Below are 56016 nucleotides of genomic sequence, written 5' to 3' on the forward strand. Positions count from 1 at the left end.
GCGTGGCCGTGGAAAACACCACCGCCACCAGGCCGCTGGGAATCCATTGGCTGGCCGTCAGAAAGCACATGAAGTTGACGCAAAACAGGCACACGCCCTGAGCGAGGCAAATCAGGTGCCCGCGTCGGTTCATCACCTGCAACTTGCGGCTGAGCAGCAACAGCGCAAACAGCACCAGCGCGGCCAGGCCAAAGCGATAGACAATCGACACGGGAATCGCCACGACGCCCAATTGCCACTTGAGGGCGATCCAGGTAGTGCCCCAGATCAGCACGGTGAGTAAGTACAGGAAAAGGTTCATAGCGGGCTCCGTCGATTGAGCCACAGTGTTGCCCGCAGACCGGCTCGCGCTCTTGCACATTCTTGCGCTTTTGTCGGGCGGCGGGATCACAGCGTCCGCGCTGCGGAGTAGGATGCAAGGCGTCGGAGAGAACAACCATGCCAGAGCTGGAATCCCTGCAAGTCTTTCAAGCCCTTAACCGCTCGCCCAACGCACGCCTCGAAGCCTGCGCCGAGCTCGGTGACGGGTTGTCTGCGGCGTTGTGGAGCAACCATCACGATGCTCAGGACTACCAGGCGCCCACCCACCACACCTTGTCCTGCTACATCGGCGGCGGTACCGGCACCTTTCGCCGTGATCAGCCCGGCACCAAAGGTGGCCCTGACAAACTCTGCATCCTGCCGGCCGAGCATCAGTCAGCCTGGGTGATCAATGGTGAAATTCGCCTGGCCCATGTGTACTTCAGCCCGGAGCAATTTGCCCTCGGCTGCGTCACCCTGCTGGACCGCGAACCGCGCGAATTGCAATTGCGCGAAAGCACCTTTCTGGAAGACGCCAGCCAGGCCCGGCGCTTTCACCAGTTGATCGCCCTCAACTGGCACGAGCCCGCCGAGCGTCTGCTGACCAGCAGCCTGGCCCATGAAATGCTCAGCCACACCTTGCTCAGCCAGGTTGGCGCGCGCGACGGTTTGCGTTTGAAAGGCGGATTGGCCGCGCATCAGCGCCGGCTGTTGGTGGACTACATCGACCATCACCTCGAAGACCCGATCAGCCTGGGGCAATTGGCCGGGATGTGCGCGCTGTCCGAATACCATTTCGCGCGGATGTTCCGCCAAAGCTTCGGCCTGCCGCCCCATCAATACCTGTTGGCGCGACGCTTGGCCCGCGCGCAAAGCCTGCTGCGTGCCGGAACACTGCCCTTGGGCGACATCGCCTGGATGTGCGGCTTCTCCAGCGCCAGCCACTTCACCCATCGCTTTCGCCAAGCCATGGGCGCCACACCCAGCGAATACCGCCAAGCTTTCCACGCCTAAACACAACCCCTCCAGCCGCCCCACTCCCGTGGCGAGCGGGCTTGCCCCGCGTTGGGCTGCGCAGCAGCCCTAAAACAGCCACCACGCTCCACCAGGAAAATCTCAATGCCCTTACAGGGCCGCTGCGCAGCCCAACGCGGGGCAAGCCCGCTCGCCACAAAAACATGAGGCGCCACACCCAGCGAATACCGCCAAGCCTTCCACGCCTAAACACAACCCTCCAGCCGCCCCACTCCCGTGGCGAGCGGGCTTGCCCCGCGTTGGGCTGCGCAGCAGCCCTAAAAACAGCCGCCACCCTCCACCAGGAAAATCTCAATGCCCTTACAGGGCCGCTGCGCAGCCCAACGCGGGGCAAGCCCGCTCGCCACAAAAACATGAGACGCCACACCCAGCGAATACCGCCAAGCCTTCCACGCCTAAACACAACCCCTCCAGCCGCCCCGCCCCCGTGGCGAGCGGGCTTGCCCCGCGTTGGGCTGCGCAGCAGCCCTAAAAACAGCCGCCACCCTCCACCAGGAAAATCTCAATGCCCTTACAGGGCCGCTGCGCAGCCCTAAAAACAGCCGCCGCGCTCTACCGGGAAAATCTCAATGCCCTACAGGGCCGCTGCGCAGCCCAACGCGGGGCAAGCCCGCTCGCCACGAAAGCGTGAGACGTCATTCAAACGCTATGTAGATCCCGCTGCCTACGCCATCAACCCCAATGTCTTGGCTTTCGCCACCGCCTGGGTGCGCCGCTCCACGCCGAGCTTGCTGTGGATGCGCCGCGCGTGAGTCTTGACGGTGTGCAACGAGATAAACAGCCGGTCGGCGATTTCCAGGTTGGAGTTGCCCAGGGCGATCAACTCCAGCACTTGCAGCTCGCGCTGGCTCAGGGGGTTTTCCGCCACGCCGCTGGGCGCTGCCTGTGCCTCCAGGCCCAGTTCACTCAATAGCCCTGGCGAGCGCAACCGCAGTTCGCGAATCGCCTGCTGAACCTGGCAGCGCCCGGCCAGCGCCAGCCCTGCCTGCAGGGCCCGACGAGCCAACAGCGGATCACCGAGCTGCCAGGCCACCTCGCCCAGCACCAGTTGCAACTCGGTTTCCAGGCACAGCATGCCGCGCTGCCGAGTGGTGTCGAGCAAATCATTGAGCCGTGCAATCGGCTGCTCGGCACAGCCCAGCTTCACTTCGGCCAGCACCAGCAAATACTCCAGGCGCGGGATCAGTTCCAGCGTGGCCGGCGGCGCCTGCTTGGCACCGGGCCCGCGAAAGTGACGCAGCACCCGGCGCACCGCTTCCAGGGTCAATTCGGCGCGGCCCTGCTGCAACCAGAAATGCCCGCTGACCAACAGCAGCACCGCGCGATACACCGTGTCCGGTACCTGGCGTTGCTGCATCAAGCGCTCGGCCTCACGCAGCTGGATGAACGCCTGGGCGTAATCGCCTCGGTTCGCTGCCAGCAGCGCCAGGCCGAGAAACCCGTACAGCACGCGCTTGTCCTGGCTGTGCAGGCACATTTCCAACCCGGCCTCGAAACACTCGGAGGCCAGCGCATCCTGCCCTTGACGCAACGCAAGATGCCCGCGCCGCAAGGCAATCCGCCCCACCAGCGGGCCGGCCTTGAGCCGCTGCCCCATCAGCATCGCCTGCACCTGCTCCAACAGGCTTTGTGCCCGATAGGGCGCGCCGCGTTGTTCCAGCAGTTGCGCGTGATCGAGCTCCAGCAATGCCTCCAGCACCAACGAACCCTGTGCACGCGCCAGGCACAGGGCTTCGCGGTTCAAGGCCTGGCCCACGTCCAGTTCACCGCGCAGCAGGGCTTGCTGGGTCAGGCCCGAAAGGCACATCAGGCGCGAGGTCCAGGCGCTGTCGGGCAAGGCTTGCAGCGCTTCGAGAAAATGCTCGCGGGAGCGCTGGGCATCGCCGCTCAAGTGCAACAGCCAGCCCCATTGCGCCTGCCAGCGGGCCAACAGATAACGCTGTTGCGCCGCCGTTGGTTGCGGGGCGAACCGCGCCAATTGATCGATACACAAGGCTGCCTGGTCGAAGCGTCCGGCAAACAGCAACGCCGCCGTGACCAACCCCACCAGTTGCGCCGAGCCGAGCATTAATTCATCGCCATGCTGTTCATGCAGACGCAACAGCAGCACCGCGTTGTGGTGACGGAACAAGTCTTCAAAACTGAAGTGCTGCAACAGGCTTACCGCCACCTCGTAGGCTTCGGCCAGCAGCGCCTGTTCAAAGGCGGCCTGCCAGTCCTGCTGCGCGGTGAACCATTGGCAGGCGCGACGATGCCAGGAGCGCTTGGCCGGCCAGGGCTCATCGCGGATCAGTTGCGCCAGTGGCGCAAAAATTTGCAGCCAATCGGTGGTGTCCTCCCACGGCTGGATGAATGCGCCCAGCGCTTGCAGGTCGCGCAGGTAGTGATCGCCGTCACCAAAGCCGAACAAGTGCTCACACAGGCCCGGGTTGAAGCGCGGCATATGCGCCAACACGCGCCAGGCCTCCGCCAGCTCGGCGGGCAAGGTGCCGAAGAGTTCGTGTTGCAGGTAGTCGAGCAAGGTTTTGTCCGGGTGCCCGTCACCGAGCAAGGCGATGCGCACGCCGGCGCACCAACCGCCGCTGAACTGCATCACGCTGTCGACGGTGTGCGTGGGCCCGAGCAGTTGCTGGATTTCCGCCGGGTTGAACATCAACTCGCTGCATTCCAGCAACTCATCGTCGAGCAGCAGACGCGGCCAGTTGCACAGCGGGCGTCGCCGGGCGCCCAGCCACCAGGTCAGCGCCGGACTGGCGGCGCTCAGCAAACGGTCGAGCAAGGCGTCCAGTTCGGGGGCCGGCAGGCGGCAGAAATCGTCGAGAAATATCCACGCCGGGCTGTGCCAGCGGCTGAGGTCGAGCAATAAGGTGGCTTCGTCGACAAACGACAAACCGAGGTGTAGCGCCAACCGCGCGCAAAAATCATCGGGGCTGAGCACGGCGCCATTGAGCGCCAGCCAATACACCTGACACTCCGCCGGCGCCTGCAACGCACACTCGGCGAGCAACGCGCTCTTGCCACTGCCACCGGGCGCGCAGAGCAGCTTCACCCTGACCGACGCCGCCAGCAAAGGCCCGGCCAGGCGCGGGCGCAACAGATGATGAGCGGACAGCCGTGGCATGAATCCAGGACGGTCCAGGCAGCGTGTCATGGCGGTCATTGCTGCATCCTGCTTTTTATTGTTATGCAACCTGGCGCCTACCCTAGTCCTGTGGTCGGCGGTTGTTGAAGAAGTATTCAGCGGGGTGATTGGTAGCCATGCATAAAACCCGGGATTCCACTCCACCATAAAGTGGAACCCGGTCAATGTGGGAGCTGGCTTGCCGGCTCCCACAGGGTGATCGTATTGCAATTGAAGATCAGCGCACGCCCTCAGACCTCAACGCTGCCGGGGTGTAATCGGCCGCCTTGGCCGCAAAGCCGAACACGAAGCTGCTCTTCTCCTCGTTTTTCATCCCCAGCGCGATGTAGCGCCCGGCGATGATGTCGTACAGCGTTTCCACGGTGTAGGCCGGCACCTGATGGTCGTAGTAGAACTGCGCGTGGCCCTCGGCTACCCGCCACAGTTGGCCACGGCCGTCGTAGTGATCAACCAGCGCGACCTGCCAGCTGTCTTCGTCGATGTACATGTGGCGTTTGGCGTAGATGTGCCGCTCGCTCGGCTTGACGGTGCCGATCACTTCCCACACGCGGTGCAGCTCATAACGGGTCAGGTCCTGGTTGATGTGCCCGGCCTTGATGATGTCGTCGTACTTGAGGGTCGGCGAATCGAGCTTGTAGCTGTTGTAGGGGATGTAGACCTCTTTTTTGCCGACCAGCTTCCAGTCATAGCGATCCGGCGCGCCGGAGAACATGTCGAAGTTGTCGGTGGTGCGCAGGCCGTCGGAGGCGGTGCCCGGGCCGTCATAGGAGACTTGCGGCGCGCGGCGCACCCGGCGCTGGCCGGCGTTGTAGATCCAGGCCAGGCGCGGCTCTTTCACCTGATCAAGCGTCTCGTGCACCAGCAACACGTTGCCCGCCAGGCGTGCCGGGGCGGTGACCGATTGCTTGAAGAAGCTCAGCACGTTGGCCGCCTTGGCCTGATCGATGTCCGGGATGGCTTGCGGCACTGCCACTTCTTCCTCGAAACGGATCGGCGTGTAGCTGCCGTTCGTTTGCGGGGTGGCCTGGGTGATGATGCGCTTGAGGTTGCCGCCGTGGTAACGGGTGATGTGGTTCCACAACACTTCCACGCCATTCTTCGGAATCGGGAACGCGTAATAGCGGTTGCCGGTGAAATTCTCCAGGCCATTGCCGTCGTTGATCGCGTGCACGTTGAGCGCGCTGCGCTTGATCGACTCGTAGATCTCCGGTGGCAGGTTGACCGTGCGGTGGGTCGGGTACACCGGGATCTTGTAGGTTTCGGGGTAGCGCTTGAACATCGCCACTTGGCCGTCGGAAAGCTTGTCTTTGTACTTGTCGACCGTGGCGGCGGTGATCACGAACAGCGGTTTTTCATTGGCAAACGGGTCGGCCAGAAACCCCTTGCTGTCCACCGCGCCGGCATTTTTGGGGATGCCGCCGGTCCAGGCCGGGATCGAGCCGTCGGCGTTGCCGGCTTTTTCAGCGCCGACCGGCGTCAGGGTGGTGCCAAGCTTGGCGGCTTCTTCGGGCGACACCGCCGCCATGACGTGGGCGGCCAGCACACTCAGGGCCATCACTGCAAATATCTTACGCATAGGTTCTTGTCCTTCCTTAAACCAGATCAGAAGTTCACGCCGAAGCTGAGGGCGATAAAGTCGCGGTCGGTGAGGGTGTTGTAGTCGCCGCCGAAAAAGTCGGTGTAGCTCAGGCTCGCGGTGTAGGTGTTGCGGTAATCCGCGTCCACACCGACGCTGATCGCTTTGGCGCCTTCGTTGAATATCCCGTTCGGCCCATAGCCGCTGACGTCATGGGACCAGGACAGGTTGGGCTTGAGGTTCACCCCGGCAAACACGTTGTTGTAATCCAGGATTGCGCGGGCGCGATAACCCCAGGAATTGGCGGTGACGAAGCCGTCGGTATCGCCGCCGAAACCATAGGCGCCATACACCGAGTCGCGGCCGTAGCGCAGTTTGGTTTTGGCCTCCAGACCGCCGACGTGCACGTAGGCCGCCTCGCCCACCAACGTCAGGCGTTCGGCGCCCAGCACCTGATCGAAGAACTGAGTCATGGTGCTTTGGATCTGGGTGATTTCCTTGCGGCGGTAGCCTGAGTTATCCGAGCCGAACGAGCTGCGGATCGGCGAGGCGGTCTGGCCGGCAATCGGGTTGATCAGCGCCAGCGTCAGGTCGGTGGTGTTGAGCTGCACCGGCGCATTCGGGCGGTAGCTGATCTCGCCGGTCCACGCCGTGCCGGTGGGCAAGGTGGTGGAGAAACTGGCACCGTACAGGCGAATGTCTTCCGGGTAGTCGAGATAGTACTGGCCACGACCGAGCATGGTGCTCTGGGCCAGGCCCGAGCCGCTGCCGGGCGCGATGGCGTTGGCGGTGGCCGCGATACGCCCGATGGTGGCCAGGTTGGTGTTGGCGGTAATGGTGCCCACGGTAGGCGTGCGGCTGTGGTAATTCATGAAGTACAGGCCGTACTCGGTGTCATCGCCGAGCCAGCGCAACGCCGCACCGAACTGCCCGCCATCACGGGCTTCGCGGTCTTTGGCACGCTGCACCACCACGCCTTCGCGGGTGACTTGAAAGCCCTGGCCGAACGCGGCGGCCACCGGCTGCAGCGGCGCAATCGCCGGGCTGCCGACGGTGTAGTTGTTGTTGCAGCCGTGAGCAACCACGTCGTTGCCAAAGAAAGTGCCGCAGTTGTCCACCACGGTGTTTTCCCAGTTCAACTGGTAGAAACCTTCCACCGACAGCTGATTGGTGAGGCTCTGGGACGCGAACAGCATGTTCACCGGGATCAGGCCTTCCTTGATTTCGGCACCAGGGCGACGAAAGGCCGACACGTCGATGGGGTTGATGCTGTTGATCGAGTTACCGATGAACGTACTTTCGCCCCAGCTGACGACTTGCTTGCCGACGCGCACGTTGCCGGGCAGGTCGCCAATCGAATAGTTGTGATAGACGAAGGCATCCAGCAGCTCATAGCCGGACGACCGCGCGCCTTCGTCGCGATGGTTATTGCTGATCTGCTTGAACTCGCGGTCTTCGTCCTGCAGTTCGAAGTCGTACCAGTACTTGCCGCGCACAAACACGCCGCTGTCGCCGTACTTGAGCTCCAGGTCGTGAATGCCTTTGAAGATCTTGGAGAAGGTTTCGCCCTTCTTGAAGTTGAGCCGCCCGTCATCACCGGTGGAGGCCTGCCCCGTGCCGCCATTGGGAATGCCCACCAGCTTTTTGTCGGCATCGCGCATACCCCAGCTGGCGCCGACCGACAGCGAAGAATCGAATTGCCCTTCGATCTCGCCAATGTTGAACGAAACAGCCTGTGCCTGGGCGCAGCAGCCCAGCGCAACCGCCGCGGCGAGCGCCTGTGGCGTGAAGATGGCGCGCATTGTTGTTTTTGTCATGCGTCTTCCCCGGTGAGTGACAGAAGGCCCCACCCTACTGCCGCCCGCGAGGAGCGATAAGCGCACCAAAGGGGTATTCGCAGTGTCGCTCGAAAGGATTAGCAGCCGCTCTGGCCGGGGTTTTGACCGGGCCATGACTGGCGTAGATAGCGCGTTATCAGGGCAATGGATGGCATGCGCAGCGACTGTTGCCAATTTGGTAACAGTCCTTGTCTCGAACCGCTATTACTCAATTTGTTACAACCGACTATTCTGACCTCGCTCTCAGGGCAAACGGCCCGCTCCCAACCTGGGGAGAACAGCTGAATTTCGAAGGATTGGCTAATTTATTCAATCTGTTACCCGAGTTCACTGACGTTGATTTGTCGCTCCTTGATCCAACGTCTTACTTCGGCCGCTGCCTTTGCAGCGGCCTTTTTTATGCCTGAATGAAAACGGGGCGCCATCAGCGCCCCGCAGTATTGGATAGTGTTCCAGCAACGATCAGAGGCTGAATTTCTGCAAGTTGGCCATCATCTCCTTCAATGCCTCGATGTTGTCCTTGGGGTGCGCGGCGCCTTCGAAGTCGCAGATCTGCGCCCAATGCGCGGCCACATCATCGGGTGAGAACCCGGCTTCGGGGTCAAACCCCACACCCAGGCTGCGCTCCCAGCGGGTCTTGCCGATCCAGCCGCCGCCCACTTCAAACAGGCCCGAGGTTTCCTGGCACGCTTCGCTGCCCAGGTACACCACCAACGGGCTGACCAGCTCCGGCTTGAGGCGGTCGAACACTTGCGGCGGGATCAGGCCTTCGGTCATGCGCGTGCCGCCGGTGGGGGCGATGGCGTTGACCAGGATATTGTTCTTGCGCCCTTCCAGCGCCAGGGTGCGGGTCAAACCGTACAAGCCCAGCTTGGCCATGCCGTAGTTGGATTGGCCGAAGTTGCCATAGATGCCCGAAGTGGACGCGGTGAAAATCACCCGACCATAGCCTTGCTCACGCAAATGTGGCCAGGCGGCGCGGGTCACTTTGTAGGCACCCTCGACATGCACTCGATACACCAGGTCCCAGTCGCCGTCGTCCATTTTGTGGAACGTCTTGTCGCGCAGGATGCCGGCGTTGTTCACCACCACATCGATGCGGCCGAATGCATCGAGCGCGTTCTGCACGATTTTGTCACCGTCGGTGACAGAGTCATGGTTGGCTTCGGCAATGCCACCTGCTTCGCGGATCTCGGCGACCACGCGATCGGCCGCCGAGGCGTTGGCGCCCTCGCCTTGAGTGGAACCGCCGAGGTCGTTGACCAGCACCTTGGCCCCGTGTCGGGCGAACAGCAGCGCATGCGCCCGGCCCAACCCGCCGCCGGCACCGGTGACGATCACGACCTTATCCTGGAACTGCACTGACTCACTCATACCGAAACTCCGCTGGCGACAATGGGAATGGCATGAGTGTCAGGCACGCAGCCTCTGGTCACAATAAAGTCGGCCGAGGCTGAATGGTGTTCGATAAGGCAGCGGGATGATTGTGCGGCCCAGGCTTTCGCAGGGCATCGCCTTCTCAGTGGCGAGCGGGCTTGCCCCGCGTTGGGTGGCGAAGCCGCCCCGATAAGGTTACTGCAGAGTGTCTGGTGTATCGCGGTGGCAGGTTTTAGGGCCGCTTCGCGCCCCAACGTGGGGCAAGCCCGCTCGCCACAACAGCCCGCTCGCCACGACAAGCTCACTGGCCACAACAGGTGGCTCAGGAATAGGCCACTCGTGGCGCGGGCTGGCCGAGGCGCTCGCGAAACGCCAGGTAATGCTTGAGCACCAGCACCGGCGCTTCTATCTGCGGGTAGTGGCCGATATTGGCCAGCAACACCGTGTCGGCGTGCGGCACCAACTGGTGATAACGCTCCACCATATGCACACCGGAGATCGGGTCGACTTCGCCGTCGATGACGCGCAACGGCACCTCGCCGCGCTGCAACGCGTCCACCCAGCGCTCCCGCAAGCGGCGGCGCTGGGGAATGTAGGCAATCAGTTTGTGCAGGATGCGCGTGCCGTCATTGCACTTGATCAGGCTCCAGAAATCATCCAGCGCGCTTTCACTGGGCCGCGTATTCGGGCCGAAAATCTGGCTGAAGCTGTTCGACAAGGCATTGCGCCCGAAGGCACGGCCGATCATCCAGCCAAGCGGGCTGAGCAGCAGTTTTTGCACCAGCGCCGGGCGATGGGTTTCCGGGAACAGCCCGCCGTTGAGGAATACGCAACTGGCCATCTGAAAACGGCCTTCGTAATGACGGGCGAGTAGTTCCTGGGCGACGCTGTCGCCGTAGTCATGGGCCAACACATGCACCGGTTGCTCTACGCGCAGGTGGTCGAGCAGCGCCTGCTGCAGGTCGGCCTGTTCCAACAGGCAATAGTCGTGATCCACCGGCTTGTCCGAGTCGCCGAACCCCAGCATGTCGCAGGCAATCACCAGGTTGCGCTGGGCCAGCGGCTGCCACAGATAGTGCCAGTCCCAACTCGCCGTGGGGAAGCCGTGAATCAACAGCAGGGGCTCGCCCTGCCCGGCCACCCAGTAACGGATCGTGCGACCACGGAAGACGAATTCCTGGGCGCGTTTGCGCCAGGCTCTGAGCGGGATTTCGGCGAGTGGCATCAGCTTTTATACCCGGGATCTTGCAGGTCCAATTTACGCAGCAGCGCCGGCCAGGCCAGCGCGCCGCCCATGCCCTGGGCGCTCTTGGTGACCGCTGCCACCATGGCCTTGGCCCCGGCAAGAATCTGCGGCTCAATGGCAATCAACTCAGCCGCGCCGTTTTGCGCCAGCACCTGGATATCGCAGGCGCGCTGGAAGGTAAACATCATCAGGAAGGTGTCGGCGATGGTACCGCCGCAGGTCAGCAAGCCGTGGTTGTGCAGCATCAGGAAATTGCTTTGGCCCAGGTCCGCCTGCAAGCGCGCCTTTTCCTCATGGTTCAGCGCCACGCCTTCGTAGGCGTGATAGGCCAGGCTTGAGAGCACGAACAACGATTGCTGGCTGATCGGCAACACGCCCTGCTTCTGCGCCGAAACGGCAACACCGGCGGGCGTGTGGGTGTGTATCACGCATGCCACGTCGTGGCGCACTTCATGGATGGCGCTGTGGATGGTATAGCCCGCGGGGTTGATCTCGTAGGGGCTGTCCATCAGCTTGTTGCCGGCCTGGTCGACCTTGACCAGGCTCGACGCCGTGATCTCGTGAAACATCAGCCCGTAAGGGTTGATCAGGAAATCATCGGTGCCCGGCACCTTGGCCGAAATATGCGTGAAGATCAGGTCATCCCAGCCATGCAGCGCGACCAGGCGATAACAGGCCGCCAGGTCGACACGGGCTTGCCATTCGGCAGCGCTGACCTGGTCTTTGACATTCTGTGGCGATAGAACGGGTGCTAGGCTCACGGCAACGACCTCCTTGGCGCATTTTCTTATTGTTTTTTTGGGTGGAGGGCCAGTCTAGTCAGACGCCATCGCGCAAGTAGTCGCCTTCGCAGCCAGCTTGATGACCGAACGAGTCAGTAACAAGAATAGTTGAAGTCAGTGGGCGCCGCGTCAGAGAAGCGCCGCCAATAAAGGCACGGCGAACAGGTTGAGCAAGCCCGTCAACACCATCACCAGGCCCGCGACCGAGCCTTCTTCACCGCCCACTTCCCGCGCCCGGCTGACGCCCGCGCCATGGGCGCCCACACCAAACAACGCGCCACGCGCCAGGGGTGTGCGCAACGGTAACCACTTGAGCAGCACGCCGCCGAGCATGGCGCCGAACACGCCGGTGAACATCACAAACACAGCGGTGAGTTCCGGTACACCGCCCAGGTCAGAGGAAACCGGCATGGCAAACGGCGTGGTGATCGAGCGCGGCAACAGCGACATCGTCACCGAGCTGTCCAATGCCAGCGCCTTGGCCAGCCCGAACGAGGTGCCGATAGAGGCCGCACTGCCGGCGACCATACCCAGCAGCAACGCCGACCAATGACACGCCAGCAAGCGGCGTTGTTGCCAGATCGGCACCGCAAACGCCACGGTGACCGGGCCCAGCACCAGCATCAGCCAATGGGTGTCGGCGGCATATTCGGCGTAGGCGGTGTGCATCGGCGCGGCCACCGCCAGCAGCAGCGCCGGCACGAGAATCAAGGGCGACAGCACGTAGCGCCCGGTGCGGCGATAGATCCAGCGGCTGAAAATATAGGCGCCCAGGGTCAGGGCGAGCCAGAACACCGGCATCAGCTCAAGCTTCACGGCGCATGCTCCAGCGGCAGACCATCTCTACGGTAAACGCCGTCACCAGCATCACCGACAGCGTGCTGAAACCGATCACCAGCAGGATGCGCCAGCCGTCGTTGCGCACCAGGCCGCCGTAATCAAGCAGGCTCATCAGCGCGGGGATAAAAAACAGCAGCATCTCTGCCATCAACACCCCGGCGCCCAGTTGCAGGGCGGCCGGCTTGACCAGACCGGTGGAAAATGTCGCCAGCAACAGGCCTAAGCCCACCACGCCACCCGGGATCGGCCACGCCAACCACACGGCAAGCTGGGTGCCCAGAAAATAGATAGCCAGCAGCACGACCAGCTCAATCAGCAGGCGGGCGATATGTTTGAAGCTGAAACGGTTCATAAGCGTTGATCCTCGCAGGCGCTCAGTTTAAAGACGGCCCTCTCATCCCCACAGCGAATTGTTAGACTGCCAACTATTCCAAACTGGAATCAGGCCCATGGAATTTAAACAGCTGCGCAGTTTTGTCGAAGTGATCCACCGGGGCGGCTTTACCCAGGCCGGTAAAACCTTGCACATCAGCCAATCGGCCGTCAGCAAGCAGGTGGCCCAGTTGGAGCAGAGCCTCGGTACGCCGTTGCTGGAACGCACGGGCTCGCACATTCGCCTGACGGCCGCCGGCGAGGTGGTGTTGCAGCGCGCCGAGGCCATGTTGCGCCTGCAAACAGAGCTGCTCAGCGAGCTGGATGATATGCAGCAACTGGCCCGTGGCGAGCTGCGCCTGGGCTTGCCGCTGTTGGCGGGCGACACTCTGTTTGCCGGGCTGTTTGCCGAGTACCGCAGGCGTTACCCCAAGGTCACCATCCAATTGCTCGAAGGCGGCAGCCGCACGATCGAGCAGGCGATTCTCAGTGGTGAGCTGGACGTGGGTGGCACGCTGATGCCCAGTGATCCGGCCTTTGCCTGGCAACCCTTTTGCGACGAGCCGCTGGATGCCTTGCTGCCGATGGATCATCCATTGGCTGACAATGCCCAGGTGCGCCTGGAGGAACTGGCGGACACGCCCTTCCTGATGTACCAACGCAGTTTTGTGCTCAATGACCGACTGATGCAGGCCTGTCAGCAATTGGGCTTTACGCCGAAGGAGATCGGCCGCAGCGGCCAGGCGGATTTTCTCGTCGCTCTGGTCGCGGCCGGTCAGGGCGTGGTGCTGTTGCCCAGTGTGGTCGCCCGTGGGTTGGTGCGACCGGGCGTGGTGCGCCTGACACTCAAGGCGCCGGACTTTTTACGCTGGGACATTGCCTTTATCTGGCGTGAAGGCGCTTATCTGTCCAAAGCCGCCCAGGCCTGGCTGGCGCTGCTGCGCGAATTCCCGGTCAACCGCGCAGTGCAGTGACCAGCTCGGCCAGCCACGGTTCGGCATCGGCTTCCGGAGTGACGCTTTCGCTGGCGTCCAGGCGCAGCATCGACAGCACTTCGCGCACGCCCAACTCGCCGAACAACTCGCGCATTTGCTCGCCGCCGCCGCAGAAGGTGTCGCCGTAGCTGGCGTCGCCCAACCCGATGACGGCACCGGGCAGCCCGCGCCAGGCGGCGGGGAGTTGGTCGCGAATGCTCGAATACAGGGGTTGCAGGTTGTCAGGCAACTCGCCCATGCCGGTGGTGGATGTCACCGCCAGAAAGGCGTCGGGAGCAAAGGCCTGCACATCGGCCAAGGTGGCGCGCGGGTTGTGCCAGGCTTCAAAACCGGCCGCGTTAAGGATGCCGGCGGCGTGGCGGGCGACTTCTTCAGCGGTGCCGTAGACCGAGCCGGAAAGGATGGCGACTTTCATCAATCTGATCCTGTAGTTGAGCCAAAGCGTGGGATGTTAGCAGCTGGCGCAAATATTTCGGCGCATGCCGCGCAACATTCAGGGCATGCCATACACTGCAGTCTCTAAAAACAAGCCATGGACCGCTCTATATGATTAACGCCAAACTGATGCAACTGGTCATCAACGCCTCCAACGACGGCATCGTCGTAGCCGAACGCGAAGGCAAAGACAAGCCGCTGATCTACGTTAACCCGGCCTTCGAGCGCATGACCGGCTATGCACTGGACGACATCCTGTATCAGGATTGCCGCTTCCTGCAGGCGGGCGACCGCGACCAGCCCGCCTTGATAGCGATTCGTGAAGCCCTCGACAACGGCGGTTCGTGCCGGGAGATCCTGCGCAATTACCGCAAGGACGGCACTGCGTTCTGGAACGAGCTATCGCTGTCGACGGTTTACAACGAAGCCGACAAGCAGACCTATTTTGTGGGCGTGCAAAAAGACGTCAGCGCGCAGGTCAAAGCACAACTACGCGCGGCCCAGCTGGAAGCACAGGTGGCCGAGCTCAAAGGCGAGTTGGCGGCGCTCAAAGCGACGAGCGGAATTAACAAAGTGTAAAAAATACGGTCTTTAGAGCGATAATGGCTTTTTAATGTCTCATCGTTGAGCTACATCAATGCACCGCGACGCGCTACTGACGCAGGACGAACTGGATTTTATCCAGGACATGCAACACAACCCGCAGCTCAACCTGCGGGATGCGTGGTCGAGCCTGACGGTCAACGGCGGTGCACAGATTCGGGATTTGCTCACGCGCTTGGCCGCTCACGACCATGTCACTATCCAGGCGCAGTTCGATAACCAGCAACTCACGTTCCCGCTGCACTTGGTCGAAGACGAGTTTCACGCAGTGCATCTGCGCCTGGGTGTGCCGAGCATTTTTGAAGACGGCCCGATGATCCGGCCGTGGCGCCTGGCCCTCGAAACCCCGGTGGCACTGGAAAACGTCAAGGGCAACCCTGCCGCGTTATGGGTTCACGAGGTGTCATTCAAAGGCGTGCTGGTTGAGATTCGTGGCCGGGTCAAACCGCCGAAAACCTTTTCCCTGTGGTTCAGCCCTTCCGGCTACGAACGCATTGCCTTGCGCGGCACGCTGGAGCGGGAAACGGCACGCGGCTTATTCGCCTACCGCTTGAGCCAAAGTGATGCCGATGAGATCGAGCGGCTGCGCCAGTTCATCCTGCACCAGCACCGCCTGGTTCATCCGCACGTACACGCCTGAGCTCAGGTATCCAGCTGCCCACTCAGAAACTGCTGCAAGCGGCGCTGCATCACCAGCCCATCGCTGCCCAGGCAACCGACCGAGGAACCTGCCAGGTCTTTTTCGGCGAAGTCAGATGCGGCGCCCGCCAGAAACAGTGGGCAATCGAGCGTCATCGCCAAGCGACTCAGGCGCTCGGCCAGCTCATGGTTGTGTGAATGGTTAGAGAAGATGACGAGCGCTTGGGGCCGGATTTTTTCACAGACCAATGTCAGTTCGTCCAGGGGCTGGCCCACTTCCAGCACCTTCATGGGCAGATCCTGCCGACCGACCAATAGCGCCGCCACCAGCAATTCCAACTTACGGCATTCGCCGGGCAACGCCGCCAGCAAGACCCGGGACACGGGCGAGCCGCTGCCCAGTTGCAAGCGCAGCCAGGCTTGTTCACGCAGGAAAGCATCGAAAAATAACCACTCGCTGGCTTGGCCGAAACGGCCTTGATGCCGCAGCAAGTCGTACCAAAGGGGCATGAGGATGTCTTGAAACGCCACACTCAGCGCACAGGTCGCTGACAACTGACCGTACACGTGTTCAAGGGCGCGATCATCGAAAGCACTGATGGCCTGCCTCAACCGCGCTTGCCATTGCGTGTCCTCGACCGAGTCTCGCTCGGCGCGAACCACATCGGCTTGCTGATCATCGCGTGCGAGGATTTTGCCGACCTTGCTTACCGCAACACCGCGCTCAATCCAATCGAGGATCCTGTTGACGGTCTCAATATCGGTCCTGGAGTAGAGGCGATGCCCACTTTCGGTGCGCGCGGGCTGAATCAGACCGTAACGTCGCTCCCAGGCTCGCAAGGTGACCGGATTGACACCTGTCAATCTCGAGACTTCACGAATCGGAAAAAGCTCGCTGGAATCGGCAAGGCTGCCATGGGCGATTTCGTGAACAGGAGCAGTAATTTCAGGCATCGGGGATCAAAAACATCCGTGTAGATTTGGATCCCATTTAACGCCTTTCTACTTGTCCTTTTCAAGGCCCGCCCCCTTCTGACCAATGTCACTGGCGTAATTTTGCAAAACAGGAATAATCCTTGCCTGTTTTTCAGGTGATGGCCTACCCGGCCGCCACCTTCGTGCGCCGTCTACCCGGCTCAGCGCACCTGATTATTTGGAGATACACAATGTCTACCTCCCCTGTCACCCTGATGGTTGCGCGCCGCGTGGCCAAAGGGCGCTATGAAGAATTGATGGCCTGGCTGCGCGAAGGCGAGCAATTGGCCACTGACTTCCCCGGTTACCTGGGATCCGGTGTACTGGCACCGCCGCCCAATGACGACGAATTTCAAATCATCTTCCGCTTTGCCGACGAAAAAACCCTGCATGCCTGGGAGTTTTCCGCCTCGCGCAGTGCCTGGTTGAGCCGTGGCAGCGAGCTGTTCGCCGACCCGTCCGAGCATCGCGTCAGTGGCATCGATGGCTGGTTCGGCGCCGTGGGCGCACGGCCACCGCGCTGGAAACAGGCTGTGGCGATCTGGCTGGCGTTTTTCCCGGTGTCGCTGCTGTTCAACTTCGTCCTTGGGCCGCTCCTCAACGAATTGGACCTGGCCCCACGCGTACTGGTCAGCACCCTGGCGCTCACGCCCTTGATGGTTTTCTGGTTCATTCCACTGTCAACGCACCTGCTGGCGAACTGGCTGCACCCCACACCGCCGCCGCGCAAGGTCGCCGAAGCTGCCGCTTGAGTACAGGGGCGGCCGGTCGCTGGTATAGTTTCAACCTGCCAGCGACTTGAGCCTCCCATGACTGCAACGAACGCCCCGATCCTGATCACCGGTGCCGGCCAGCGTGTCGGCCTGCATTGCGCCGAGCGCCTGCTGGACGAGGGCCAGCCGGTTATTTTCAGCTACCGCAGCGAGCGTCCAGGCGTTGAGGCCTTGCGCGAGCGTGGCGCGGTTGGCGTGTTTGCCGACTTCTCCAGTGAAGCCGGGATTCTGGCCTTCATCGCCCAACTGCAAACCCACACCAACAGCCTGCGCGCGATCATCCATAATGCTTCGGCGTGGGTCGCGGAAACGCCCGGCGACGAAAGCCGCGCATTTACCGACATGTTCAGCGTGCACATGCTTGCGCCGTACCTGATCAACCTGCATTGTTCACCCTTGCTGCAACGCTCTTCACCTGCCGACATTGTGCATATCAGCGACGACGTGGTGCGCAAAGGCAGCCGCCAGCATATTGCCTATTGCGCCACCAAGGCCGGGCTCGACAGCCTCACGTTGTCGTTTGCTGCGCAGTTCGCGCCGTTGATCAAAGTCAATGGCATTGCGCCGGCGATGGTGATGTTCAACGAGGGCGACGACGCGGCCTACCGCGCCAAGGTCCTGGCCAAATCGGCACTGGGCATCGAGCCCGGGCCCGAGGTGATCTACCAGAGCATGCGTTACCTGCTGGACAACCCTTATGTCACCGGTACCACCCTGACCGTCAACGGCGGGCGGCATATCAAGTAAGCCGTTTGTGAGGATGTTGTATGACCTTGTCCCTGCCCCAACACTACCGCGAAATTCTCAAAGGCCTGGGCGAAGACCCGCAACGCGAAGGCTTGCTCGACACCCCCAAGCGCGCTGCCAAGGCCATGCAGTACTTGTGTCACGGCTACGAGCAGAACCTGGACGAAATCGTCAACGGTGCGCTGTTCGCGTCCGACAATGACGAGATGGTGATTCTTAAGGACATCGAGCTGTATTCGCTGTGCGAGCACCATTTGCTGCCCTTTATCGGCAAGGCCCATGTGGCCTATATTCCGACCGGCAAGGTGCTCGGGCTGTCGAAGCTGGCGCGCATTGTCGACATGTACGCCCGACGCCTGCAGATCCAGGAAAACCTCACGCGGCAAATTGCCGACGCGATTCAGCAGGTCACTCAGGCCGCCGGCGTGGCGGTGGTGATCGAAGCCAAGCACATGTGCATGATGATGCGCGGTGTGGAAAAACAGAATTCAACCATGAACACCTCGGTGATGCTCGGCGCCTTCCGCGAGTCGAACACCACGCGCATGGAGTTCCTGCAACTGATTGGACGGAGCAAGTAGCAATGCCACAACTTCAACCAGGCATGGCGCGCATCCGGGTCAAGGACCTGTGCCTGCGCACCTTTATCGGCATCAACGAGGACGAAATCCTCAACAAGCAGGACGTGCTGATCAACCTGACCATCCTGTATGCCGCCCAGGAAGCCGTGCGCGACAACGACATCGACCACGCGTTGAACTACCGCACCATCACCAAGGCCATCATCGCCCACGTCGAAGGCAACCGCTTCGCCCTGCTCGAGCGCCTGACCCAGGAGCTGCTGGACCTGGTGATGAGCAACGAGTCGGTGCTGTACGCCGAAGTCGAAGTGGACAAGCCTCACGCGCTGCGCTTTGCCGAGTCGGTGTCGATAACGCTGGCTGCAAGCCGTTAGCGGCAAGCGATAAGCTAAAGGCCGACCACACTCCAACTTGCAGCTTGAAGCTTGCCCGCTTGAAGCTGTCTCAAAGAGACCACCATGAACGATCAACAACGCCTCGAACTCGAAGCCGCCGCCTTCCGCCGGCTGGTGGCACACCTGGACAGCCGCAAGGATGTACAGAACATCGACCTGATGAACCTTTCGGGCTTCTGCCGTAACTGCTTGTCCAAGTGGTACAAGGCCGAGGCCGACAAGCGCCACATCGAGCTGAGCCTCGATGACGCCCGTGAAGTGGTGTACGGCATGCCGTACGCCGAGTGGAAAGCCCAATACCAGAAAGAAGCCAATGCCGAGCAACAGGCGGCATTTGCCCAAGGAAAAACCCATGACTGATTTGAACACCCTGCGCGCCAGCCTCAACAGCGGCGAACACGTTTTTGCCGATACCTTGGCTTTTGTCGCTGCCGGTTACGACTACCAGCCGCAAGCCTTCACCAATGGCAACGTGGAAAACGCTGCCGGGCAGAACGAAGGGTCTTGCAAGACGCTGGGTCTGGCGCTGTTGGAAGGCTTGAGCGATCAGGAAGCGCTGCTGGCGTTTGGTGAGCATTACCGTTCGGTGGTGGCTACGCCTGAGGGCAGTGACCACGGCAATATTCGTGCGTTGATCAAGCATGGGTTGGCGGGTGTGAAGTTCACTCAGCAGCCACTGACCCGCCGCTGATTCAATTGGATAACCCGGTTTAATGTGGGAGCTGGCTTGCCTGCGATAGCGGAGTGTCAGCCAACGCCGCTATCGCAGGCAAGCCAGCTCCCACAGTGATTGGGTTAACACTTCTGGACTGCAGTGCGGCATACATCGCGCGCATAAAAAACCGGCCTCGCAGCCGGTTTTTTCATTTCAACGGGTTTAGAACGAAGCGTCCTTCAAACCGTCGAGGTAACGCTCGGCGTCCAGGGCCGCCATGCAGCCGGCGCCGGCCGAGGTGATGGCCTGGCGATAGACGTGGTCAGCCACGTCACCGGCAGCAAAGATGCCTTCGATGTTGGTCGCGGTGGCATTGCCTTCACGGCCGCCTTGCACCACCAGGTAACCGTCTTTGGCCTCGAGCACGCCTTCGAACAGCGAGGTGTTCGGGGTGTGGCCGATCGCGATGAACACGCCGTCGACTTTCAGCTCGTCGAAGCTGCCGTCGTTGTTTTTCAGGCGAGCGCCGGTCACGCCCATGTTGTCGCCCAGGACTTCGTCCAGGGTGGCGTTGAGCTTGAGGATGATCTTGCCTTCAGCGACACGGGCGTGCAGCTTGTCGATCAGGATCTTCTCGGCGCGGAAGGTCTCGCGGCGGTGAACCAGGGTCACGGTGCTGGCGATGTTGGCCAGGTACAGCGCCTCTTCGACGGCGGTGTTGCCACCACCGACCACGGCAACAGGCTTGTTGCGGTAGAAGAAACCGTCGCAGGTCGCGCAGGCAGATACGCCTTTGCCCATGAACGCTTCTTCCGACGGCAGGCCCAGGTAACGGGCGCTGGCGCCAGTGGCGATGATCAGCGCGTCACAGGTGTACACACCGCTGTCGCCGGTCAGGCTGTAAGGCTTTTTCGAGAAGTCGACCTGGTTGATATGGTCGAAAACGATCTCGGTTTCAAAGCGCTCGGCGTGTTCTTTCATACGCTCCATCAGCACCGGGCCGGTCAGGCCATGGACGTCGCCCGGCCAGTTGTCGACTTCAGTGGTGGTGGTCAACTGACCGCCCGCCTGCATGCCGGTGATCAGCAGCGGCTTGAGGTTGGCCCGGGCAGCGTAAACGGCAGCGCTGTAACCGGCAGGGCCGGAACCGAGAATAATCACTCGCGAATGACGGGTATCAGACATGACTCACTCCTATCGACCGTCCGGACTACAGAACGGCTGGAATAAAAAAGGACCGCGAAGCACTTGGGGAAGGCTTGAACTCGCCGGTCCTGAAAAATAATGGGTGCAGCGTATCGAGGGGGGCAAGATTAAGGAAATACGGAATAACAATCCAGCTCATAGGTGGTCTCTATCCCTGCCACCCGATTAATCGACGCCATTGTGCTTAGATGTTACCTGTGATGTCGCTGCTTTCGCCCAAGGTGCAAAGGCGGTAAGGTCGGCGCGTTTGTCATCCTGCTCGGAGTTCTCCATGCCCGCCCCTGCTCTTTCCGGCCCGCAATACCTGCGCGAAGGCCTCAAACTGGTATTGAGCCCAGGCCTGCGCCTGTTTGTAGTGCTGCCGCTGGCGATCAACCTGGTGCTGTTCGTCGGTTTGATCTACTTCGCCGGCCATCAGTTCAGCCTGTGGGTCGACACCTTGATGCCGACGCTGCCGGGCTGGTTGAGTTTCCTCAGTTACATCCTGTGGCCGCTGTTTGTGGTGCTGGTGGTGCTGATGGTGTTTTTCACCTTCACCATGCTGGCGAATATCATCGCGGCGCCCTTCAACGGTTTTCTCGCAGAGAAAGTTGAAGTGGTGGTGCGCGGCACCGACGACTTCCCGCCGTTCAGCTGGGGCGAACTGGTGGCGATGGTGCCCCGCACGCTGGCGCGGGAAATGCGCAAGCTGGGCTACTTCCTGCCACGCGCCATCGGCCTGTTTATCCTGTCGTTCATTCCGGTGGTCAACCTGATCGCCGCGCCGTTGTGGCTGCTGTTCGGCGTGTGGATGATGGCGATCCAGTACATCGACTACCCGGCAGACAACCACAAGCTGGGCTGGAACGAGATGCTCGCCTGGCTGCGCAAGAAGCGCTGGCAGAGCATGAGCTTCGGCGGCATTGTCTACCTGGTGCTGCTGGTGCCTGTGGTCAACCTGCTGATGATGCCAGCGGCGGTGGCCGGGGCCACGCTGTTCTGGGTGCGCGAGCAAGGCGCCGAGGCGATGGCAATGCAGAAAGTGACCCGGTCATAAATCCATCATGCCAATGACACAATGACGACATGGCCCACGGTGACACTGTGGGTCATGACGACAGCTTCGCTTCACATCACCCTGATCACCGAAACCTTCCCGCCAGAGATCAACGGGGTGGCCAATACCCTTGGCCGCCTGTGTGAAGGTTTGCGCGCGCGCGGCCATCAGGTCGAGTTGGTGCGCCCACGCCAGGGCAGCGATCAAAGCCGCCCCAGCGATGACGCGCTGCTGCTGTGCCGCGGCTGGCCGCTGCCGGGCTACCCCGGCCTGCAATGGGGCCAGTCGTCGATGCATAAGTTGCTGCGCCGCTGGACCCGTCAGCGTCCCGACGTGCTCTACATCGCCACCGAAGGCCCCTTGGGCTTGTCGGCGTTGCGCGCAGCACGGCGCCTGGGCATCAGCGTGGTCAGTGGCTTTCACACCAACTTCCAGCAGTACTCGAACCAATACGGTTTGAGCCTGCTCAGCCGCATGGTCACGCACTATTTGCGCTGGTTCCATAACCGCTCGACGCTGACGCTGGTCCCCAGCACCAGTCAGCGCCTGGAGCTAGAGCGGCGGAATTTCGAGCGCCTGGGAATGTTGGCGCGCGGGGTCGACAGCCAGTTGTTCCACCCGGCGAAACGCGACCACGCGTTGCGGGAAAGTTGGGCATTGAACGCTGAGCAGATCGCCGTGCTGCACGTAGGTCGACTGGCGCAGGAGAAAAACCTGGGGTTGCTCAAGCGCTGCTTTGAAACCTTGCAAGACACCTATCCGTTGCGCCAGATGAAACTGATCATCGTCGGCGATGGCCCACAACGCACGATGCTGGAAAAGGAACTGCCGGAGGCGATTTTCTGCGGCACCCTGCGCGGTGAAGAACTGGCCCGGCATTACGCCTCAGGCGATGTGTTCCTGTTCCCCAGCCTGACTGAAACCTTCGGCAACGTGGTGCTGGAGGCGATGGCCTCGGGATTGGGGGTGGTGGCCTACGACCAGGCGGCCGCAACCCAGCATATCCGCCATGGCTACAACGGCGTGCTGGCGATGCCGGGGGATGAGGCTGCGTTTTGCGATGCCGCCAATTGGTTGCTGGAAGATGCAGAGAGCCTGCGCCGCATGCGCCTGAATGCTCGCCAACATGCGAGCCGCCAGGGCTGGCCGGCGATTATCGAACAGTTCGAACGCCAGTTACGCGGAGTGTGCAAGGACGGACACCCGGTGCCCGCCCTTTCGCCTCTTACACCAGGGTCGTCAACGCCTCACGACTGAACGGCAGGATGTCGCCCTCGCGCCCCTCGCGCACCTTCACCGCCCAATCCGGGTCCACCAGCAAGGCACGGCCCACGGCGACCAGGTCGAACTCATCGTTGTTGAGGCGCTCCAGCAGCTTTTCCAGGCTGGCCGGCTGCGCGACCTTGTCGGTGTTGACCATGAACTGCAGGAACTCGCCGTCCAGGCCGACGCTGCCAACGGTGATGGTCGGCTTGCCGGTGAGCTGGCGCGTCCAACCGGCCAGGTTGAGGTCGGAACCTTCGAATTCCGGCTCCCAGAAACGACGGGTTGAGCAGTGGAAAATATCCACACCCGCGTCGGACAACGGCTTGAGGAACTCACCCAGCGCCTCGGGTGTTTGCACCAGGCGCGCAGTGTAGTCCTGCTGCTTCCACTGCGAGAAACGCAGGATGATCGGGAAGTCCGGGCCTACGGCGGCGCGGGTGGCCTGGATCAATTCGATGGCAAACCGCGAACGGTTGGCCAGACTGCCACCGTATTCGTCGGTGCGCTGGTTGGTGCCTTCCCAGAAGAACTGATCAACCAGGTAACCGTGGGCGCCGTGGATCTCTACGCCGTCCATGCCGATGCGCTGGGCATCCTTGGCGGCTTGGGCGAAGGCATTGATCACGTCCTGGATGTCCTGGGTAGTCATGCCGTGGACGACCACATTGCCGTCCTTGAGTTTTTCCATCGGGCCGTAGGCCGGTACGCTGGCGTCAGGCTCGGTGCCGATACGGCGCACGCTGCCCACGTGCCACAGTTGCGGCACGATCTTGCCGCCTTCGGCGTGTACGGCGTCGACCACTTCTTCCCAGCCGGCCAGCGCGGCCTCACCGTAAAAATGCGGAACGTTCGGGTAACCGTTGGAGGCCTGATGACCGACCACGGTGCCTTCGGTGATGATCAGGCCCACGCCGGCGGCGGCGCGGCGGCGGTAGTATTCGATGACCTTGGCATTGGGCACGCCACCCGGCGAAAACGAACGGGTCATGGGCGCCATGACCACGCGGGTCGACAGTTGCAGTGCACCGAGCTGGAAAGGTTTGAACAAGGCTTGGACAGGCATGGGAGCACTCCGCGGAAAAGGTATTTATGATGCGGATAATATGGGCAGTGCGCAGCGCCTGAAAGCACTATTGATTTGGGTGATTAAGGGGTAAAAGTCAGGAGGTGAATCACCACGAACCTGTGGCGAGCGGGCTTGACTCGGGTTGGGCGGCGCAGCGGCCCTGTTTGAAGCCAACGCGGTTATCGGCTTAATGCGGTGTGGGTTTTGGGGCTGCTTCGCAGCCCAACGCGGGGCAAGCCCGCTCGCCACAACAAGCCCGCTCGCCACGACAAGCCGGCTCGTCATTACAAGAGCGCTCGCTACAAGGAGCGCGCTTGCCGATAAAGCCTCTGGCAGCGTTCAGCTCAGGGCTTTTTCGATGGCCTGCACGATCGTCGGATCATCTGGCGCGGTACGCGGCGAGAATCGAGCCAGCACCCGGCCGTCCTTGCCGAGCAGGAATTTCTCGAAGTTCCAAGTGATATCCCCGGGAAACTCGGCGCCCTCGCCCGCCAGTAAGCGGTACAACTGGTGGCGATCGTGGCCGTTGACGTCGAGCTTGCTGCCCAATGGGAAGGTCACGCCGTAGTTCACGTTGCAGAACGCCTGGATTTCTTCCTCGGTACCCGGTTCCTGGCCTGCAAACTGGTTGCACGGCAGGCCCAATACGGTAAATCCCTGGCCCTTGTACTGCTGATAGAGGTTTTCCAACGCCGCGTATTGCGGGGTCAAGCCACATTTGGAGGCCACATTCACCACCAGCACAACTTGCCCCTTGAAGGGCGCCAGCGGTAGCTCTTGACCGTCCAAAGCTTTGAGTTTCAGGTCGTGGAAAGCACTCATGACGAACTCCAGATATCCCATGTTCTTCGCGTTGCGGCCGTTCGAGATTACAGACTGCAAGCCTGCAATCATAGACGCCGATTACAAAACTCGCCCACCGGTTACTGAGCGGTCGGCCACGGCAAAATCGGAATCGCCGTGACTGCGTTTTGCGGGCTGCCTTCGATCAAACGATCGCTGTAGACCAGGTAAACCAGGGTATTGCGCTTCTTGTCGAGGAAGCGCACCACCTGCATGGTCTTGAACACCAGCGAGGTGCGTTCCTTGAACACTTCGTCGCCATCCTTGAGCTCACCGTTGAAATGAATCGGGCCAACCTGGCGGCAGGCTATCGAGGCTTCGGCGCGGTCCTCGGCCAGGCCCAGGCCGCCTTTGACGCCGCCCGTCTTGGCGCGCGACAGGTAGCAGGTCACGCCATCAACCTTGGGATCATCAAACGCCTCGACCACGATCCGGTCGTTAGGCCCGACAAATTTGAACACCGTCGACACCTGGCCAATTTCTTCAGCCGAGGCCAGCAGCGGCAGAGCCAGCAACAGGCCGAGTACTCCGTTCATGACGCGCATCGTGTATTCCCTTTATTTAGACCAGGATCAGGTTATCGCGGTGAACCAGTTCGGGTTCGGCCATGTAACCTAATAGTCCGACAATCGCGTCAGACGATTGTCCAATGATTTTCTGCGCTTCAAGGGCGCTGTAGTTGGCCAGGCCACGGGCGATCTCACGACCGTCGGGCGCCACACACACCACCATCTCGCCACGGCGGAAGCTGCCCTGCACCAATTTGACGCCCACTGGCAGCAGGCTCTTGTTGCCTTGGGACAGCGCCGACACGGCACCATCGTCCAGCACCAGCGTGCCACGGGTTTGCAGGTGCCCGGCCAGCCACTGCTTGCGCGCCGCCAGCATGCCGCGTTCCGGCGACAGCAACGTGCCAATGCGCTCACCGGCCTTGAGACGGTCCAGCACACGCTCCAGGCGCCCGCCAACGATGATGGTATGCGCACCGGAGCGCGCGGCCAGGCGTGCAGCACGCAGCTTGGTCTGCATGCCGCCACGGCCCAGCGCGCCGCCGACGCTGCCGGCCACGGCATCCAGCGCCGGGTCATCGGCGCGGGCTTCGTAGATCAGTTGGGCATCGGGGTTGTTGCGCGGGTCGGCGTCGAACATGCCGTCGCGGTCGGTGAGGATCACCAGCAGGTCGGCCTCCACCAGGTTGGCCACCAGCGCGGCCAGGGTGTCGTTGTCGCCGAAGCGAATTTCGTCGGTGACCACCGTGTCATTCTCGTTGATCACCGGGATCACTTTGAGCTCGACCAGCGCGCGCAGGGTGCTGCGGGCGTTGAGGTAGCGCTTGCGGTCGGACAGGTCGTCGTGGGTCAGCAGGATCTGCGCCGTGTGGCGGCCATGCTCGGCAAAGCTGGATTCCCAGGCTTGCACCAGGCCCATCTGGCCAATGGCAGCGGCGGCTTGCAGCTCGTGCATCGCGCTGGGTCGCGCGGTCCAGCCGAGGCGGCTCATGCCGGCGGCCACAGCCCCGGACGACACCAGCACCAACTCGACACCGGCCTCATGCAAGGCCACCATCTGCTCGACCCAGACGCTCATGGCTGCGCGATCCAGACCTTTGCCATCCGCCGTCAGCAGCGCACTTCCGATCTTTACGACCCAGCGCTGCGCACCTGTCACTTTGCTCCGCATCATCTTCAACCTTAGATTGAGGGCTGCGCGACCCAGCGCGGCCCATAACGTTATTCGTGACTACTTTAGTGACTGCTCGTATACCCAGATACCAAAACGCCGCTCGAGTGAGCGGCGCTTAAGTTTACTGCAACGAATCAGTCGCGCACGTAAATGATTTCCGGACCGTCTTCATCATCCACGTCTTCTTCGTCCCAATCATCGTCGCCGATGTCATGGACCGACTTCACGCCGCTGCGGCGCAGGGCACGCTGGTCATCCAGGGCTTGCAGCTGGGCACGGGCTTCGTCTTCGATCTGTTGATCGAGCTCAGCGAGTTCGGCCTTGAATACCGGGTCGGCCGCCAGGCGGTCGGCGCGGTCTTCCAGGTAGCGCATGATGTCGCGGGTCAGGCGTTCGGTGCCTTCTTTGGCGATGGCCGAGATCACGTAGACCGGACCTTCCCACTCCAGGCGGTCGACGATTTCCTTGACGCGCTCTTCGTGCTCTTCTTCCAGGATCTGGTCGCACTTGTTGAGCACCAACCAACGATCGCGCTCGGCCAGGGCCGGGCTGAACTTGGTCAGTTCGCTGACGATCACTTCGGCGGCGTCCGGAGCGCTGGTGTCATCCAGCGGCGCCATGTCGACGAGGTGCAGCAGCAAACGGGTACGCGACAAGTGCTTGAGGAAGCGAATCCCCAGGCCGGCGCCATCGGAAGCACCTTCGATCAAGCCTGGAATGTCGGCGATCACGAAGCTTTTCCAGCGGTCCACGCTGACCACGCCCAGGTTTGGCACCAGGGTGGTGAACGGGTAGTCGGCGACTTTCGGCTTGGCGGCCGAGACCGAGCGGATGAAGGTACTTTTGCCGGCATTCGGCAGGCCCAACAGGCCGACGTCTGCCAGTACTTTCATTTCCAGCTTGAGGTCACGCTGCTCGCCCGGCTTGCCCGGCGTGGTCTGGCGTGGTGCACGGTTGGTACTGGACTTGAATCGGGTGTTACCCAGACCGTGCCAGCCGCCCTGCACAACCATCAGTTTCTGGCCGGCCTTGGTCAGGTCGCCAATCACTTCCTGGGTGGCCGAGTCGATGATCGTGGTGCCGACCGGTACGCGCAGTACCAGGTCTTCGCCTTTTTTACCGGTGCAGTCGGTGCTGCCGCCGTTGGAGCCACGCTCGGCATCGAAGTGCCGGGTGTAACGGTAGTCGACCAGGGTGTTGAGGTTTTCGTCGGCCATCATGTAGATGGAACCGCCGTCACCGCCGTCACCACCGTTGGGGCCACCGTTTTCGATGAATTTTTCGCGACGGAAACTCATGCAACCGTTACCGCCGTCGCCTGCTTTTACTCGGATGGAAACTTCATCAACGAACTTCATAACAAAACGCCTCTCGTCGCATGGACGAGCTTAAGAAACCAAGACATAAGACTCTTGCAAAAATGAGCGCAGCGACCTCAAACAATGACCGCGTATCCAGCGCCTGAGCTCATTACAAACAGCTTTGCAAGAGACTCACTCCACAAACGAAAAAGCCCCGTCGCGAGACAGGGCTTTTCCAGCGATCGCGCAATTAAGCGGCGACAACGCTCACGTAACGGCGGTTGAAAGCGCCTTTTACTTCAAACTTGATCACGCCTTCGATTTTAGCGAAGAGGGTGTGATCTTTACCCATGCCAACACCGTAACCGGCGTGGAATTGGGTGCCGCGCTGACGCACGATGATGTTGCCCGGAATGATTTTCTGGCCGCCATACATCTTCACGCCAAGGCGTTTGGCTTCTGAGTCGCGACCGTTACGGGTACTACCACCAGCTTTTTTGTGTGCCATGAGTCAATTCTCCTAGTGAGGAATTAGGCTGAAATTAAGCCTGAATACCGGTGATTTTGATCTCGGTGTACCACTGGCGGTGGCCCATACGCTTCATGTGGTGCTTACGACGACGGAACTTGATGATGCGGACTTTATCGTGACGACCTTGGGAGATCACTTCAGCCACAACGGTAGCGCCAGCAACAACTGGAGCGCCGATGTTCACGTCATCGCCATTGGCGACCAACAGAACGCGATCAAAGGTAACGGATTCGCCAGTGGCGACTTCCAGTTTTTCGATCTTCAGGTATTCACCTGGGGCGACCTTGTATTGCTTGCCACCAGTAACAATTACTGCGTACGACATGGTATTTCTCCGATAATCCTGCTCACCCAGCGCTTTATAAGAAGAGGTATTGGCTGGCATGGCTGCATGGGATGGACGTCCCGAATGCAATTGCGTAAGGCAGGTGCTGCCCAGGAAGTTCAGGGTGCGCGATTGTACGCAAGGCAACGGAGCGTTGCAAGAGGCCGTCTATCGCGCCTTGACACCCGGGGGTGAGGGTCCTAGCATGCCGCGCAACCCTTCTGGAGCGACTGTCGCTGATGCAACCCCAAGCTTTCTACCGCGCGGTCGCGGACGATTTTAGCGCCGTCGACGGCATCATCAAGCAGCAGCTGACTTCTAAAGTGCCGCTGGTCTCCAAAATTGGCGACTACATTACGTCGGCGGGCGGCAAACGCCTGCGTCCTTTATTAGTGTTGCTGTGTGGCAAGGCCCTGGGCCGCGAAGGCGATGACCTGCGCCTGCTGGCCGCCACCATCGAATTCCTGCACACCGCCACCCTGCTGCATGACGACGTAGTCGACATGTCCGGCATGCGCCGTGGCCGTGAGACCGCCAATGCCATGTGGGGCAACGCCCCCAGCGTGTTGGTCGGCGATTTTCTGTACTCGCGCTCGTTCGAAATGATGGTCGAACTGGGCTCGATGCCGGTGATGAAGATTCTTTCACAAGCCACGCGCATCATCGCCGAAGGCGAAGTGTTGCAGCTGTCGAAGATCCGCGACGCCAGCACCACCGAAGAAACCTACATGGAAGTGATCCGCGGCAAAACCGCGATGCTCTTCGAAGCCTCCACTCACAGTGCTGCCGCCCTGTGCGGCGCCACTGCCGAACAGGCCGAAGCCCTGCGCACCTTTGGTGATCACTTGGGCGTGGCGTTCCAGTTGGTGGACGACCTGCTCGATTACAAGGGCGACGCCGAAACCCTGGGCAAGAACGTCGGTGACGACCTGGCCGAGGGCAAGCCGACCTTGCCGCTGATCTACACCATGCGCGAAGGCACGCCGGAACAGGCTGCCCTGGTGCGCAAGGCGATCCAGAAAGGCGGCATCGAAGACCTGGAGGCCATCCGCGCAGCCGTGGAAGCCTCGGGCTCTCTGGAGTACACCGCGCAACTGGCGCGTGACTACGTCGCCCGCGCCATCAAGTGCCTTGAAGCCCTGCCTGCCAGCGAATACCGGGACGCCCTGGTCGAGCTGAGTGAATTCGCGGTCGCCCGTACGCACTGACGACGATTGATGCAGTGGGCTTGTGTGGGAGCGGGCTTGCTCGCGAAGGCGGTGGATCTGTGAGAAATATCCAGCTGATCCGCCGCCTTCGCGAGCAAGCCCGCTCCCACATCTAGATCCCATTGCCAACCACTACCCGCTCGCGCTTCAAATCCCTATATAATGTGCGACTTTAGCCATTCCTGACTTTCAAGGAGCTTTAGTGAGCACGTTGCCACCCTGCCCAAAATGCAATTCTGAATACACCTACGAAGATGGCGCCCAGCTGATCTGCCCGGAATGCGCCCATGAGTGGTCCACCAATGGCGAGGCCGAAGCAGCCGGTGATGAAACCGTGAAGAAAGACTCTGTAGGCAACGTCCTGCAAGACGGCGACACCATTACCGTGATCAAAGACCTCAAGGTCAAAGGCACTTCCCTGGTGGTCAAGGTGGGCACCAAGGTCAAAAACATCCGCCTGTGCGACGGTGATCACGATATCGATTGCAAGATCGACGGCATCGGCCCGATGAAACTCAAGTCCGAGTTTGTGCGCAAAGTCTGAATCTGCTGCCTCCATCCCGCGCCCGCCGCGGGATGGCGTTTCGCCCTCTGCGTTGATCACGCGCAATATCCACACAGAAAAACCAGGAAACCGCCAATAGGCACTTGCTATTCTACGAATAAGAATTATTCTCATTGAAACTCATCAAGGAGAACGACTCATGACTTATTTGATAGATGCCTGGCTGGACCGCCCACACCCATACCTGCGAATCCTGCATCGGGAAACCGGTGAAGTCTGTGCAGTGCTGGAAGAAGAAGCGCTGAATGAGCTGCAGGACCAGGGCGATCTGGACGTGAATGGCCTGAGTTCCAGTGAACCTGGGGTGCTGAAGGAAGTGGTGCGTAATCTGTTTCTGTTCTGCTATGCCCGAGCGTTGCGCCCGACGACTGAGGTCAATGGCAAGTTCCATCCATGAGCGAGCCAACACACAGGCCCTATGTGGGAGCTGGCTTGCCTGCGATAGCCTCAACTCGGTAAGGCGTCAGACCGAGTCGTCTGCATCGCGGGCAAGCCCGGCTCCCACATAAAGCCGATGCCAGTGCTATCAGGTCTTACAGAACGTCGAGCAGCTCGACGTCGAACACCAGAACGCTGTGCGGCGGGATGCTGCCAACGCCTTGAGCGCCGTAAGCCAGTTCGCTCGGCACGTACAGACGCCATTTGCTGCCGGCATTCATCAGTTGCAGGGCTTCGGTCCAGCCGGCGATCACGCCGCCAACCGGGAATTCTGCAGGCTGGCCGCGCTCGTAGGAGCTGTCGAACACAGTGCCGTCGATCAGGGTGCCGTGGTAGTGAGTACGCACTTGGTCTTCACGGGTCGGCTTGGCGCCTGTACCGGCAGTCAGTACTTCAAACTGCAGGCCGGAAGCCAGGGTAGTGATGCCATCACGCTTGGCATTTTCAGCCAGGAACGCCAGGCCAGCGCCAGCCGCGGCTTCAGCCTTGGCAGCCGCTTCGGCTTGCATAATTTCACGGATAACTTTGAAGCTGGCCGCCATTTGCTCTTGATCAACGCGGCTTGGCTTGCCGGCGAACGCGTCGGTCAGGCCAGCCAGGATGGCGTCGATGCTCACGCCCGGTGGCGGGTTGTCGCGCAGTTGGTCGCCCAACTGACGGCCGATACCGTAGCTGACGCGGGTTTCGTCGGTGGACAGATTAACTTCGGACATGAAGAGGCTCCGCTGTAGGGCCGTTACGAAAAACGCTGTTTTGCGTGGCGACCCTGAACTAAAAGGGCCAGCAGACTAGCACACAAGACCCGCCGATGATGAGCCCCCCGTCCCCGGCCTCTGAGGGCCGGCAGGGAATCGATTGCTCTACGGCGATGGCGACCCTTTGTCGCACCCAGATTAAAAACATTTCAGAATCCCCCGCCTGCGCCGATACAGCCCTACACACTTTGGCTGGCTCAAACAACAACACCGTCCAGCAGACACACATCATTCTTGCGGAGCATTCGATGAATAGCTGGTTCGGCAACATCAGCGTCAACCTCAAACTCGGCCTGGGCTTCGGCCTGGTGCTGGTCCTCACGTCGATCCTGGCACTGACCGGCTGGACCAGCCTGGGCGGCCTGATCGACCGCAGCAACTGGATGAGCGACATCACCCAGCTCAATGCCTCGCTGACCAAGCTGCGCATCGTGCGCCTGCAATACATGCTGGCCAACGGCGACGAAGCCGTGGCACAGAACGTACAGACCAGTCTCGACGCCTTCGCCGCCCAGCAACAGAAACTGCTGGACAGCTTCAAGAGCCCGGAAAACCTCAAGCTGCTCAACGAGCAGAAAGCCGTCATCACCGCGTACCAGCAGTCCCTGAACAAAATGCGCGAGGCCTACCGTAACGGTAACGCCGCGCGCCAGGTCATGGGCGACAAGGCCGACATCGCCAAGACCCAGATCGACGCGCTGGAAACCAGTGTGCAGCAGATGCCCGACAGTCCGGAGCGCTTCACCCAGTACCAGGCCGTCACGCGCGCCAAGGAAGAGTTCCAGTTGAGCCGCTATGAAGTGCGCGGCTACACCTACAATCCCAGCGCAGAGACCGAAGCCCGCGCCGCCGCACAGATTGAAAAAGCCATCAGTGGTTTGAAAAATCTCAGCGCCGCACTCGGCGCCAGCCAACAAAGCGCGTTGACCTCGCTGGAAACCGCGCTCGGCGCCTATCGCAGCGCCGTGCAAAGTTACAAGGCGGCCAACGCCAACATCGTCAGTGCCCGTGCGGAAATGACCACCCAAGGCGCCGATATCGTCACCATCAGCGACAAGCTGTACGACATTCAACTGAATCGCCGTGACGCCGAAAGTACCCAGGCCCGCAGCCTGCAACTGATCAGCACCTTGCTGGCCCTGCTGGTCGGCATCATTGCTGCACTGGTGATTACCCGTCAGATCACTCGCCCGATCCAGGACACCCTGGCCGTGGTGGAGCGCATCGCTTCCGGCGACCTGAGCCACAACATCCAGGTGACCCGTCGTGACGAGTTGGGCGTATTGCAACAAGGCATCCAGCGCATGGGCACCACCCTGCGTGAATTAATCAGCGGTATTCGCGACGGCGTAACCCAAATCGCCAGCGCCGCCGAAGAACTGTCGGCCGTTACCGAGCAGACCAGTGCCGGCGTCAACAGCCAGAAGATCGAGACCGACCAAGTCGCCACGGCGATGCACGAAATGACGGCTACCGTGCAGGAAGTCGCACGCAACGCCGAGCAAGCCTCGCTGGCCGCTGCCGACGCCGACGGCCAAGCCCGCGCGGGCGACAAAGTGGTGGCCGAGGCCATCGCCCAGATCGAACGCCTCGCTGCTGAAGTGGCACGCTCCACCGACGCCATGACGCACCTGCAGCAAGAGAGCAACAAGATCGGCAGCGTAATGGACGTGATCAAGGCCGTGGCCGAGCAAACCAACCTGCTGGCACTCAACGCCGCGATTGAAGCAGCGCGTGCCGGTGAAGCCGGTCGCGGCTTTGCCGTGGTCGCCGACGAAGTGCGTGGCCTGGCCCAGCGCACACAAAAATCCACCGAAGAAATCGAAGGCCTGGTCGCCGGCCTGCAGAACGGCACTCAGCAAGTGGCCACCGTGATGAACAACAGCCGCAGCCTCACCGACAGCAGCGTTGAGCTGACGCGCAAAGCGGGTGTGTCGCTGGAAAATATCACCCGTACGGTGTCGAACATCCAGTCGATGAACCAGCAGATTGCAGCCGCGGCCGAGCAGCAAAGTGCCGTGGCCGAAGAGATCAGCCGCAGCATTGTGAACGTGCGTGATGTGTCCGAGCAGACCGCAACGGCGAGCGACGAGACGGCCAAGTCGAGCGTAGAACTGGCGCGTCTGGGCAGCCAATTGCAGCAGATGGTCAGCCACTTCCGGGTTTAAAAAACCAAAAAACCGCCTCGGCCGAAACCGAGGCGGCTCCACCTCTCAGACCTTAACGGTCATCGAAGCTGTCCCGCAGGAATGTCCACACGTGATAAACACGCAGGGCACTCACTACGAGGTTCCACGTACGTCGTGCAAACTTAGACATACTCGGCCCTCCAAGCGTTGGGCCTTACCTCCAGCGCACTTACCGGAACACGTGAGCCTTGGGATGCACATCACTGCTTCCTTTGAGGCGGCCGGGCTTTGGTTCCTCCCGCATGAATCCGGCACGGATTACTAGCCCGTGGCGTTCGGTCCATTATTCCGCGCGCATACCCAACCACCTACAAAACGACGTACTTGGAACGGCGCTGATACTAACCAACCTCCCGGTAAAAGGTGTGACGGGCATCGATAAAACCTATAGAAAGGTCCGCGAATTCATTGCCAAACTTTACCGCGCATTTTGGGTGAAAAATGAAAAGTCCCGATCGTCGCCAAGTCTTGCCTGGCGTAATAACCAGCAGTAGTATCCGCGTTGCACATCACTGCTTCCAATGAGACAGCAACCCCAGCCACTCACTGGGTTTGCAATAAAAAACCGCCCTACTAAGGCGGTTTTTTATTGCCTGCAATTGCCCTGTCAGCCCTCGCCTTCCTCGACAAACACCAGCCGATTACCAAACGGATCGCCGATGCTCATCTCCCGCGAGCCCCACGGCGTTTTTTCAACGCCAGGCTTGGCATACCGATAATCCTTGGCCAGCAATTGCTGCTGATACGCGTCCACGCCTTGCGCCTGAATCCGCACCGCTGACCCCGGCGACGCATCGCCATGATGCTCGGACAAATGCAGCACGCACTCACCCAACGACACCTGCAGATACAACGGGAAATTCGCTTCGAAGCGATGCTGCCAGTCGACCTTGAACCCGAGGAAGTCGACGTAGAATTCAAACGCTTTGACTTCGTCGAATATCCGCAGAATGGGGGTGACTTTTCCTAAGTGCATGACGACAGCTCCGTGTATGAAAGCGCCCACTATAGAGTCGAAAACCCACCACGCAAATCCCCATTGCGCGCCAAAAACCGCCCTGGCCGCTGACCATTGGCCTGCCCCTCGCTGTAGCTCAACACACCATTGATCCACACGCCGTCAATGCCTTCAGCCGCGCGTTGTGGCGCCTTGAAGTCCGCTACGTCGCGTACCCGCAATGGGTCGAACAACACCAGGTCAGCCCAATACCCTTGACGAATTTCCCCACGCTCGGCCAAGCCAAAGCGCGCCGCCGACAGCCCGGTCATCTTGTGCACCGCCGTGTGCAGCGGGAACAACCCCACGTCCCGGCTGAAATGCCCCAACACCCGTGGAAACGCGCCCCACAAGCGTGGATGCGGGAACGGGTCTTCCGGCAAGCCATCAGAGCCCACCATCGACAGCGGATGCGCGAGGATGCGTCGTACATCCTCCTCATCCATTCCGTAGTACACCGCCCCCGCCGGTTGCAGGCGACGTGCTGCGTCCAGCAGCGAAACGTCCCACTCGGCGGCAATATCCTGCAAGTCGCGCCCGCCGACTTCCGGGTGCGGCGTCGACCAGGTGATGGTGATGCGAAACGCATCGGTGACCTGCTTGAGGTCCAGGGTCGAAGAGCTGGCCGCATAGGGATAACAATCACAGCCCACCGGGTGGGTTTTTGCAGCCAGTTCCAGCGACGCCAACAGCTGCGGACTGCGCCCCCAGTTGCCCGCACCGGCGCACTTGAGGTGGGAAATAATCACCGGTGCCTTGGCGTGTCGGCCGATCAAAAACGCTTCGTCCATCGCCTCCAGCACGGGCTCGAACTCGCTGCGCAAATGCGTGGTGTACACCGCACCAAACGCCGTCAGTTCTTCACTGAGTTGCAGCACTTCATCGGTCTGGGCATTAAACGCGCTGGCGTAGGCCAGGCCTGTGGATAAACCCAGCGCGCCAGCCTCAAGACTTGCTCGCAACTGCACACGCATGGCACCGATTTCATCCGGCGTGGCGGTGCGGTGCAGGTCGTCCATATGGTTGCTGCGCAGCGCCGTATGGCCGATCAACGCCGCGACGTTGACCGCCGGATGAGCGCTTTCTACAGCAGCGCGGTAATCGGCAAACCGCGGGTAAGCGAACGCCTCACGCGTGCCCAGCAGGTTCATCGGGTCCGGCGGATCACTACGTAAACTCACCGGCGAGGCGCTGATGCCGCAGTTGCCGACAATCACCGTGGTCACGCCTTGGCTGAGTTTGGGCAGCATCTGCGGATGGCGGATCACCACCGTGTCGTCGTGGGTGTGCACGTCAATAAACCCCGGCGCCAGAACACGACCCTGCGCCTCGATCTCATGCTCGGCCTGCGCAGTCGCCAGGTCGCCGATTGTCTCGATACGCCCGTCACGCAGCCCTACATCGGCGACATAACCTGGTGTGTTGCTGCCATCAATGATCAGCGCCTGGCGAATCAGCGTGTCGTACTTCATATCAATCTCCAAGCGGCAGGCTATCGGGGCCGCCGCGATAATCGTCCAGGGCCAGCTTGATCCGGCGCAGGCGCTCCTGGTTCTCGTCCGGCATGACCAGCGCCAGCTCGGTGGCGAGCAGGTCGATGGCCAACAGCATTCCGTAGCGCGCCGCGGTGGGCTTGTAGATAAAACTGGTTTCGGCCGGCTGCAGCGGCAACAACACGTCCGCCAGCTGCGCCAGCGGTGAATCGGCCAAGGTGATGGCGACGATGGGCGCATCGTAATTGCGCGCCAGCCTCACCACGTCCAACAACTCGGGCGTGAGGCCAGAGAGCGAGCACACGATCAGAGCCTGCTCAGGGCCCAAGGTCGCGGCGGTGACGCGCATCATCACCGGGTCGCGGCAAGCGGCAATCGGGTAACCCAGGCGCACCAGTCGCACTTGCAACTCTTCACTGCACAGGCTCGACGGGCCGCCCATGCCGAATGCGTGAATCATCCGCGCCTTGCCCAACAGGCTGACGGCATCGACAAAACTCGCCTGGTTGAACCCCGACAGATGCTGACGCAAGGTCAGTTCGATATCGCCGAGAATCTGCCGATGAAACGCCGACTGCTCCGGCAACCCCGCCGGGTCCAGGAAGCGGCTGCCCACCCCGCTGGCCTGGGCCAGTTGCAAGCGTAAATCGCGCAAGTCGCGGCAGCCGACGCTGCGGGCAAACCGCGACAAGGTCGCTGTGCTGACTTCGGCGCGTTGGGACAACTCCTCCAGGCTGGCCGACGCGGCAAAGCCCACGTCATCGAGCATCAGCTTGGCGATACGTCCTTCGCCGGCGCTGAAGGAGTCCTGGCGGGCGCGGATCTGGTAGAGGATGTCCATCGGGGCTCCGGATTACAAATGAGGCTCATAAAACAAGCGACAGGCCGTAAGTCAGACCGAACGCGACCACCGAGATCAACGTCTCCAGCACGGTCCAGGTCTTGAAGGTCTGGATCACCGTCATATTGAAGTATTCCTTGATCAGCCAGAAGCCGCCGTCGTTGACGTGGGAAAAGATCACCGAACCCGCGCCAGTCGCCAGCACCAGCAACTCAGGGTGTGGATAACCCAGGCCCATGGCGACGGGCGCGACCACACCGGAGGCCGTGGTCATGGCCACGGTGGCCGAGCCGGTGGCGATGCGCATCAGCGCAGCAAACAACCAGCCCATCACCAGCGGCGACAGATGGAAGGCGTGGGCCAGGCCGAGAATTTCGTTGGTGACGCCCGCGTCCACCAAAATGCGGTTCAAGCCGCCGCCCGCGCCCACCAGCAAGGTGATGCTGGCGGTCGGTGCCAGGCATTCGTTGGTGAACTTGAGGATCGCCTCGCGGTTAAAACCCTGGGCCAGGCCCAAGGTCCAGAAGCTCACCAACGTCGCGACCAACAGCGCGATCACCGAGTTGCCGATAAACAGCAGGAACTGGTTAAAGCCAGTACCGGGTGTAGAAATCACATTGGCCCAGCCGCCGATCATCATCAGCACCACCGGCAACAGGATGGTGCCCATGGTCAGGGTAAAGCTGGGCAAACGGGTGCGCGGCTCGCGCTCGATAAACTGGCGCTCCAGCGGGTTCTGCGCCGGCAGGTGAATGCGCGGCACGATGAACTTCGCGTACAGCGGGCCGGCGATGATGGCCGTGGGAATACCGATCAAAATTGCATACAGCACGGTCTGCCCAACCGAGGCGTTATACGCCAGCACCGCCATCATCGCCGCCGGGTGCGGCGGCACCAGCGCATGCACCACCGACAAACCGGCGACCATCGGCAAGCCGACCATCAGAATCGACACGCCCACACGTCGCGCCACGGTAAAGGCAATCGGCACCAGCAACACAAAACCGACCTCGAAAAACAGCGGCAGCCCTACCAGGAAGGCAATACACACCATAGCCCAATGCGCATTGCGCTCGCCGAAGCGGTTGATCAGCGTGCGCGCCACCTGCTCGGCGCCGCCGGACTCGGCCATCATCTTGCCGAGCATGGTGCCCAGCGCCACCACCAGGGCAATGTGCCCCAGGGTTTTACCCACGCCCGCCTCGTACGAGCCCATGATGGTGTCCGCCGGCATGCCGGCCATCAGCGCCAGGCCAATGGACACCAAGGTGATGACGATAAACGGGTTGAGTCGGTAACGTGCGATCAGCACGATCAATGCAATGATGGCGATGGCAGCGTATGCCAACAGCCCCAAGCCCAGTGGTGCGGCCATGCGGTACTCCTTGGAAAGGGTCACGTCGAATTGGTTGTGAAACTCATAAATCATTCCTCGATTAAATTTTCAATTTCTATGAAAGTAATTTTCGCCCACGGATAAGTGCTGTCGCTTGGGGACATGCCCAGCGCCAGCCAATGAAAATCCGAGGGGTGTTCTTACATGAAGTTTTTGCCGCGCCGAAACTCAACCGTAAGGGCCGAGTCTGAGAGGGCAGCCCTACCGTCGTTCAGGAATCCCGACAATGAATCGCAAGACTCTGCTTGTTCCTTTCGCCGCCAGCGCGCTGTTGCTGGCGTTCTGCAGCAGCGCCTCGGCCGCCGAGAATGCGGCGCTGAAAAAATGCATGGACAGCGCCAACACCACCGTCGACATGGTCAATTGCAACGTCAAGGAAACCAAGGTCCAGGACGATCGCCTGAACAAAGCCTATAAAACCGCCCTGGCCGCCCAGGAAGGCGACCGCAAGCAGAAGCTGCAGGACGTGCAGCGCCTGTGGCTCAAATACCGTGACGCCAATTGCGCCTTCGCAGGCAGTGCCACGGGCGGCACCATCGACCAGGTCAACGGCTCCGGCTGCGTGCTGGACATGACCCAGACCCGCGCCCAGGAACTCGAAGACCTGGTCGGGCCGTGATCAGTTACTCATGATGAACGCGCGCACGCTTTAACAGCTTCTTGCAGCGCTCGGACAAATGCAGCACCCGCAGATGTTTGCCGGCCTTGCTGTAGCGCTCTCGCAAGGTCATCAGCGCGGCAATCGCCGAATAGTCAACAAAGCTCAGGTGACGGCAATCCAGCGTTACCTGAGCCGGGTCGTTGGCCGGGTCGAACTGGTTCAGAAACGGCGTGGTCGAGGCAAAGAACAACGTGCCATGCAGCCGGTACAGCTTGCTGCCGTCGGCCTCCAGATGTTCATCGGCATACAGCTCGCGCGCCTGTTGCCAGGCGAAGTTCAGCGCCGCAATCACAATGCCGCACAGCACGGCCGTGGCCAGGTCGGTAAACACAGTAATCACCGTCACCGCCAGAATCACCAGCACATCATTGGCCGGCACTTTGTTGATCACCCGCAACGACGCCCAGGCGAAGGTCTGCTGCGACACCACAAACATCACGCCCACCAGCGCCGCCAGCGGAATCCGCTCGATCAGCGGCGACAGAAACAAAATGAACAACAGGATCATCACCCCGGCAAACACTCCGGAGAAACGCCCGCGCCCGCCAGAGCTCAAGTTGATCACGGTTTGCCCGATCATCGCGCAACCGCCCATGCCGCCGAACAAGCCCGAGACCATATTCGCCGCGCCCAGGGCCACGCTTTCGCGGTCTGGGTAGCCCCGGGTTTCGGTGATTTCGTCGGTGAGGTTCAAGGTCAGCAGGGTTTCCAGCAGGCCGACCATCGCCATCAGGAACGCATAGGGCGCGATGATGCCGAGGGTTTCTAGGGTCCAGGGAATTTGCGGCAGCGCAAAGGTCGGCAGGCCACCGGCGATGTGCGCCATGTCGCCCAATGTGCGGGTGGGCAGGCCGAGCAGGTACACCGCCAACCCGACGCCGAGGATCGCCACCAGCGCGGGCGGCACGGCGCGCGTCAGGCGCGGCAGCAAATAGACAATCGCCATGGTCACCGCCACCAGGCCGATCATTACGTATAACGGCGTGCCGCTGAGCCAGCTTTCGCCACTTTTGAAATGTTCCAGTTGCGCTAAAGCGATGATGATCGCCAGGCCGTTGACGAAACCGAGCATCACCGGGTGCGGCACCATGCGCACCAGCTTGCCCAGGCGCAACACGCCGAACGCGACCATGATCAGCCCGCCCAGCAACACCGTGGCCAACAAGTACTCCACGCCGTGTTGCACCACCAGCGCGACGATCACCACCGCCATGGAACCGGCGGCCCCCGAGACCATGCCGGGCCGGCCACCGAATAACGCGGTGAGGGTGCAAATGATAAAGGCGCCGTAGAGCCCCATCAGCGGGTTGAGGTGGGCGACCAGGGCAAAGGCGATGCATTCGGGCAGCAGCGCAAAGGACGTGGTGAGGCCGGCCAGGGCATCGGCGCGCAGACGAGTGAGGTTCATGAGGTACCAGGGCGTTGCGGGGAATAAGGCGGGGAATGGTACGGAATTGCAGGGAGTGGGGCCAGTAAAGCGTAACAACAAATGACCGAGGCGCCTTCATCGCAGGCAAGCCAGCTCCCACATTGACCGAGTCATTCAAGCAACACTCGGTCAATGTGGGAGCCGGGCTTGCCCGCGAAGGCAGCACCGCGGTGCTAAGCGAACATCACACCATTTCGTTGCGAATCCACTCAACCACCGACGTACGCTTCGGCGCCCAGCCCAGCAGTTCACGGGCATGCTTGCCCCGCACGCGGCTGTTAGAGCCCAGGCCATAGTTGGCCATTTCATAGCCCCACTCGGCTTCAGCCTCCGCCAACGGCCAATCCTGCGGCTTGCCCAGCTTCAACGCTTCGGCAATAGCAGTGGTCATGTCGACAAACGCCGCTTCACCGCTTTCCACAAAGTAGAAGGTGCCCGGCACATTCTTCTCAAGCGCCAGCAGGTACAGCGCTACCACGTCTTCGATGTGCACGTTGGACCAGATGTTCTGCCCAGTGCCCACATGGCGCACCACGCCACTTTTGCGCGCCTGCTTGAGCAGCCGTGGCAATTGCACGCTGTCACGCTTCACGCCCAGGCTGTGGCCATAAATCAGGGTGTTGCAGATCACCGCCGAATTCACGCCGTCTTTGGCCGCCGCCAGAATCAGGTTATCGATGGCCACGCGCGCAGCCTTGTCGACGGTCGGCTCCGGCAGGTTGTCTTCAAAGTAGATGACATCGCTGGCCTTACCGCCCGACGCATCGCCAACGATGCTCGAACCGCTGGTGTGCAGGAAGGGCTTGTTCGAGCCCTTCAAGGCAGCCAGCAAGGTTTCCACGGCAGCGCGATGGTCGCTGCTGGCGGCGTTGATAACTGCATCGGCCTTCGAAGCCTGCTCGGTCAACACGGCCGAGTCATCCAGGGTGCCGATCACGGGGGTGATGCCCAGGGCGGTCATTTCAGCGGCTTGCTCGGCGCTGCGCACCAGGCCGGTAACGGTGTGGCCAGCCTTGACCAGACCGGTGGCGATGGAGCCGCCGATAAAACCTGCTGCGCCGGTAACGAATACATTCATGGAGTGTGCTCCTGACGGGGTAAGTGATGGGTCCAGTATCGAGGACTCATCCCTGTCGAATAAGACCGTATTGCCCAATTCAATCTTGCGCACAGGTCACGAATCAGCAGGCATACCGCGCCAGCTTGGTCTGAATGAAGTCCAGGAAGCACTGGATGCGCAACGCCAATTGCGAGTTGCGATAGAACACTGCGTGGATCGGCTGGCGATAACCACTGTTAAACGCCTCCAGCACCGGCACCAGCCGCCCGGCATTGATGTCTTCGACCGTCATGAAGTTCGACAAGCAGCAAATGCCCTGCCCTTCCAGCGCCAACTGGCGCAGGGTTTCGCCACTGGAGGCAGCGATGCTCGGCTGGATCAGCCAACGGTCGCCTTCCACATGGCGCAACGGCCAATGGTTAAGGGTTTCGGTCTGGGTGAAGCCCAGCAACGTATGGTCCGCCAACTCGGCCACCGTGGTCGGCGTGCCGTGTTGCTTGAGGTAGTCGGGGCTGGCGAGGATATGCAGCGGCGTGCAGCCAAGGGAACGGGCATGCAACGTGGAGTCGGCCAGGGCGCCGATACGGATGGCAATGTCGGTGCTCTGTTCCAGCAGGTCGATGATCAAGTCATCGCTGTTCAGCTCCAGCTGGATGTCCGGGTAGAGGCTGCGAAACTCGGCGATGTACGGCACGATCCCGTGCAGCATGAAGGGCACGGCGGCGTTGATGCGCAGCCGCCCGGCCGGGTTTTTCTGGCGCGACGACAGGCGCTCTTCCAGATCATCCATCTGCGCCAGGATCACCTTGGCCTGCTCGAAGAAGTACTTGCCCTCTTCGGTCAGGTCCATGCGCCGCGTGGTGCGGTTGATCAGCGTGGTGTCGAGCTTGGCTTCCAGGCGCGACAAGGTGCGGCTGACCGCCGACGGCGTCTGCCCGACCTGCTCCGCCGCGGCGGAAATCGAACCGCACTCAATCACGCTGACGAAGATCTGTAACTCATCGGATCGGGCTTTCACAGGCTGTCCTTTTTGATCGGTGGGTAGCAGCTTACACCGACAGGTTAAACACCTGCGCCAGATGCTGCTCATAGCGCGCCACGTCAGCCTCGATGGCCGGGCGTTTCATCACGTCCACGCACAGGAAGGTCGGCAGGCCGGTCATGCCGAGGAACTCGTTGGCCTTGTGGAACGGGAAGTACACCGCGTCCACGCCCTTGGCTTCGAAGAAATCGGTCGGGTCGTCGAAGGCTTGCTGCGGCGCGTTCCAGGTCAGCGACAACATGTACTGCTTGCCCTGGATCAGGCCGCCGCTGCCGTACTTTTGCGACGCGTCGGAACGGGTCCGACCATCGCTGGCATACAGGCTGCCGTGGCCTTCGGTGAAGACTTCATCGATGTACTTCTTGACGATCCATGGCGCGCCCATCCACCAGCCGGGCATCTGGTAAATGATCACATCGGCCCAGAGGAATTTGGCGACCTCTTCGGCCACGTCGTAGCCTTCATCGATGTGGGTGACTTTGACGTCTATACCGCCACGGTCCAGCACCGCCACGGCGGCTTCATGCAGGGTGGCGTTATAGCGGCCGTCGGAATGGGCGAATTTCTTGCCGCCGTTGAGCAGGAGTACTTTTTTCATGGGAAGGAATCCAGAGGGCTAAAAATATCTGCCGGCAGGCTATCGACATTCAACCCTTGGAATAAGCAGCAGTGCGGCAAAATACATTTGACCCAAACGCACGAATAACGCCGCACTCTTGATTTAACCACTGATCAGCAAATGGCCGCCCAACAGCGCCATGCCGATAAAAAATACCCGTTTGAACAGCACCGCACTGATGCGCTGACGCAGTGCCTGGCCCAGCCACATGCCCAACAACGCAGGCACCAAGGCCAGTAGGGAGGCATTGATTTCGCCGCCGCCGAGGGTGCCACGCCACGCCAGCCCCGCCGCCAGCGCCAAGGTGGAAACGGTGAACGACAGCCCCAGCGCCTGCACCAACTGATCACGGTTCAAGCCCAAGGCTTGCAGATACGGCACGGCGGGAATCACGAACACGCCGGTGGCCGAGGTGATGATGCCGGTGACCAGCCCGCACACCGGCCCCAGCCAGCGCTCGGTGTGAGGCTGCACCGTGAACGTGGGCAGAAACAACCCACTCAACGCATACACCAGCAGCGCGCCGCCCAACGCGCGAACGACCCAATGGCCGCCGTCCATGCCCAGCCACAGCGTGCCGAGCCCGGTGCCGAGGAAAATCAGCACCAGCATCGGCCACAGGCGTTTGAGCAACGCGCTCAAGTGGCCGCCGAATGCCAGTTGCCAGAGGTTGGTCACCGTTGAGGGAATGATCAGCAATGCCGCAGCCTGCGCCGGAAGCATAGCCAGGCCGAGCATGCCCATGGCCACGGTGGGTAGGCCCAGGCCAATCACGCCTTTGACGGTGCCGGCCAGCAGGAAGGTGCCGATAACCAATAGGGTCAGGACCGCGCCGAGGTTTTGGTAGAACGCCAGGAAGGTAGTCATGGGGGGATTGTGCGACGTTAAGGCGGTTATGAAAATTCGCCATATACTGAGGCAGCCTCTTGTTTTGCGTGAGGCTAAGATCGCTATCGCAGGCAAGCCAGCTCCCACATTTGAACTGTGTTCACAAATCTAAATGTGGGAGCTGGCTTGCCTGCGATGAGGCCCGTCCAGTCACCCGAGAACCCCGGCCATGCACTTTGACCTGATCGACCTGCGCCTCTACCTGCACATCCTCGACACCGGCAACATCACCGCCGGCGCGGCGCGCAGCCATTTATCCCTGGCCGCCGCCAGTGCGCGCATCCGTGCGATGGAAGCGTCATTGGGCATCGAATTTCTTGAGCGCGGCCGCCGGGGCGTCACACCCACACCCGCGGGCAAAGCCCTGGCCCGCCACGCGCGCTTGCTGCTGCAACAAGCCGAACACCTGCAACAAGACCTCGCCGAATACGCCAGTGGCGTCAAAGGCCAGGTGCGCCTGCTGTGCAACACCACCGCCCTGAGTGAATACCTGCCGGAATTGCTTGCCGATTTTCTGCGCGAACACCCCAACCTCGATATCGACCTGCAAGAACTGCCGAGCCTGCGCATCACACAGGCCTTGCGCCAGGGCACCGCGGACCTGGGCATCATTTCCGACGCAGTGGACACCCACGGCCTGCAAACCCTGCCGTTTCGCGACGACCCGCTCGTACTGATCATGCCCCTCGACCATCCGCTGACGACCGCGAGTTTCATCGACAGCCTGCAATACGACTACGTCGGCCTGGCCGCCAACAGCGCATTGGCGGTGTATTTGGAGGAACAGGCGCTGCACGCGGGCTTTCGCCTGCAAACCCGCATCCGCGCCGATGGTTTTGATGGGTTGATTCGCATGGTCGCGGGCGGCGCCGGCCTGGGCATCGTGCCCCAAGCGACACTGGAGCGCTGGCCGCTGCAGCGCCGCTTCAAAGCCCAACCGCTGCAAGAAGAGTGGGCCCGCCGCACGCTGCTGTTGTGCGCGCGCTCCTTCGAACAATTGCCCGGTTACGCCAAGGCTTTGTTCGACGCCCTCGCCCTGCCCTTGCGGAAAAACCCGTAATACACCGCCGACAGAATCATCAGGAACGGCACGCCAAACACCAGCGTCATCTTGAACGCCTCGGTGAAATACGTGGTGATCATCACCGCGCCCATCAACACCAGGCCCAGCAGCGTGCTGTAAGGGAACAGGCGCAGTTGGAACGACAACTTCGCCCCGCCATGACGCTTGCGATAACGGCGGAAGAACAGGTGCGTGAGGAAGATCATGAACCAGGTGAAGATCGCGCCAAACATTGAGATCGCCATCATCAGCGTAAACGAGCTTTCCGGGTACACCACGTTCAGCAAGGTCGCCAGGGCAATGCCCGAGCTGGACAGCAGCAACGCATTCAGCGGAATCCCGCTCTTGCTCAACGCGCCCATCGACTTGGGCGCAAAGCCTGCGCGCGAGAGGCTGAACATCATGCGTGTGGTGATGTAGAGCTGGCTGTTCATCGCCGACAGCGCCGCAATCAGAATCACAAAATTCATTACCCCGGTGGCGCCGGGAATGCCGATGGTCTGCATCACCGTGACGAACGGGCTCTGGGTCTGACCGGCCTGGTTCCACGGCACGATGGCCAGCATCAGCGCCAGGGTCAGCAGGTAAAACACCACCAGCCGCACGATGGTCGCGCGAAAGGCTTTCTTCACTGCCTGTTCCGGGTCGGCGGCTTCACCGGCGGCCACCGCGATCATCTCCACGCTCAAGTAACTGAAGATCGACACGATCACCGCGATCCACATGCCGCTCAAGCCATGCGGGAAAAAGCCGTCGTGGGCGGTGTAGTTCTGCACGCCGTACGCCGGGTTGCCGGAGCCGAACACCACGTACACCGCAAGGATGATGAAGCCGACGATGGCGCTGATCTTGATCGTGGAGAACCAGTATTCGAAATTGCCGAAGGTCTTCACGCTGATCGCATTGAGCAGGATCAGCACGCTGGAAAACGACACGATCCACACCCATTCCGGCACGTTGGCAAACCAGTACTTCATGTACATCGCCACCGCCGTGACCTCGGCGCCCACCGCCAGCACAATCGCGGCCCAGTAGGCGTAACGCACCAGAAACCCGGCCAGCGGGCTGATGTAGAACTCGGCGTACGCGCCGAATGAGCCCGAGGTGGAATGCGCCACCGTCATCTCCGCCAGGCAGCCCATCAACAGCAAGGTGATCAGCGCGCCGATGGCGTAGCTCACCAGCACGCTGGGCCCGGCATAGCCGATGGCATAGGCGCTGCCCATGAACAGCCCGGTGCCGATGGCGCCACCGATGGCGATCATACTCATCTGGCCGGAAGTGAGCTGGCGCCGCAGGCCCAGTTCGCGGTGAGTGATCTCTGCAAAACCGTTGTCGGGTGTGGTCACGTGGTGTGCCCCTTTATTATTGTGATTTGTTACTGCCGGTGCCGAACCCTGTGGGAGCTGGCTTGCCTGCGATAGCGGTGGTGAATTCACTGACGCTATCGCAGGCAAGCCAGCTCCCACATTTTTAATCCGCGTTGAATCAGGTGACGCTGTTGCGGACCTTGAACTGCGGCTGGTCCCAGGTGCCGTTGTCGAGGATGTCGCCGAGGATCTCCACGGCATCCCACACCTCGGTAAAGCTCGTGTACAACGGCGTAAAACCAAACCGCATGATGCGCGGCTCGCGGTAATCACCAATCACGCCCCGAGCGATCAGCGCCTGGATCACCGCGTAACCTTCGGGGTGCTCGAAGCTCACATGGCTGCCGCGCCTGGCGTGCTCGCGCGGGGTAATCAGCACCAGGCCATGGGCGGCGCAGCGGGCTTCGACCAGCGCGATAAACAGGTCAGTCAACGCCAGGGATTTAGTCCGCAGGCTGGCCATGTCGGTCTGGGCAAAAATCTCCAGGCCGCATTCGACCATGGCCAGCGAAGTGATCGGCTGCGTGCCGCACAGGTAGCGCGCAATGCCCGCGCTCGGCGCGTATTGAGCTTCCATCGCGAACTGCCGGGTATGCCCGAACCAACCCGACAAGGGCTGGCGCACCACGTCCACCAGCAGCGGATTGACCCACACAAACGCCTGGGAACCCGGCCCGCCATTGAGGTATTTGTAAGTACAGCCAATCGCGTAATCGGCCCGCGCCGTGTGCAAGTCGATGGGCACCGCGCCCGCCGAATGCGCCAGGTCCCAGAGGCTCAGCGCGCCACATTCGTGGCTCAAGGCGGTGAGCGCCTGCATGTCGTACATGTAGCCGGTTTTATAGTTGACGTGGGTGAGCATCACCACCGCCACGTCCTGGTCGATAGCCTGCGGCAGTTCATCGGGGCTGTTCACCAGTCGCAATGAATAACCCTGCTGCAGCAACTCGGCCAGGCCTTCGGCGATGTACAGGTCGGTGGGGAAGTTGCTCGCCTCGCTGACGATCACCTTACGGCTCGGCTGGCGCTGGCGCTGCACGCTCAACGCGGCGCTGAGTACCTTGAACAGGTTGATGGAGGTGGTATCGGTGATCACCACTTCGCCGTCGCGCGCGCCGATCAAGGGCGCCAGGCGATTGCCCAGGCGCTGGGACAGATCTGCCCAGCCGGCGCTGTTCCAGCTGCGAATCAAGCCATTGCCCCACTCTTGGGCGATCACCTGCTGCGCCCGCGCCAACGCCGCCACCGGGCGGGCGCCGAGGGAGTTGCCGTCGAGGTAGATCACGCCCTCAGGCAAGGCGAACTGACGACGCAGTGGCGCCAGCGGGTCCTGAGCGTCGAGGGCTTGGCAGTGGCTTCGGGTGGTCATGGGCTGTCCTGATTTTTATAAGTGAAGATGGAGCAAATAATGAACGAAGCTTTAGAGAATTTTCGTGCAAAGTGGTGGGTAACAGGCTAATTAAGCTGTAGGAAATTCGAATTTAACCCCAAAACACGCGGATTTATTCTAAGCATGATTCTCGACGCCACCGACCTGCGCCTCCTGCATTTTCTGCAACAGGATGGCCGCATCAGCAACCAGGAACTGGCCGAAAAAGTCGCCCTGTCGCCCTCCGCCTGCCTGCGCCGTTTGCGCCTGCTCGAGAGCGAGGGAATCATCAGCGGCTACCGCGCGGTGCTGAATGCCGAACAGTTGGGAATCGAGCTGGAAGCCATCGTGCACCTGTCCTTGCGCCAGGACGTGGAGGATTGGCACGAGACGTTTATCAAAAAGGTGCAAGGCTGGCCGGAGGTGGCCAGCGCGTACGTGATTACCGGCGCGAGCAACTATGTGTTGCGGGTGCAGGCGCGGAATTTGAAGCACTTTTCGGACTTTATCGTGAACCACCTGAACCGCACGGCGGGGGTGATGGATATTCGCTCGGAGATTGTGTTGCAGAAGATCAAGGATCGGGATGAGGTGTTGGACTTGGTCCTGCGCAAATAGCAGCAACACCTCAATTCAAATGTGGGAGCTGGCTTGCCTGCGATGCAGACACCTCGGTGCATCAGATACACCGAGTTGATGCCATCGCAGGCAAGCCAGCTCCCACATTTTTATGCGTGTTCAGTCTTCCAAGGCGCGCACGCGTTGCATGCGTTTTTGCTCTACCGGCGCATCAGCCCGTTGCAGCTCAAAGTCAAAATCAATCTGCGCAAAGCGCCCTTCCACGCCAAACTCCCGCGCCAGTTGCTGATCGTCACTGAAGCGAATTTCCGCAATCAACTCATCCCGTGTCGCATAGGCAAAGTCATCGTGCAGGTACGGGTCGTCCGACAGGTTGATCTGGGTGGTCAAATGCCGATGCCCCGGCGCCGAGATAAAGAAGTGAATATGCGCCGGCCGCTGCCCATGGCGGCCCAGTTGGTCGAGCAGCTGTTGAGTCGGCCCGGTCGGCGGGCAGCCGTAGCCGGATGGCACGATGCTGCGAAAGCGGTAGTTGCCCTGGGCATCGGTCTCGATGCGCCGGCGCAGGTTGAACTCCGACTGCGTCGGGTCAAACCATGAATAGGTGCCACCGGTATTGGCCTGCCACACATCCACAATTGCACCCGCCAATGGCTTGCCATCGGTGTCGCGCACTTGCCCGCGCATAAACAGCGGCACCGCGTCGTCCTTGCCATCATCCAGTCGCGCTTCGTATTGGCTCAGCGGCGCCCCGGCCACATACAGCGGGCCTTCGATGGTGCGCGGCGTGCCGCCGGATTTGCCGGCTTCTTCGTCGGCGGCGTCCATCAGCAGATCCAGGTAATGCTCCAGGCCCAAGCCGGCAGCGAGTAAGCCGGCCTCCTGATGTTTGCCCAGCTCATTGAGGTAATTGACCGCCTTCCAGAACTCTTGCGGGGTCACTTCCAGGTCTTCGATGATGTTCACCGTGTCGCGCAGGATCCGGTAGATCAGCGCTTTGGCGCGCGGGTTGCCAGCGTCATTATGATTGCCGCTGGCTTCTTCGAGAAACGCTTGGGCGTGGGCAGTCTGGGAAAGTCGGATGGACATGGTGCAATCCTCATCTTGTCATTATTGGGTGCAAAACAGGCTCAGCGGTCGTCCTCACGGATCGACGAAGGGTGGCGGCACAAGGCATTCACTTCGATGGCCATGTAAGGGAAAAGCGGCAGCTGCATCAGCAGGTCGTGCAGGTCTTGCACGCTGTCGACGTCGAACACGCTGTAGTTGGCGTAATGCCCGGCGATGCGCCACAGATGGCGCCATTTGCCCTCCTGCTGCAGGCGCTGCGCCAGGGCTTTTTCTTCGGCTTTCAGGCCAGCCGCGCGCTCAGGGTTCATGTCCAGCGGCAGGTTCACGGTCATTTTTACGTGGAACAACATGGCGGGCGCCTCTTAGTGGTTGTCACGGCGGAAGAACGCCAGACGCTCTTCATCGATAGCCAGGCCAAGGCCCGGCGCGGTGGAGACATGCAGCGCAAAATCGCGGTACACCGGCGGCTCGGTGAGGATGTCTTCGGTGAGCAGCAACGGGCCAAACAGTTCGGTGTCCCACGCCAGCTTGTTCAAGGTCAGGAAGGCATGCGCCGAGGCCAGGGTGCCGATGCTGCCTTCGAGCATGGTGCCGCCGTACAGGCCGATACCGGCCGCTTCGGCGATGGCGGCGGTGCGCAACACGGCGCGCGGGCCGCCGTTCTTGGCGATCTTCAGCGCGAACACCGAGGCTGCGCCTTCGCGGGCCAGGTTGAAGGCATCCTCCACGCACTCGATGGACTCGTCGGCCATGATCGGCGCCGGGCTCGATAGATTCAGCCGAGCCATGCCGCTGCGGTTGTTGCGCGAAATCGGTTGTTCGATCAGGTCGATGCCGTTGTCGCCGAGCACCTTGCACGCACGCAGGGCCACGGCTTCGTCCCACGCCTGGTTAACGTCAACGCGCACACTGGCGCGCTCGCCCAGGGCTTTTTTGATCGCGATCACGTGGGCCAGGTCGCGGCCAACCTCACCGGCGCCGATCTTCAATTTGAAGATGCGGTGACGGCGCAGGTCGAGCATCTTTTCCGCTTCGGCAATGTCCTGCGCAGTGTTGCCGCTGGCCAGGGTCCAGGCCACCGGCAAGGCATCCCGCACCCGCCCACCGAGCAGCTCGCTGACGGGCAAGTCAAGCCGTTTGCCCAGCGCATCGAGCAACGCGCTTTCGATGCCGGACTTGGCAAAGGTGTTGCCACGAATGCTGCGCTCCAGGCGCAACATGGCCGCGTTGATGTTGCTCGCGTCCTGGCCAATCAACAGCGGCGCGAAGTGGCGGTCGATGTTGACCTTGATGCTGTCAGGGCTTTCGTTGCCGTAGCTCAGACCGCCGATGGTGGTGGCCTCACCGATGCCCTCGATGCCGTCGGCGCAGCGCAGGCGGATGATCACCAACGTCTGGTTTTGCATCGTGTGCATTGCCAGCTTGTGCGGGCGGATGGTGGGGAGGTCGACGATGACCGTTTCAATCGACTCGATGGCGCAAATCGGCATGGCTATACCCGTGGGGTTCTTTATAGGTTTGAGCCGATTCTGTGCCGTATTTTTTGTGGCTTCCAATATAGAATGGGTCTCGCACAATACCCTCAAGGTATGAAAGGAGCCGCCATGGAACTGCGTCATCTGCGCTATTTCCAGGTGCTGGGTGAAACGCTGAACTTCACCCGCGCCGCCGAACGCCTGCACATCGCCCAGCCGCCGTTGAGTCGGCAGATCCAGCAATTGGAAGACGAACTGGGGGTGATTCTGCTTGAACGTGGCCGACCGCTGCGGCTGACCGCAGCCGGGCGGTTTTTCTATGAACACGCCAATGTGCTGCTCGAGCAACTGGGCAAGGTTTGCGACACCACGCGCCGCATTGGCCAGGGCGAAAAGACCTGGCTGGGCATCGGCTTTGCGCCGTCGACCTTGTACGGCGTGCTGCCGGAGTTGATTCGGCGGCTGCGCAACGATGCGGTGCTGGAGCTGGAATTGGGCTTGTCGGAGATGACCACTTTGCAGCAGGTCGAAGCGCTGAAAGCCGGCCGTATTGACGTGGGCTTCGGGCGCATTCGCATCGACGACCCGGCCATCGTCCAGCGTGTGCTGGTGGAGGATCGACTGGTCGCCGTACTGCCCGCCGGCCACCCGCTGCTGGGTGCGCCCGCGACCCTCGCCCAATTGGCCGCCGAACCGTTTGTGCTCTACCCCGGCAACCCGCGCCCCAGCTATGCCGACCATGTGATTGCGCTGTTCGATGCCCACGGCCTAAGCCTCAAGGTGGCGCAGTGGACCAACGAGTTGCAAACCGCCATCGGCCTGGTCGGCGCCGGCATGGGCGTGACGCTGGTGCCGGCGTCGGTGCAAGTGCTGCACCGCGCGGATATCGGCTACACGCCGATTGTGGAAAGCACCGCGACCTCGCCGATCATTCTCAGCCAACGGGTGAATGATCAGTCGCCGGGGCTCAGTCATTGTTTGCAGTTGGTGGAAGAGTTGATCTGAGATCTCCCGCGCACCACAAATCCCCTGTGGGAGCTGGCTTGCCTGCGATGGCGGTGGAACATTCACCACCGCTATCGCAGGCAAGCCAGCTCCCACAGTTTGATCTTCATTGTTTTCAAAGGCTGCGCAGGCGCTTGCGTTGCAGGGTTTGGCTGGGGGATTCGTCGAAGAGCTTGCGGTACTCCGCAGAGAACCGTCCCAAATGGGTAAAGCCCCAACCCAGGGCCATTTCGGAAATGGTCCGAGTAGACCCCTGCTCAAGGATTTCCTGACGCACCGCGCCCAACCGGTACTTCTTCAGGTACGCCATGGGCGACAGCGCAAAGTACTTGCGAAACGCATCGAACAGCTTGAACCGCGACACGCCCGCAGCCGCTTCCAGGTCTTCCAGATGCACCGCCTCGCGGGCGTTGTCGTGGATGTACTGCCGCGCACGAATCAGGTAGTGCGGCAGCTTCACGCCCAGCACGTCGCGCAGCTCTTCTGAATAGTTATTCGGCTGGGCGAGGATCAAGCCTTTGATCAACGAGCTTTCCAGGTCACGCGTAAAGGCCGCCTGCTCATACAACTCGCTGCTGCGCTCAAGCTCGGCAATGAAATACCGCGCCATGCGCCACCACGACGCTGAAGCCCCCTCCACCGCGTCCATCACCGACTCAAAGCGCAGCGGTGCCTCAATCGGCCGTTGCAGCAAGCCTTCCAGGGATTCACTCATCGCCGCGCGGGTGATCACCACCTGCAACTTGCGGCAATCACCGGAGATCGCCAGCACCTGATGCTCGTTGGGCGAGAGGATCACGCCCTGGTCGCGATTGGAACTCAGCCGCTCGCCGTTCTTGCTCAATTCCTGCTCGCCCACCAACGGCAGGCTCAGGCTGTAGCTGCTGAAGTGCTCGGCGTCTTCGATGCCGATGGTCACGTCCGTGCCGTACTCGATCACGCCCAAGGTGGTAGCGCGGGACTTGAACACATTGGCGCTGTGGTGAAAGCGCAGGCGCTCCGGCGTCGACGTCGCCAGGCGGTGTGGCCCACAAATGCCGGACATCCAGCTGCGGGCGCCTTCCAGGTCGAAGCGTTGAATATGGATTTCGCGTGTATGGCTACTCATCAGGGTGCACCCACGGCGGTTAGGCGGTTGCGCGCTCTGGCGGCGCGTCGTTGACAATCGACAGCAAGTTCTACGCCACGCGCGCCGTAATGCAACGGGGTGGATAGCAACGGTCGACTATGTGGATAAGCCGCAGGTTTTTGCGACGTTCCCTTGGTATGACAGTAGCGCATCGCGTCACCTCGCTGCACCGAACTGGGTATTTGCTGCCCAACGATGCGCGCCCAACTATGCGGCCCATCTCTGCCCATTAAGCGGATAGCCCACACCCTGCCGCGCTGCCTCTAATGAACCACCGATTAGCCCCTATCAAAAAAGGTGCCTCCCATGAGTGGTGCAAGAAGCGTCGAGCAGTGGAAAACGTTTATCGAAAGCTGCCTGGATTTTCGCCCGGCGGACGCCGTGTTCCGCATCGCCCGGGACATGTTCACCGAGCCGCAACTGTTCGACCTGGAGATGGAACTGATCTTCGAAAAGAACTGGATCTACGCCTGCCACGAAAGCGAACTGGCCAATAACCACGACTTCGTGACGATGCGCGCCGGGCGCCAGCCGATGATCATCACCCGCGATGGCGAAGGCCAACTGAATGCGCTGATCAACGCCTGCCAGCACCGCGGCACCACGCTGACGCGCGTCGGCAAAGGCAACCAATCCACCTTTACTTGCCCGTTCCACGCCTGGTGCTACAAGAGCGACGGCCGGCTGGTGAAGGTCAAGGCGCCGGGGGAATACCCGGAAGGTTTCGACAAGGCCACGCGTGGCCTGAAGAAAGCCCGCATCGAAAGCTACAAGGGCTTTGTGTTTATCAGCCTGGACGTGAATGGCCGCGACAGCCTGGAGGACTTTCTCGGCGACGCCAAAGTGTTCTTCGACATGATGGTCGCGCAGTCTGCCACCGGTGAGCTGGAAGTGCTGCCGGGCAAATCCGCCTACACCTACGACGGCAACTGGAAACTGCAGAACGAAAACGGCCTCGACGGTTATCACGTCAGCACCGTGCACTACAACTACGTGGCCACGGTGCAGCATCGCCAGCAGGTGAACACCGAAAACGGCAGCGGCTCCGCCAGCACGCTGGACTACAGCAAACTCGGCGCGGGCGATGCCAACACCGACGACGGTTGGTTCGCCTTCAACAATGGCCACAGCCTGTTGTTCAGCGACATGCCCAACCCAAGTGTGCGGTCCGGCTACGCCACCATCATGCCGCGCCTGGTGCAAGAGCACGGCCAGCAGAAGGCCGAGTGGATGATGCACCGCCTGCGCAACCTGAACATCTACCCGAGCCTGTTCTTCCTCGACCAGATCAGCTCGCAGCTGCGCATCATCCGCCCGGTGGCGTGGAACAAGACCGAAATCATCAGCCAGTGCCTGGGCGTGAAGAACGAGTCGGATGCCGACCGCGAAAACCGTATCCGCCAGTTTGAGGACTTCTTCAACGTGTCCGGCATGGGCACGCCGGATGACCTGGTGGAATTTCGCGAAGCCCAGCGTGGTTTCCAGGGCCGCCTGGAACGCTGGAGCGACATCTCGCGCGGCAGCCACCGCTGGGAAACCGGGCCCACGCCGAACAGCGAAGCCATCGGCATCCAACCGGCGATGACCGGCACCGAATTCACCCATGAAGGCCTGTACGTCAACCAGCACCGCAATTGGCAGCAGTTCCTGCTTAACGGCCTGGACCAACACGCGCTGAAGCTGCGGGAGGTGAAGTGATGAATGCGCAATTGCAGTACCAGATCGAGCAGTTTTTCTACCGTAAATCCGAACTGTGCGACGCCCAGGACTGGGACGCCTATGTGCAGCTGTTCGACCCGCAGAGTGAGTTCCACCTGCCGCAATGGGACTCGGAACACGTCTACACCCGCGACCCCAAGCGCGAGATGTCGTTGATCTATTACGCCAACCGTTCGGGCCTGGAAGACCGCGTGTTCCGCCTGCGCACCGGCAAGGCGGCGTCAGCCACGCCAATGCCGCGCACCTTGCACCTGATCAATAACGTGCGGATTGCCGAGCAACCGGCGGGCTGCTGGAAGTGAAGTTGAACTGGCACACGCTGTTCTATCGGCTGGCCATGTCGGAGCAGTTCTATGGCAGCGCCACCTACAGCCTCAAAGCCCATGGCGACAGCTGGCTGATCACCCGCAAGCACGCCCTGCTGCTCAACGACACCATCAATTCGGTGCTGGATTTTTATCACCTTTGACCATGCCTGGGCTTGTTGTGGCGAGCGGGCTTGCCCCGCGTTGGGGCGCGAAGCGGCCCCTGGTCCAGCCACTGCGGTTTGACGCAAAAAATGCGGTGACTTTAATTGGGGCCGCTTCGCAGCCCAACGCGGGGCAAGCCCGCTCGCCACAGCAAGCCCGCTCGCCACAGCAGGCCCGCTCGCCACAAAAGCTCACTCGTCAGCCATCACATCAGATACGCGGAGTTATGCGGATGAATCACAAAGTAGCCTTCAGCTTTGCCGACGGCAAAACCCTGTTTTTCCCGGTGGGCGCCAACGAAATCCTGTTGGACGCGGCCCTGCGCAACGGCATCAAGATCCCGCTGGATTGCCGTGAAGGCGTGTGCGGCACCTGCCAGGGCCGTTGCGAGTCGGGCGACTACAGCCAGGATTATGTCGACGAGGAAGCGCTCTCCAGCCTCGACCTGCAGCAACGTAAAATGCTCAGCTGCCAGACCCGCGTGAAGTCCGATGCAACGTTTTACTTCGATTTCGATTCGAGCCTGTGCAATGCGCCGGGGCCGGTGCAGGTGCGCGGCACCGTGAGTGCGGTGCAGTTGGTCTCGGCCAGCACGGCCATTTTGCACGTGCAGGTGGAGGC

56 protein-coding genes and 3 pseudogenes (2 of these 59 running past the window's edge) are annotated in these 56016 nt (G+C 61.1%); 24 read left to right on the top strand and 35 right to left on the bottom strand.

What is annotated here, in order from left to right; all coding sequences use genetic code 11:
- On the bottom strand, positions 1-301 hold the start of the coding sequence (locus tag AB5I78_RS24330; RefSeq protein ID WP_369302165.1) for a DMT family transporter. Its footprint begins 611 nt before the window's first position; only the first 301 of its 912 coding nucleotides appear in the window; its start codon is at positions 299-301; its stop codon lies beyond the left edge, outside the window.
- A gap of 137 nt (positions 302-438) precedes the next feature.
- Between AB5I78_RS24330 and AB5I78_RS24335 the strand changes: the two genes are divergently transcribed.
- Positions 439-1314, top strand: a complete 876-nt coding sequence (locus AB5I78_RS24335; RefSeq protein WP_242201092.1) for a helix-turn-helix domain-containing protein — start codon at positions 439-441, stop codon at positions 1312-1314.
- A 685-nt stretch (positions 1315-1999) separates the two neighbouring features.
- Here AB5I78_RS24335 and AB5I78_RS24340 read toward each other — a convergent pair.
- The 8 genes from AB5I78_RS24340 to AB5I78_RS24375 all read right to left on the bottom strand — a co-directional run bounded on the left by AB5I78_RS24340 (position 2000) and on the right by AB5I78_RS24375 (position 12488).
- Positions 2000-4495 (bottom strand): LuxR C-terminal-related transcriptional regulator, encoded by a 2496-nt coding sequence (locus AB5I78_RS24340; protein WP_369302166.1) that lies wholly within the window; start codon positions 4493-4495, stop codon positions 2000-2002.
- 199 nt (positions 4496-4694) lie between these two features.
- A complete protein-coding gene (locus tag AB5I78_RS24345; RefSeq protein ID WP_262209957.1) occupies positions 4695-6053 on the bottom strand; it encodes a DUF1329 domain-containing protein in 1359 nt (452 codons plus the stop codon).
- Between the two features lie 26 nt (positions 6054-6079).
- Positions 6080-7870, bottom strand: coding sequence for a DUF1302 domain-containing protein (locus tag AB5I78_RS24350; RefSeq protein ID WP_369302167.1), 1791 nt, complete (start codon positions 7868-7870; stop codon positions 6080-6082).
- Positions 7871-8353: 483 nt separating this feature from the next.
- Positions 8354-9265: an SDR family oxidoreductase gene (locus tag AB5I78_RS24355; protein ID WP_124418443.1), complete on the bottom strand. Its 912-nt coding sequence runs from the start codon at positions 9263-9265 to the stop codon at positions 8354-8356.
- Positions 9266-9590: 325 nt separating this feature from the next.
- Complete coding sequence (locus tag AB5I78_RS24360) at positions 9591-10493, bottom strand: alpha/beta fold hydrolase (protein ID WP_145164295.1); 903 nt, start codon at positions 10491-10493, stop codon at positions 9591-9593.
- Entirely contained in the window at positions 10493-11275 is a 783-nt protein-coding gene (locus AB5I78_RS24365) for a class II aldolase/adducin family protein (protein WP_145164297.1), read from the bottom strand. The genes AB5I78_RS24360 and AB5I78_RS24365 overlap by 1 nt, the downstream gene beginning before the upstream one ends.
- A gap of 150 nt (positions 11276-11425) precedes the next feature.
- The gene (locus AB5I78_RS24370) at positions 11426-12112 is read right to left on the bottom strand and encodes an LrgB family protein (RefSeq protein ID WP_369302168.1); all 687 of its coding nucleotides are present in this window, start codon (positions 12110-12112) and stop codon (positions 11426-11428) included.
- The gene (locus AB5I78_RS24375; RefSeq protein WP_369302169.1) at positions 12102-12488 is read right to left on the bottom strand and encodes a CidA/LrgA family protein; all 387 of its coding nucleotides are present in this window, start codon (positions 12486-12488) and stop codon (positions 12102-12104) included. Before AB5I78_RS24375 ends, AB5I78_RS24370 begins: the two co-directional genes overlap by 11 nt.
- Before the next feature lie 97 nt (positions 12489-12585).
- Here AB5I78_RS24375 and AB5I78_RS24380 point away from each other — a divergent pair, with 97 nt between their 5' ends.
- On the top strand, positions 12586-13482 hold the full coding sequence (locus tag AB5I78_RS24380; protein WP_145164301.1) for a LysR family transcriptional regulator: 897 nt from the start codon (positions 12586-12588) through the stop codon (positions 13480-13482).
- Here the strand turns inward: AB5I78_RS24380 and AB5I78_RS24385 are convergent.
- Positions 13463-13918: a flavodoxin gene (locus AB5I78_RS24385; RefSeq protein WP_369302170.1), complete on the bottom strand. Its 456-nt coding sequence runs from the start codon at positions 13916-13918 to the stop codon at positions 13463-13465. The genes AB5I78_RS24380 and AB5I78_RS24385 overlap by 20 nt on opposite strands.
- A gap of 131 nt (positions 13919-14049) precedes the next feature.
- Here AB5I78_RS24385 and AB5I78_RS24390 point away from each other — a divergent pair, with 131 nt between their 5' ends.
- A complete protein-coding gene (locus tag AB5I78_RS24390; RefSeq protein ID WP_369302171.1) occupies positions 14050-14517 on the top strand; it encodes a PAS domain-containing protein in 468 nt (155 codons plus the stop codon).
- Positions 14518-14575: 58 nt separating this feature from the next.
- Positions 14576-15181, top strand: a complete 606-nt coding sequence (locus tag AB5I78_RS24395) for a hypothetical protein (RefSeq protein WP_145164307.1) — start codon at positions 14576-14578, stop codon at positions 15179-15181.
- Positions 15182-15183: 2 nt separating this feature from the next.
- Here AB5I78_RS24395 and AB5I78_RS24400 read toward each other — a convergent pair whose 3' ends face one another.
- Positions 15184-16134, bottom strand: a complete 951-nt coding sequence (locus tag AB5I78_RS24400) for a MerR family transcriptional regulator (protein ID WP_369302172.1) — start codon at positions 16132-16134, stop codon at positions 15184-15186.
- A 212-nt stretch (positions 16135-16346) separates the two neighbouring features.
- Between AB5I78_RS24400 and AB5I78_RS24405 the strand changes: the two genes are divergently transcribed.
- The 6 genes from AB5I78_RS24405 to AB5I78_RS24430 all read left to right on the top strand — a co-directional run bounded on the left by AB5I78_RS24405 (position 16347) and on the right by AB5I78_RS24430 (position 19342).
- Positions 16347-16907 carry an antibiotic biosynthesis monooxygenase gene (locus tag AB5I78_RS24405; RefSeq protein ID WP_145164310.1) on the top strand — a complete coding sequence of 187 codons (561 nt, stop codon included), beginning with the start codon at positions 16347-16349 and terminating at the stop codon, positions 16905-16907.
- Positions 16908-16964: 57 nt separating this feature from the next.
- The gene (folM, locus tag AB5I78_RS24410; protein WP_369302173.1) at positions 16965-17675 is read left to right on the top strand and encodes a dihydromonapterin reductase; all 711 of its coding nucleotides are present in this window, start codon (positions 16965-16967) and stop codon (positions 17673-17675) included.
- Positions 17676-17695: 20 nt separating this feature from the next.
- Positions 17696-18256, top strand: coding sequence for a GTP cyclohydrolase I FolE (gene folE, locus AB5I78_RS24415; protein WP_145164314.1), 561 nt, complete (start codon positions 17696-17698; stop codon positions 18254-18256).
- Between the two features lie 2 nt (positions 18257-18258).
- The gene (gene folX, locus AB5I78_RS24420; RefSeq protein ID WP_003194073.1) at positions 18259-18630 is read left to right on the top strand and encodes a dihydroneopterin triphosphate 2'-epimerase; all 372 of its coding nucleotides are present in this window, start codon (positions 18259-18261) and stop codon (positions 18628-18630) included.
- Between the two features lie 84 nt (positions 18631-18714).
- On the top strand, positions 18715-19011 hold the full coding sequence (locus AB5I78_RS24425) for a DUF1244 domain-containing protein (RefSeq protein ID WP_369302174.1): 297 nt from the start codon (positions 18715-18717) through the stop codon (positions 19009-19011).
- Positions 19004-19342 (top strand): HopJ type III effector protein, encoded by a 339-nt coding sequence (locus AB5I78_RS24430; RefSeq protein ID WP_369302175.1) that lies wholly within the window; start codon positions 19004-19006, stop codon positions 19340-19342. Before AB5I78_RS24425 ends, AB5I78_RS24430 begins: the two co-directional genes overlap by 8 nt.
- A gap of 186 nt (positions 19343-19528) precedes the next feature.
- Here AB5I78_RS24430 and trxB read toward each other — a convergent pair whose 3' ends face one another.
- Positions 19529-20491 carry a thioredoxin-disulfide reductase gene (gene trxB, locus AB5I78_RS24435; protein WP_010206474.1) on the bottom strand — a complete coding sequence of 321 codons (963 nt, stop codon included), beginning with the start codon at positions 20489-20491 and terminating at the stop codon, positions 19529-19531.
- Between the two features lie 292 nt (positions 20492-20783).
- Between trxB and cysZ the strand changes: the two genes are divergently transcribed.
- Both cysZ and AB5I78_RS24445 read left to right on the top strand, forming a co-directional pair.
- On the top strand, positions 20784-21548 hold the full coding sequence (gene cysZ, locus AB5I78_RS24440) for a sulfate transporter CysZ (RefSeq protein WP_262209963.1): 765 nt from the start codon (positions 20784-20786) through the stop codon (positions 21546-21548).
- 54 nt (positions 21549-21602) lie between these two features.
- Positions 21603-22805, top strand: a complete 1203-nt coding sequence (locus tag AB5I78_RS24445) for a glycosyltransferase family 1 protein (protein ID WP_119736716.1) — start codon at positions 21603-21605, stop codon at positions 22803-22805.
- Here the strand turns inward: AB5I78_RS24445 and AB5I78_RS24450 are convergent.
- From AB5I78_RS24450 to rplU, 7 genes are all read right to left on the bottom strand, one after another.
- Positions 22774-23877 carry an NADH:flavin oxidoreductase gene (locus AB5I78_RS24450; RefSeq protein WP_369302176.1) on the bottom strand — a complete coding sequence of 368 codons (1104 nt, stop codon included), beginning with the start codon at positions 23875-23877 and terminating at the stop codon, positions 22774-22776. The two genes, AB5I78_RS24445 and AB5I78_RS24450, sit on opposite strands and share 32 nt — an antisense overlap.
- A 342-nt stretch (positions 23878-24219) precedes the next feature.
- A complete protein-coding gene (locus AB5I78_RS24455) occupies positions 24220-24702 on the bottom strand; it encodes a glutathione peroxidase (RefSeq protein WP_106578205.1) in 483 nt (160 codons plus the stop codon).
- 101 nt (positions 24703-24803) lie between these two features.
- Positions 24804-25268 carry a CreA family protein gene (locus AB5I78_RS24460; protein WP_145164324.1) on the bottom strand — a complete coding sequence of 155 codons (465 nt, stop codon included), beginning with the start codon at positions 25266-25268 and terminating at the stop codon, positions 24804-24806.
- Between the two features lie 16 nt (positions 25269-25284).
- Entirely contained in the window at positions 25285-26403 is a 1119-nt protein-coding gene (proB, locus tag AB5I78_RS24465; protein WP_026013771.1) for a glutamate 5-kinase, read from the bottom strand.
- Positions 26404-26540: 137 nt separating this feature from the next.
- Positions 26541-27764 (bottom strand): Obg family GTPase CgtA, encoded by a 1224-nt coding sequence (cgtA, locus tag AB5I78_RS24470; RefSeq protein ID WP_016976186.1) that lies wholly within the window; start codon positions 27762-27764, stop codon positions 26541-26543.
- Between the two features lie 193 nt (positions 27765-27957).
- Positions 27958-28215 (bottom strand): 50S ribosomal protein L27, encoded by a 258-nt coding sequence (gene rpmA, locus AB5I78_RS24475; protein ID WP_003176049.1) that lies wholly within the window; start codon positions 28213-28215, stop codon positions 27958-27960.
- 34 nt (positions 28216-28249) lie between these two features.
- Positions 28250-28564 (bottom strand): 50S ribosomal protein L21, encoded by a 315-nt coding sequence (rplU, locus tag AB5I78_RS24480; protein ID WP_007950961.1) that lies wholly within the window; start codon positions 28562-28564, stop codon positions 28250-28252.
- A gap of 239 nt (positions 28565-28803) precedes the next feature.
- On the opposite strand from rplU, the gene AB5I78_RS24485 reads away from it, so the two are divergent.
- The 3 genes from AB5I78_RS24485 (at position 28804) to AB5I78_RS24495 (ending at position 30734) form a co-directional block, all read left to right on the top strand.
- Complete coding sequence (locus AB5I78_RS24485) at positions 28804-29772, top strand: polyprenyl synthetase family protein (RefSeq protein ID WP_145164326.1); 969 nt, start codon at positions 28804-28806, stop codon at positions 29770-29772.
- A 202-nt stretch (positions 29773-29974) separates the two neighbouring features.
- Positions 29975-30316, top strand: a complete 342-nt coding sequence (locus AB5I78_RS24490; RefSeq protein WP_369302177.1) for a zinc ribbon domain-containing protein YjdM — start codon at positions 29975-29977, stop codon at positions 30314-30316.
- Positions 30317-30476: 160 nt separating this feature from the next.
- Entirely contained in the window at positions 30477-30734 is a 258-nt protein-coding gene (locus tag AB5I78_RS24495; protein ID WP_145164332.1) for a hypothetical protein, read from the top strand.
- A gap of 136 nt (positions 30735-30870) precedes the next feature.
- Here the strand turns inward: AB5I78_RS24495 and AB5I78_RS24500 are convergent, their stop codons facing one another.
- The gene (locus tag AB5I78_RS24500) at positions 30871-31488 is read right to left on the bottom strand and encodes an FKBP-type peptidyl-prolyl cis-trans isomerase (protein WP_106578202.1); all 618 of its coding nucleotides are present in this window, start codon (positions 31486-31488) and stop codon (positions 30871-30873) included.
- 290 nt (positions 31489-31778) lie between these two features.
- Between AB5I78_RS24500 and AB5I78_RS24505 the strand changes: the two are divergent.
- Both AB5I78_RS24505 and AB5I78_RS24510 read left to right on the top strand, forming a co-directional pair.
- A pseudogene (locus AB5I78_RS24505) lies at positions 31779-32795 on the top strand (methyl-accepting chemotaxis protein); the annotation flags it as partial.
- A 309-nt stretch (positions 32796-33104) separates the two neighbouring features.
- Positions 33105-33698: pseudogene (locus tag AB5I78_RS24510) on the top strand (methyl-accepting chemotaxis protein); the annotation flags it as partial.
- A gap of 628 nt (positions 33699-34326) precedes the next feature.
- Here AB5I78_RS24510 and AB5I78_RS24515 read toward each other — a convergent pair.
- The 4 genes from AB5I78_RS24515 to AB5I78_RS24530 are packed head-to-tail and all read right to left on the bottom strand — an operon-like array spanning position 34327 to position 38425.
- Positions 34327-34695, bottom strand: coding sequence for a glyoxalase superfamily protein (locus AB5I78_RS24515; protein ID WP_369302179.1), 369 nt, complete (start codon positions 34693-34695; stop codon positions 34327-34329).
- A 29-nt stretch (positions 34696-34724) separates the two neighbouring features.
- Positions 34725-36188 carry an amidohydrolase family protein gene (locus tag AB5I78_RS24520; protein ID WP_369302180.1) on the bottom strand — a complete coding sequence of 488 codons (1464 nt, stop codon included), beginning with the start codon at positions 36186-36188 and terminating at the stop codon, positions 34725-34727.
- 1 nt (position 36189) lies between these two features.
- The gene (locus AB5I78_RS24525) at positions 36190-37050 is read right to left on the bottom strand and encodes a MurR/RpiR family transcriptional regulator (protein ID WP_119736703.1); all 861 of its coding nucleotides are present in this window, start codon (positions 37048-37050) and stop codon (positions 36190-36192) included.
- A 25-nt stretch (positions 37051-37075) separates the two neighbouring features.
- Positions 37076-38425 (bottom strand): gluconate:H+ symporter, encoded by a 1350-nt coding sequence (locus tag AB5I78_RS24530; RefSeq protein WP_242201127.1) that lies wholly within the window; start codon positions 38423-38425, stop codon positions 37076-37078.
- A gap of 247 nt (positions 38426-38672) precedes the next feature.
- Here AB5I78_RS24530 and AB5I78_RS24535 point away from each other — a divergent pair, with 247 nt between their 5' ends.
- Complete coding sequence (locus AB5I78_RS24535; protein ID WP_262207053.1) at positions 38673-39065, top strand: lysozyme inhibitor LprI family protein; 393 nt, start codon at positions 38673-38675, stop codon at positions 39063-39065.
- Between the two features lie 4 nt (positions 39066-39069).
- Here the strand turns inward: AB5I78_RS24535 and AB5I78_RS24540 are convergent, their stop codons facing one another.
- The 5 genes from AB5I78_RS24540 to AB5I78_RS24560 all read right to left on the bottom strand — a co-directional run bounded on the left by AB5I78_RS24540 (position 39070) and on the right by AB5I78_RS24560 (position 44124).
- Positions 39070-40515, bottom strand: a complete 1446-nt coding sequence (locus AB5I78_RS24540; RefSeq protein WP_369302181.1) for a SulP family inorganic anion transporter — start codon at positions 40513-40515, stop codon at positions 39070-39072.
- Positions 40516-40720: 205 nt separating this feature from the next.
- Positions 40721-41614 (bottom strand): NAD-dependent epimerase/dehydratase family protein, encoded by an 894-nt coding sequence (locus tag AB5I78_RS24545; RefSeq protein ID WP_242201132.1) that lies wholly within the window; start codon positions 41612-41614, stop codon positions 40721-40723.
- Between the two features lie 103 nt (positions 41615-41717).
- Complete coding sequence (locus AB5I78_RS24550) at positions 41718-42614, bottom strand: LysR family transcriptional regulator (protein ID WP_242201134.1); 897 nt, start codon at positions 42612-42614, stop codon at positions 41718-41720.
- 31 nt (positions 42615-42645) lie between these two features.
- Positions 42646-43236 (bottom strand): NAD(P)H-dependent oxidoreductase, encoded by a 591-nt coding sequence (locus AB5I78_RS24555; RefSeq protein WP_242201136.1) that lies wholly within the window; start codon positions 43234-43236, stop codon positions 42646-42648.
- 123 nt (positions 43237-43359) lie between these two features.
- Positions 43360-44124: a sulfite exporter TauE/SafE family protein gene (locus AB5I78_RS24560; RefSeq protein ID WP_369302182.1), complete on the bottom strand. Its 765-nt coding sequence runs from the start codon at positions 44122-44124 to the stop codon at positions 43360-43362.
- A 190-nt stretch (positions 44125-44314) separates the two neighbouring features.
- Between AB5I78_RS24560 and AB5I78_RS24565 the strand changes: the two genes are divergently transcribed.
- Complete coding sequence (locus AB5I78_RS24565) at positions 44315-45205, top strand: LysR substrate-binding domain-containing protein (protein ID WP_369302183.1); 891 nt, start codon at positions 44315-44317, stop codon at positions 45203-45205.
- Here the strand turns inward: AB5I78_RS24565 and AB5I78_RS24570 are convergent.
- The gene (locus AB5I78_RS24570; RefSeq protein WP_369302184.1) at positions 45151-46557 is read right to left on the bottom strand and encodes an amino acid permease; all 1407 of its coding nucleotides are present in this window, start codon (positions 46555-46557) and stop codon (positions 45151-45153) included. The genes AB5I78_RS24565 and AB5I78_RS24570 overlap by 55 nt on opposite strands.
- Positions 46558-46696: 139 nt before the next feature.
- On the bottom strand, positions 46697-47947 hold the full coding sequence (gene kynU, locus AB5I78_RS24575; RefSeq protein WP_369302185.1) for a kynureninase: 1251 nt from the start codon (positions 47945-47947) through the stop codon (positions 46697-46699).
- A gap of 144 nt (positions 47948-48091) precedes the next feature.
- Here kynU and AB5I78_RS24580 point away from each other — a divergent pair, with 144 nt between their 5' ends.
- Positions 48092-48565 carry an Lrp/AsnC family transcriptional regulator gene (locus AB5I78_RS24580; RefSeq protein WP_003194103.1) on the top strand — a complete coding sequence of 158 codons (474 nt, stop codon included), beginning with the start codon at positions 48092-48094 and terminating at the stop codon, positions 48563-48565.
- A 120-nt stretch (positions 48566-48685) separates the two neighbouring features.
- Here AB5I78_RS24580 and catA read toward each other — a convergent pair whose 3' ends face one another.
- The 3 genes from catA to AB5I78_RS24595 are packed head-to-tail and all read right to left on the bottom strand — an operon-like array spanning position 48686 to position 51087.
- Positions 48686-49615, bottom strand: a complete 930-nt coding sequence (gene catA, locus AB5I78_RS24585; RefSeq protein ID WP_145164362.1) for a catechol 1,2-dioxygenase — start codon at positions 49613-49615, stop codon at positions 48686-48688.
- A gap of 41 nt (positions 49616-49656) precedes the next feature.
- Positions 49657-49947, bottom strand: a complete 291-nt coding sequence (gene catC, locus AB5I78_RS24590; protein WP_369302186.1) for a muconolactone Delta-isomerase — start codon at positions 49945-49947, stop codon at positions 49657-49659.
- Positions 49948-49959: 12 nt separating this feature from the next.
- Positions 49960-51087, bottom strand: coding sequence for a muconate cycloisomerase family protein (locus AB5I78_RS24595; protein ID WP_369302187.1), 1128 nt, complete (start codon positions 51085-51087; stop codon positions 49960-49962).
- A gap of 114 nt (positions 51088-51201) precedes the next feature.
- Between AB5I78_RS24595 and AB5I78_RS24600 the strand changes: the two genes are divergently transcribed.
- Positions 51202-52077 carry a LysR family transcriptional regulator gene (locus AB5I78_RS24600; RefSeq protein ID WP_242201149.1) on the top strand — a complete coding sequence of 292 codons (876 nt, stop codon included), beginning with the start codon at positions 51202-51204 and terminating at the stop codon, positions 52075-52077.
- Between the two features lie 115 nt (positions 52078-52192).
- On the opposite strand, the gene AB5I78_RS24605 is transcribed toward AB5I78_RS24600, so the two are convergent.
- Positions 52193-53185: a helix-turn-helix domain-containing protein gene (locus AB5I78_RS24605; protein WP_145164368.1), complete on the bottom strand. Its 993-nt coding sequence runs from the start codon at positions 53183-53185 to the stop codon at positions 52193-52195.
- Between the two features lie 327 nt (positions 53186-53512).
- Between AB5I78_RS24605 and antA the strand changes: the two genes are divergently transcribed.
- The 3 genes and pseudogenes from antA to antC form a co-directional block, all read left to right on the top strand.
- Positions 53513-54904 carry an anthranilate 1,2-dioxygenase large subunit gene (antA, locus tag AB5I78_RS24610; protein ID WP_369302188.1) on the top strand — a complete coding sequence of 464 codons (1392 nt, stop codon included), beginning with the start codon at positions 53513-53515 and terminating at the stop codon, positions 54902-54904.
- Positions 54904-55394 (top strand): annotated as a pseudogene (gene antB, locus AB5I78_RS24615) (anthranilate 1,2-dioxygenase small subunit). Before antA ends, antB begins: the two are co-directional and overlap by 1 nt.
- A 233-nt stretch (positions 55395-55627) precedes the next feature.
- Positions 55628-56016: the 5' portion of an anthranilate 1,2-dioxygenase electron transfer component AntC gene (gene antC / locus AB5I78_RS24620; protein WP_369302189.1), read on the top strand. It continues 619 nt past the right edge of the window; only the first 389 of its 1008 coding nucleotides appear in the window; the start codon lies at positions 55628-55630; its stop codon lies beyond the right edge, outside the window.

The organism is Pseudomonas sp. N2-3-1-14, assembly GCF_041228395.1.
In the GTDB taxonomy this organism is placed as follows: Bacteria; Pseudomonadota; Gammaproteobacteria; order Pseudomonadales; family Pseudomonadaceae; genus Aquipseudomonas.

Bases quoted from the DNA above. Each gene is read 5' to 3' on its own strand.
- AB5I78_RS24335 (WP_242201092.1), top strand. From the start codon at position 439: ATGCCAGAGCTGGAATCCCTGCAAGTCTTTCAAGCCCTTAACCGCTCG.
- AB5I78_RS24340 (WP_369302166.1), bottom strand. From the start codon at position 4,495: ATGACCGCCATGACACGCTGCCTGGACCGTCCTGGATTCATGCCACGG.
- AB5I78_RS24345 (WP_262209957.1), bottom strand. From the start codon at position 6,053: ATGCGTAAGATATTTGCAGTGATGGCCCTGAGTGTGCTGGCCGCCCAC.
- AB5I78_RS24350 (WP_369302167.1), bottom strand. From the start codon at position 7,870: ATGACAAAAACAACAATGCGCGCCATCTTCACGCCACAGGCGCTCGCC.
- AB5I78_RS24355 (WP_124418443.1), bottom strand. From the start codon at position 9,265: ATGAGTGAGTCAGTGCAGTTCCAGGATAAGGTCGTGATCGTCACCGGT.
- AB5I78_RS24360 (WP_145164295.1), bottom strand. From the start codon at position 10,493: ATGCCACTCGCCGAAATCCCGCTCAGAGCCTGGCGCAAACGCGCCCAG.
- AB5I78_RS24375 (WP_369302169.1), bottom strand. From the start codon at position 12,488: ATGAACCGTTTCAGCTTCAAACATATCGCCCGCCTGCTGATTGAGCTG.
- AB5I78_RS24380 (WP_145164301.1), top strand. From the start codon at position 12,586: ATGGAATTTAAACAGCTGCGCAGTTTTGTCGAAGTGATCCACCGGGGC.
- AB5I78_RS24385 (WP_369302170.1), bottom strand. From the start codon at position 13,918: ATGAAAGTCGCCATCCTTTCCGGCTCGGTCTACGGCACCGCTGAAGAA.
- AB5I78_RS24390 (WP_369302171.1), top strand. From the start codon at position 14,050: ATGATTAACGCCAAACTGATGCAACTGGTCATCAACGCCTCCAACGAC.
- AB5I78_RS24395 (WP_145164307.1), top strand. From the start codon at position 14,576: ATGCACCGCGACGCGCTACTGACGCAGGACGAACTGGATTTTATCCAG.
- AB5I78_RS24400 (WP_369302172.1), bottom strand. From the start codon at position 16,134: ATGCCTGAAATTACTGCTCCTGTTCACGAAATCGCCCATGGCAGCCTT.
- AB5I78_RS24405 (WP_145164310.1), top strand. From the start codon at position 16,347: ATGTCTACCTCCCCTGTCACCCTGATGGTTGCGCGCCGCGTGGCCAAA.
- folM (WP_369302173.1), top strand. From the start codon at position 16,965: ATGACTGCAACGAACGCCCCGATCCTGATCACCGGTGCCGGCCAGCGT.
- folE (WP_145164314.1), top strand. From the start codon at position 17,696: ATGACCTTGTCCCTGCCCCAACACTACCGCGAAATTCTCAAAGGCCTG.
- folX (WP_003194073.1), top strand. From the start codon at position 18,259: ATGCCACAACTTCAACCAGGCATGGCGCGCATCCGGGTCAAGGACCTG.
- AB5I78_RS24425 (WP_369302174.1), top strand. From the start codon at position 18,715: ATGAACGATCAACAACGCCTCGAACTCGAAGCCGCCGCCTTCCGCCGG.
- AB5I78_RS24430 (WP_369302175.1), top strand. From the start codon at position 19,004: ATGACTGATTTGAACACCCTGCGCGCCAGCCTCAACAGCGGCGAACAC.
- trxB (WP_010206474.1), bottom strand. From the start codon at position 20,491: ATGTCTGATACCCGTCATTCGCGAGTGATTATTCTCGGTTCCGGCCCT.
- cysZ (WP_262209963.1), top strand. From the start codon at position 20,784: ATGCCCGCCCCTGCTCTTTCCGGCCCGCAATACCTGCGCGAAGGCCTC.
- AB5I78_RS24445 (WP_119736716.1), top strand. From the start codon at position 21,603: ATGACGACAGCTTCGCTTCACATCACCCTGATCACCGAAACCTTCCCG.
- AB5I78_RS24450 (WP_369302176.1), bottom strand. From the start codon at position 23,877: ATGCCTGTCCAAGCCTTGTTCAAACCTTTCCAGCTCGGTGCACTGCAA.
- AB5I78_RS24455 (WP_106578205.1), bottom strand. From the start codon at position 24,702: ATGAGTGCTTTCCACGACCTGAAACTCAAAGCTTTGGACGGTCAAGAG.
- AB5I78_RS24460 (WP_145164324.1), bottom strand. From the start codon at position 25,268: ATGCGCGTCATGAACGGAGTACTCGGCCTGTTGCTGGCTCTGCCGCTG.
- proB (WP_026013771.1), bottom strand. From the start codon at position 26,403: ATGCGGAGCAAAGTGACAGGTGCGCAGCGCTGGGTCGTAAAGATCGGA.
- cgtA (WP_016976186.1), bottom strand. From the start codon at position 27,764: ATGAAGTTCGTTGATGAAGTTTCCATCCGAGTAAAAGCAGGCGACGGC.
- rpmA (WP_003176049.1), bottom strand. From the start codon at position 28,215: ATGGCACACAAAAAAGCTGGTGGTAGTACCCGTAACGGTCGCGACTCA.
- rplU (WP_007950961.1), bottom strand. From the start codon at position 28,564: ATGTCGTACGCAGTAATTGTTACTGGTGGCAAGCAATACAAGGTCGCC.
- AB5I78_RS24485 (WP_145164326.1), top strand. From the start codon at position 28,804: ATGCAACCCCAAGCTTTCTACCGCGCGGTCGCGGACGATTTTAGCGCC.
- AB5I78_RS24495 (WP_145164332.1), top strand. From the start codon at position 30,477: ATGACTTATTTGATAGATGCCTGGCTGGACCGCCCACACCCATACCTG.
- AB5I78_RS24500 (WP_106578202.1), bottom strand. From the start codon at position 31,488: ATGTCCGAAGTTAATCTGTCCACCGACGAAACCCGCGTCAGCTACGGT.
- AB5I78_RS24515 (WP_369302179.1), bottom strand. From the start codon at position 34,695: ATGCACTTAGGAAAAGTCACCCCCATTCTGCGGATATTCGACGAAGTC.
- AB5I78_RS24520 (WP_369302180.1), bottom strand. From the start codon at position 36,188: ATGAAGTACGACACGCTGATTCGCCAGGCGCTGATCATTGATGGCAGC.
- AB5I78_RS24525 (WP_119736703.1), bottom strand. From the start codon at position 37,050: ATGGACATCCTCTACCAGATCCGCGCCCGCCAGGACTCCTTCAGCGCC.
- AB5I78_RS24530 (WP_242201127.1), bottom strand. From the start codon at position 38,425: ATGGCCGCACCACTGGGCTTGGGGCTGTTGGCATACGCTGCCATCGCC.
- AB5I78_RS24535 (WP_262207053.1), top strand. From the start codon at position 38,673: ATGAATCGCAAGACTCTGCTTGTTCCTTTCGCCGCCAGCGCGCTGTTG.
- AB5I78_RS24540 (WP_369302181.1), bottom strand. From the start codon at position 40,515: ATGAACCTCACTCGTCTGCGCGCCGATGCCCTGGCCGGCCTCACCACG.
- AB5I78_RS24545 (WP_242201132.1), bottom strand. From the start codon at position 41,614: ATGAATGTATTCGTTACCGGCGCAGCAGGTTTTATCGGCGGCTCCATC.
- AB5I78_RS24555 (WP_242201136.1), bottom strand. From the start codon at position 43,236: ATGAAAAAAGTACTCCTGCTCAACGGCGGCAAGAAATTCGCCCATTCC.
- AB5I78_RS24560 (WP_369302182.1), bottom strand. From the start codon at position 44,124: ATGACTACCTTCCTGGCGTTCTACCAAAACCTCGGCGCGGTCCTGACC.
- AB5I78_RS24565 (WP_369302183.1), top strand. From the start codon at position 44,315: ATGCACTTTGACCTGATCGACCTGCGCCTCTACCTGCACATCCTCGAC.
- kynU (WP_369302185.1), bottom strand. From the start codon at position 47,947: ATGACCACCCGAAGCCACTGCCAAGCCCTCGACGCTCAGGACCCGCTG.
- AB5I78_RS24580 (WP_003194103.1), top strand. From the start codon at position 48,092: ATGATTCTCGACGCCACCGACCTGCGCCTCCTGCATTTTCTGCAACAG.
- catA (WP_145164362.1), bottom strand. From the start codon at position 49,615: ATGTCCATCCGACTTTCCCAGACTGCCCACGCCCAAGCGTTTCTCGAA.
- catC (WP_369302186.1), bottom strand. From the start codon at position 49,947: ATGTTGTTCCACGTAAAAATGACCGTGAACCTGCCGCTGGACATGAAC.
- AB5I78_RS24595 (WP_369302187.1), bottom strand. From the start codon at position 51,087: ATGCCGATTTGCGCCATCGAGTCGATTGAAACGGTCATCGTCGACCTC.
- AB5I78_RS24600 (WP_242201149.1), top strand. From the start codon at position 51,202: ATGGAACTGCGTCATCTGCGCTATTTCCAGGTGCTGGGTGAAACGCTG.
- AB5I78_RS24605 (WP_145164368.1), bottom strand. From the start codon at position 53,185: ATGAGTAGCCATACACGCGAAATCCATATTCAACGCTTCGACCTGGAA.
- antA (WP_369302188.1), top strand. From the start codon at position 53,513: ATGAGTGGTGCAAGAAGCGTCGAGCAGTGGAAAACGTTTATCGAAAGC.